The following is a 49,959-nucleotide window of genomic DNA, read 5'->3' on the forward strand; positions in this document are numbered from 1 at the left end:
CGATCAGGGCCCGGATCTGGGCGGAGAGCGCTCCTCCCCGGTTGATCACAAACCCGCAGTGCTTTTCCGAGACCTGGGCGCCGCCCACACTGTAGCCGCGAAGTCCGGCATCCATGATCAGCTTGCCGGCAAAATATCCCTCCGGGCGCTTGAAGGTACTGCCCGCGCTGGGATATTCCAGCGGCTGTTTTTCGCGCCGCTGCGCCGCGAGATCCGCGATCTTCTGCCGGATCTTTACCGGGTCGTCCGGAGTCAGTTCAAACTGCGCTGAGAGAGCGACCGCGGAAATCTGCCGCAGCAGGCTGGTCCTGTAACCGAACTGCATCTCTTCAGGTCCAAGCTCCCGCTCCCTGATATCTGCCGACAGCAGGTGGACCGACCTTACGACCTGTTTCATCTCTCCCCCGTAGGCGCCGGCATTCATCACGAGACCGCCTCCTACGGTGCCGGGGATCCCGGCTGCAAATTCCATTCCCGCCAGTCCGTGCTCCGCAGCTGCCAGGGAGACCTCGTGGAGCGTCGCGCCGGCACCGGCGGTGATCATATTTTTTTCCACACGCACTTCATCCAGGCGGACCGGCCGGTCATCCTGACGCGGCGCGTCCTCCCCTGGTCTGTGCGCTGTTTCCTCCTCCCCGGCGGAAGAGACCGCAGTGACAATGACGCCTCTGTATCCGCCGTCCCCGACCAGCAGGTTCGTTCCCCGGCCCAGGATAAACCATTCCTCTCCCTCGCTGGTCAGCAGCCGCAGAACATCAGCCAGCTCCTGCCGGGTCCTGACAAATACCATGGCGTCCGCGGGTCCACCCGTGCGGAAGGAGCAGTGCCGGTCCATCGGCTCCTGATATCTGATCTGTCCGGGAGAAAGGATCCTCCCGAGTTCTTCCTGTATGTTTTTGCGGATCACGTCTCCTCCTCGTCGTCCTGTTTCTGCATGCGCATAAGGTTTTTCTGCACGCGCATATAGAGCTCCTGCGCGGCATTGTAGCCCATCAGCTTCTGGCGGTGATTGGCCGCGGCAGATTCACAGATGATGGCGACATTTCTACCCGGACGCACCGGCACCCTGTGGCACACCACCTTGTTGCCCAGGTATTCAGAATAATGCTCCTCGATGCCCATGCGGTCATATTCACGGTTTTTGTCCCATTCCTCAAGATGGATCTCCAGATCGATACTCTGGCTCTCCCTGACGCTGGAAACACCGAACAGGGTCTTGACATCAATGATGCCGATCCCTCTCAATTCAATAAAATGCTTGGTGATCTCGGGCGCCGTCCCGATCAGGGTCACCTCACTGACCTTCCGGATCTCCACGACATCGTCAGACACAAGGCGGTGCCCTCTTTTGATCAGTTCCAGCGCGGCCTCGGATTTACCTACGCCGCTGTCCCCTGTGAGCAGGAGCCCGATCCCGTAGACGTCCACAAGAACTCCGTGGATGGAAATAGAGGGTGCCAGCCGGACATTGAGCCAGCGGATCATCTCCGCCATAAAAGGGCTGGTCGCCTGACTGGTCAGGAACATCGGCATCCCGGCTTCCAGGGCAGTTTCCAGGATCACCTGGTCCGGAGGCAGGTCTCGTGTGAAAACAACCGCGGGAACGTCCAGGGAAAAGAGCTGCCTGAAGACACGTCTCTTGTCCTCGTCGTCCATCTGGTCTATATAGGAGTGCTCCACCAGCCCGATGATCTGGATCCTGCCCGCGGCAAAATGATCAAAATACCCCGTCAGCTCCAGAGCCGGCCGGTTGACCTCCGTCTGATAGACATTTCTGCGTGAAATATCGATCTGAGGCGTCAGCGTCACCAGCCTCATCTTCTCAACGACTTCCTTTAATTTGACACAAGACATGAGTATTTTTCCTTTCTCTCAGGCAGCAGGGGCACGCGCAGGCCAGGGATGTTTTCCCGGAAGCCGCAGCAGCTGAGCTGTCACTCCGTATTGTCGCTGTTTTTGTGGAAGTATTCCCAGATCGCCTCCGCCTGCCGCTCCGGAATCTCGGGAACAGCGGCGAGTTCCTCCTTCGTCGCGGCCATGATGTCCTCAATAGAACGGAAGCGGCGCATCAGCGCCTTTTTGCGGGCGGGTCCCACGCCCGGGATGGCGTCGAGGCGGGAAGTCACCTGAGCCTTGCTCCGCAGGGACCGGTGGTACTCGATCGCGAAGCGGTGGGCCTCGTCCTGAATGCGGGTGATGAGCTTGAAGCCCTCCCCCGCTGTATCGATGGGAAGTTCCTCATTATTAAAGTACAGGCCCCGCGTCCGGTGATTGTCATCCTTGACCATGCCGCAGACTGGAATGTCGAGATCCAGCTCCCGCAGAACGGCGGATGCGATATTCACCTGCCCTCTGCCTCCGTCCATCATGATCAGATCCGGAAACCTGGTAAAGCTCCCCAGCTCCGCGTCCAGATTCTTTTCCTCCATCTCGCGCTGTTCCTCCAGCCCGTGGCGGAAACGGCGTGTGAGCACCTCGCGCATACAGGCATAATCATTGGGACCGGCGACGGATTTGATGCGGAACTTACGATAATCACTCCTCTTGGGCTTCCCGTTTTCGTAGACGACCATGGAGCCGACGTTGGCGAAACCGCTGATATCGGAGATGTCATAGGCTTCCATGCGGCGGACCGCCGGGAGCCCCAGCAGCTGAGCGATCTCCTTCACCGCGCCGATGGTGCGGCCCTCCTCGCGGCGCAGCCGCTCCCTGTCCTTCTGCAGGATGAGGGCGGCGTTTTCCCCCGCCAGCTCGACCAGCTTTTCTTTTTTTCCTTTTTTAGGGACAAAAAGCGTCACCCTGCTGCCCCGGCGGGCGCTGAGCCATTCCTCCAGCAGCCGGTGATCATCGGGTTCCATCGGAAGAAAGATCTCCCTGGGGACAAAAGGCGTAGCGGCGTAGAACTGCTTGATGAATTCGGCCAGGATCGCGTTCGGGGTCTGTCCGCCGACATGGGTCATATAATGGTGCTCACGGCCCATCAGCTTTCCGTCCCGGACGAAAAAGACCTGAACGACGCCGTCGGCATCCGCGTTCTCCTTTTCGACGGCGATCCCGAGGATATCGCGGTTTTCGCCGACTCCCTCCGACATCTTCTGCTTCTGGGCGACCTGCTGCACACTCTGGAGCAGGTCTCTCCAGCGGATCGCCTCTTCAAATTTCATTTCCTCCGAGGCCTTCTCCATTTTTGCCGTGAGATCCCGGATAACAGGCTTGTAGTTTCCGGCCAGAAACTCCAGCGCCATGTCGATCTTCCCGCGGTACTCCTCCTCCGGGACATTCCCGCTGCAGGGCCCGCAGCACCGGTCCATATGGAAATTCAGGCAGGGACGTTCCTTCCCGAAATCCCGGGGCAGGACGCGGCTGCAGTCCCTCAGCCCGTACATGCGGTTGATCAGCTCGATCGTCTGCCGTACCGCCTGCGCGCTGGAAAAAGGGCCGAAATATTTCGCCTTATCCTTTTTCATCTGTCTCGAAAAAAGGATCCGAGGATAGGGTTCGCCCACAGTGACCTTGATCCAGGGATAGGTCTTGTCGTCCTTGAGCATCGTGTTGTATTTGGGCCGGTGCTCCTTGATCAGATTATTCTCCAGGATCAGGGCCTCCAGCTCGGAGTCCGTCACGATATACTCAAAACGGTTGATCTGCTTCACCATGCGGTCGATCTGCGGACCCCGCCCCACGATTTTTCGAAAATAAGAGCGGACGCGATTGTGGAGGTTGACTGCCTTGCCCACATAAATGATCGCATCCTGCTCATCATGCATGATATAGACGCCGGGCTGAGCCGGCAGCTTTTTGAGGTCTTCGGAAAAATCCTTCATAGTTCAGTGCCATGACCTACTGTTTACAAACATATATGATGAAAACTGCGCGTGCTGTCGCGCTTACACGCTCCCAGCCCGCTCCAAGCACTCGGATTCCGCTCATTTGTCAAAAAGGTCAAGATCCTCCAGGGAAACCTGGGAATATCTTCCCTTGCCGGTCCTGTCTCTGCGGACAGGCCTCCCGGTGAAGGGATCCCTTTCCGGGCTGCTCTGACTGTCCTCTTTTTCTTCTGCCGGGGCAGATGCGCCGGCTTTATTTTCCTCTGCAGGGACGGATGCGCCGCCTGCAGCTCCCTCTGCAGGCACAGCTTCCCTGTCCGAAACTTCCGGGTTTTCCTCTTCAGGGGACGGAGTTCCGCCCTCCGAAGCCTTGCGGGCCGCGCGGACCGTATCAAACATCTTCATGAATTCCTTGCCGGTGATGGTCTCCTGACGGATCAGGAAATCCGCGATCACATCCAGGGCATCCATATTTTCCGAAAGGATCCGCTTGGCTTCTTTATAGCTTTCCTCCAGGATCCGGCGGACCTCCTCGTCCACCGCCGCGGCAGTGACATCGCTGCAGTTGAGGACAGGACGGCCGTCAAGATACTGGCTCTCGACCGTGGCCAGGCCCATGAGGCCGAAGCGGTCGCTCATACCGTACTGGGTGACCATATTCCTTGCCAGCGCAGTGGCGCGCTCGATATCATTGGCAGCCCCGGTCGTGACACTTTCAAATTTCAGCTCCTCGGCCGCGCGGCCGCCCAGGAAGCCGACGATCATGGCTTCCAGCTCAGCTTTGCTGTTGAGATATTTTTCCTCTTCAGGGACCTGCATGACATAGCCGAGCGCTCCCATGGTGCGAGGGACGATGGTGATCTTCTGGACCGGCTCGGAGTTTTTCTGCACCGCACTGATCAGGGCATGGCCGACCTCGTGATAGGACACGATGCGCCTCTCCTCCTTGCTCATGATGCGGTCCTTTTTCTCCTTGCCGACCAGGACCTGCTCGACAGCTTCGAAGAGGTCCTTCTGGCTGACATACTGGCGGTGGGCCTTGACCGCGTTGATGGCGGCTTCATTGATCATATTGGCCAGGTCGGAACCCACAGCTCCGCTCGTGGCCAGAGCGATCTCCTCCAGATCCACCGTTTCATCCATTTTGACATCTTTCGCGTGGACCTTGAGGATGGCGATGCGTCCCTTGAGGTCCGGCCTGTCGACGATGATGCGCCGGTCAAAGCGGCCGGGGCGCAGCAGGGCCTTGTCCAGGATCTCGGGCCGGTTGGTGGCCCCGATGATCAGGATACCCTTGGAGGCCTCAAAGCCGTCCATCTCAGAGAGCAGCTGGTTGAGAGTCTGCTCCCTCTCCTCGTTGCCCCCTCCATACCGGGAGTCACGGCTTCGGCCGATGGCGTCGATCTCATCGATAAAAATGATACAAGGTGCATTCTTATTGGCTTCCTTGAACAGATCACGCACTCGGGAAGCGCCCACGCCGACATAGAGCTCGATGAAATCCGAGCCTGTCAGGGAAAAGAAAGGCACATGCGCCTCTCCGGCGACAGCCTTGGCGAGCAGGGTCTTGCCTGTTCCGGGAGGCCCCACGAGAAGGGCTCCCTTGGGAAGTTTTGCGCCGATCTTGACATACCGGCCCGGATTGTGCAGGAAATCGACGACCTCGACCAGGGACTCCTTGGCCTCATCCTCTCCTGCGACATCCTTGAAGGTGACCCCGGTCTCCTGCTGGACATATTCCTTGGCCGTGCTCTTGCCAACGCCCATAATACCGCCGCGGCCGCCCATCCTCTTGAACAGTATGCTGAGCAGCCCCCACATCAGCAGGATGGGGAGCACATAGGACAGCAGAAAAGAGACCACCATTCCGGAGCTGTCCGGCACATAAGGATTGTAGGTGATCTTAGCGTCCATCAGGCGCTGGGTAAGAGCGTCCTCCGACTCCGCAATACCCGTGTACAGGACGGCATCAGAATCCTTCAGGTGGATCTCCAGGCGGTCCGACTTCATGTCGACCTCAGTGACCTTTTCCTGCTGGATATACTTGATGAATTCATTGTAGGAGATCTTGCGGGACTCTCCGTTGTCCCGCATGAAATAGCTGATGCAGGCAAAAAGGACCACGGTCAGAAGCAGCAGGAGAAACAGACTCTGCCGCGGCGGCTGTCCGTTTCCGTTCCCGTTTCCGTCGCCGCCGTCTCCGCTGCCATTGCCGCCGTTGTCGCTGCCGCCTTTGCCTTTTCCCCGGTTCCCGCGGCCATTGCCGCCTTTTCCGTCTCCTGTCCCGAACAGATCCCCGGGGTTAAACAGTTCGAGCCACCGGGCTATACGGGAACTCCGGTATTTTTCCATTCTTTCAGTCATTTATAATAACCTGTCTCCTTTAATCTCCTGCCGTTTGTAAAAAAATGATCGATAAGCGCCCGGGCGCTCAGCTTTCGAAGATTCCGTCGTCCTTCCTGCGGGCTTCCTCTTCTTCCTCCTCTTCTCTCTTCTTTTTCTCCTCCTCCCTTTTCTCCGGCGGTTCCAGGCTGGAGATGGTCAGGTTGGGGAAGGGAACTCTGATATTGTTCCTGTAGAAGATCTGAAGTACGCCCCTCTTCAGATAACGGTTGACCCCCAGGATGTCCTCTTCATTGCATTTGCATAAAATCAGCAGCGTGACCCCGCTGGCTCCCAGGGCATTGACACCCGCAAAGGTCGGTCCGTCCAGGATCAGATTGTTCTTCTTTTTCAGTTCAGGAAGCTCCCTGTTGAGCACTTCCTCCACATATTCGATATCCTGTCCGTACTCAATATCAATATAACAGAGAGAATAGGACGCATCCTTTGTCATGTTGAGGACTCCGGAGATCTCACTGTTGTTATAGATCTTGACATTCCCGTCCGATCCCAGAATCTTGGTCGTCCGCAGACCTATGTCCATGACCTTGCCGCGGTAATCGTGGATCGTGACGATGTCCCCCACACGGAATTCTCCCTCAAAGACGATAAAGATACCCGCGATGATGTCCTTGATCAGGCTCTGCGCCCCGAGACCAATGATCAGGGACAGGATCCCGGCGCTGGCCAGCAGACTGGTAGAATCCACTCCGAACAGATGCAGACAGTAAAAGATGACTCCGAGGACTCCGCCGTATTTCATTACGGAGATCATCAGGTGACCAATCGTCTCTCCCCTCGCTCCCAGAAGGGAAGTCAGGACCCTCAGAGGGAAGCGGATCACTTCGAGCAGAATCATGGTAGTGACCGCCACCAGCATAGCAGCGCTGAAGGCAAAGATGTTCAGCCCTCTCTCCCAGCGCCCGCTCAGGATATACATGACCACTCCGTCCTCCCTGAAGGCCGAATTCGCGAAACGGATCGACACCAGGATATACAGGATCAGGACAATGAATATTGCGCTTACCATGGTCAGAAGCTTCTGTTCAGGAGCCTTTTCCCTCCAGGGGATGCTGCGGTTGTCCCACCTGGCGGATGCACTGACGGTAGATACTGTACTTCCGGAAGGAAGAATGATATTGAAGATAGCAGCGTCCAGCCTGCTGCCGGACTTCTTGTCGGCGGAGGCAAAGAGCTTTTCCTCTTCTGCTGAGGTCAGGGTGACCGTGGCAGAAAGGAAGATGAGAAGAATCAGACTTGTTAACGCGGCGATCAGGGAATTTTTCATCCTCGACTGGAACATTTCCGACTCGGGAATCATCGCCCCCACATAATAGCCGTCCATATACCGGTAGAACTGGAAATAAGGAATTCCCGACACCCTGGTAAACCCGTAATACTCCTCTCCTTTGAGGGCTTCGGCGGGTACTTCCAGTTCCTCTGCCGTCATCCCGATCCAGGTTTCATTAGGGGCGTATCTGCATACCTGTTCTTCGCTCGCGTCAAACAGGATCATATGTCCCCCCTTGAGCGTGCTGGTCGAAAAAATATAACTCAATTCTGTCGGCTCCAGAAGACTGTCCGTCAGCTCTCCTTTCATGCCGATCTGCAGGAGAGAGCGGTGTTCGGTGATCCCCTGCTCTTCCTCTTCTGCTTCTGCTTCCGATTCCGCGGCAGCTTTTTTATTGCCTTTTTTCCCCTTTTCCAGAGACGACTCATAATCATACCGGGAAACATACACAGTCCTTCCCCGGCTGTCTTTTGTCGTATAATAATGGAAGACGACTCCGATGTACTGACTCTCTTCCCCCATATCGCTGGTCATAGGCTCCTGCACCAGAGTGTCCTTCTTGCCGTCGATCACATCGTAGAAGGGACTGGACTGGGCTTCCTCATCATGGCTGAGGTAAAAGAACCAGTTGGGAGTGCTCGTCGCGATCGTATTGCCGTGTTCATCAAAAATATAGATCGACTCGAGATCATTTCTCTCGCACAGGTCCAGCAGCTTTTCAGAAGACCCGACGGACTTCAGCCGGTTTCCTTCGTCATCGATCTGATAGACTTTTTCGTCCTCCACATAGTCGTAGTGAACGAAACTGGTCGGCTCATTCAGGACAGACGGATCCTCTTCGATCAGGTAGGCGATCAGCTTTGCCTTGGAGAGGAAACGGTTGTTGTAGTATTCCCGGATCACCTTCCGGTTCTCGCTGCTCTCATCGTATCGGCCTGCCACCTCCTCCAGGGCGACCCGGGATTCTTCGGCGGTCTGGGAAATCTCCAGCAGGGTCTGTGTATAATAGGAGATACCGAAGATAAGCATCACACCGACGATCATCAGCGGGTAGATCTTTTCGAAGATCGACCTGTCAAACATCAGGGTCAGATCTTTACTTTTATACAGAACTTTCTTTTCCGTTTTAAACGCCCTGCGGACAAAATCATTTCTGATGATAACCGCATAGAGCAGGCAGAGGATCATTACGATGACAAATCCAATGGTCGACCAGAACAGTACATACTTGTCATCCCTGAAAACATCCTGGGTCTTTGCCGCGGCGCAGATCACCGTGTCCGGTCCGAATTTTTTGGATACACAATAGTAGGACGTGCCCCTGATCGTTTCGATCCCGGAATATCCGTCTTCAAAGGCTGCCTCTGAGAGTCCTGTCTCCAGGGCACTCCGGCCTGTCATGATCTCTTCTCCGTTTTTATAATACAAAAAGACATTTTTGGCGGTATCCACCGCGAACATAAAACCGCCGTTGCCGACAGGAGACCGGTCAAGGACAAAAGGAATGTCTCTGAGACTACTGGTCTGACTGTCCAGCGTCGAAACGTCCGCCCCGAGGACCAGGGCAAAGTCCTGCCGCCTGTAGTAGCCGCGGGTGGAATAAAAATAAAAATTTCCAAAGGAATTGTCTTCTCTGACGGGAGTAACGGTGCCGTTCTCCCCCCTTGTCCCCGCGACCAGCTTCCCGACGTTTTCTTCCGTCAAAAGTCCCAGGTCCACCGGGTTTTTTCCGTTATACTCCTGAACCGGTGAAAACAGGATCCTCCCGTCCGTGCTCATTACAAAGAGATACTCCACTCCCGAACGGTCAATGATATCGGTGAAAACTTCCGCCTGGGCATCATGGTCAGAATTGACAAGGGAACTGAACAGCCCGCTGTTCATGAGCTCGAGCAGATCATCCGCCATGTCCTGATTTCCGTCATGAAAGACCCGCGTCAGCTCCTTCGCCCCCTCCTCATTCTTCTCAAGAATCGAAAAAGCCTCCGCGAGGGACTGCTCACTGTTATGCAGCTGCCTGGAGATCGCTGTGCTTTCCTGGACCCGCCTCAAAAACGTAGAGATCAGAATCACACCTATGACGAGCAGCAACGCATTAGCCAGCACCTTTCCGAAAAAATATGTATTCGCCCTTCTTCTTACATCTCTTCTTACTGCCATATCATAACCCCGGGTCCAGCTCCGGCCTTTCCCCTTTTACCTGTACATCTGCGGCATCAGGACAGACCGCCATGCAGACGGCAATCCTTAAAGTGCCTGAAAACGAGCACACTTCTGATTAGTATACACCTTTTTCCATAGAGAATGAAGAACTTCTTTTTATGTCCGATTAATTTGAGATAATTTAGGCTTGATTCACGTCCGGTCAATCAGACACCCCTAAAAATCAAAGTTGTCACTTGACAAAGGGTACACTTCAATTTAAGTAATTTCGGCAATATAAGGCAGTTCAGACAATTTCGACGATTTCGACAATCGAAAGCAGTTTAGGCAATTTCGACGATTTCGGCAGTTTAGACGATTTCAACAATTTCAACTATTTCAGGTCACGTTCAGGTTACGGCGTGGACCAGGGGACGGACATAAAAAGCGCCTGCCCAGGCGGTCCCGCGTGGGACCCTCTGTGCAGGCGCAGGTATTAACTGTTATTTACTGTATTATCTCAGGAACTTCCGGCTATTGGTCCGGAAAGCAGTTCCCTGTTTCCAGGAACTGTACTATCTCAGGAACTTCCGGCTATTGATCCGGAAAGCAGTTCCCTGTTTCCAGGAAAGAATCCTTTGATACAGGCCTCGGACTTCAGTCCTCAGACCTAAAGCCTTAGCCCTTAAGCCTTTAACCTCAAACCTCAAGCCTTAGCCCTCAGTTCTCAGCCTTCGATCATGATGGTCTTCTTCTCCGGGACCTTTGCTGCCTCCTTCTTGGGAACAGTCAGCTTCAGGACTCCGTCTTCGAATTTAGCCTTGATCTCGTCTTCCGTCACATTGCGGCCGACGAAGAAGCTCCTCTGCATGGAGCCGGCATAGCGTTCCTGACGGATAACTCTGCCCTTGTCGTTCTTCTCGTCCTTGTCCAGGCCTTTGGAAGCGGCTACCGTAAGGGTACCCTTCTCCAGGGTCAGGGTGATCTCATCCTTCTTAAATCCGGGGAGATCGATGTCGATCTCATACTGCTCGTCCTTCTCATGTACGTCTGTCTTCATCAGACGGGGTGCATGCTTACCGTAGAGCTTTCTGTCCACATCCTCGAGCCCCCTGAATGTCGGGAAGCTGAAATCCATAAAATCATCAAAAAGATTCTCACCAAAAAGACTAGGATATAACATGATCTTTACCTCCTTTTATTCTGAAATCTGCAGCCGGTCAACCGGGCGCTGGGCTCTTTTAACCGGTCCACAGTTCTTTTGCTCCATCTCTGAAGTTTTATCTGTTTCCTTTGTTCTATACGTGTTATAACACTTATTGTTAGCACTGTCAAGGGGTGAGTGCTAATTTTTTTAAATAATTTTGCCCCGCGGGATCTCATGCCGAAGCTGTACCGCAGCCCCTGTACATCACACAGCCTCGGACAGCCCCGGCAGTTTTCTGGTGTAATGGCGATAGATCAGCCAGGAAAGAAAAGCCACGATGGTATCGCTGACCAGCTGGGACCAGGCACAGCCGTACATGCCGAACAGTCCGTCAAGAATGAACAGCATGGGGATATTGATGACCAGCCAGCGCATGACGACCAGGATGGTGGCCTGCTTTCCCTTTCCCAGAGCCTGAAAGAAATAGACATAAATGAAACTCAGAAACATCATGACGGTCGCCAGGGCGCGCATCCTGAGGAAATCAGTGCCCAGCGCCACCGTCGGCGGGTCGCTGATGAAAATGCGGACGAGGAACGGGGCAAAAAGTTCATAGAGGGCAATGCTCCCCATGCAGAAGACGAGGCCGACGGTGCGGGTCGTATGCAGGACATCCCTCATGCGGGGAAGATTTCCCGCCGAATAATTATAAGCGGCCAGAGGGACCATGCCCAGGCAGAGACCGATGCCGACATTCAGGGGCAGACGCTCCGCTTTGAGGACGATGCCGATGGCAGCAAGGGCTATATCGCTGTGGGAAGCCATAAGGCGGTCCAGGACGATATAATCGAGATCAAAGAGAAAGGGTCCCATGGCAGCCGGAAGCCCTACTCCGAAAAAAGAGGCAAGAAGGCTCAGATCCGGCAGTCCCTCGCGCAGAGAAAAGTGGAGGATCGGATTGTGGAGTCTCTTGATCAGGAACAGAAAATTCATGCAGGTGATCGTGTTGCAGAGGGTGGTGGCAATGCCGGCCCCCAGGATCTCGTGGCCCGGAGGCAGCAGGACAAACATGAAGATCGGATCCAGAATAATGTTGAGGATGCCGCCCAGGGAAATAAAGAACCCCGCCTGCTTTGAACAGCCGACATTGCGCAGAAGATTTCCCATTGTCATGGCTGTGATCGTGGGAACGGCTCCCACCATGATCACGCAGGAGCAATACTGCCGGGCATACTCAAAGGTCTGAGCGCTGGCGCCCAGGAAGGTGAGGAGAGGCCGCATAAAAAGTGCCGTCATAATCGCAAAAAACAGAGCGGTAAAAACGGAAAACCATATGCTGAAGGAGGCGACCCTGCGCGCTTTTTCCGTCTGCCCGGCGCCCATGAGCCTGGCGATCAGCGTCCCTCCTCCGGCGCCGGCAATGCTGGAGAAGGCAATGCAGACATTAAAAATAGGCAGGATCAGCGCCGCCCCCGCCACCATATAGGGGTTGTTGGTGCGCCCTATATAGAAAGTATCTGCCATATTGTAGATCAGCACGATCAGCTGCGAGATCACTGTCGGTACGGCCATGGCAGCCAGCGCCTGAGGAACAGGCATTTTTTCAAAGAGATATTTGTTCTTTTCCTCCCCGTTTTCCGGCACAGCTCCCTCCTGGACAGCTGATATTGTCGACACTGTCTCCTGCCAGTCCCGGTTCACTTCTTTATCTGGTTTTATTCGATTTATACGATTATCCATTTTCAAAGTACCTCCCCCTGAGATAAAGTACATTTTAGATGCTGATCCCCGCCTCCGTCAATGCTGCCTGGACCTGCAGATATGAAATGCTGTTGTTCATTACTGTTGACCAGTATTGCTGTTTAATACTATTGACCAATACTGCTGTTCAAAACTGCTGTTTAAAACTGCTGTTCAATGCTGCTGTTCAATACTGCTGTTTAAAACTGCTGTTCAAGCCGGCACAAGCCCTGGGTCTTCGCAGAAGGCGCCCATCTTCGCAGTAGGCGTCTATACAAAGCATTGTCCACGTGATACATTGCTTCCTCTCTCGAGAGAGCGCCCGCAGCAGCTTCGAAGCAACCGGGAAAAAGAGGAAGTGGATGAAAACAGATCAGATTATTGAGCAGACTTATTCTCCATGTTATATTATCATTTGTCTGAAGGACTGTTTCCTCAGACATGGCATTTCCTTATGAAAATACAAACGAAAATACAACATAGGAACACTGAAAAGACAACAAAGAAACACTGCGTGGAGGTACAGCTTTGAAACAGAAGATCAAGTCCGCATTCGTCAGACGGCATATGAGCGAAGAGGACAATCGCAAATATAAGCACATGCTGCAGAAAAGAGCAGAAGGGGAGAAAAGACTCAGGACAAGTATGATCAGCCATCTTTCCACGCTCAATGACGGTGTCATTGCAATTTTTATCACAGTGATGATGCTGGAAATTCCTTTCCCGACCTCGGAAAGGACCTACTGGGATTTCGTCTGGTCAGTCCTGGTGTTTCTGGTAAGTTTTTTTATTGTCGCGGATTTCTGGTATGACAGCAAACAGATTTTCGAGGCAGTTAAAGAGGCTGACCATCTGGTGATCGTAGCGAATTTCCTGTTCCTTGCCTCCCTGGCCCTGATTCCGGTCGCGACCAAGTGGATCATGCATGAAGAAAACCGGTATTCCACCGTCCATTTCGGGGCCATCTACATGCTGACTTCCATTCTTCTGCAATTCCTGTATTACTCGGCTCTGAGAAAACGTTTCCGCGACAATATCGGACTCTTCTTTATCATGATCCTGTCCCGGATGGGCTTTCTACTCGGGATCAGCGCCGTCCTCATGCTGATCTCCTGGTTCCAGCCCCACTGGGCTGTCATCCTCTACATCATTCTGCCGGTCGTCAGCTTTTTCATGCCCTGGTAAAAGAACAGGTTTGTAAATGAACAAGCTAGTAGATGAACAGACTTGTAAAAGGATATCCTTGTAAAGATAAACGGACTATTCCTTTTTGCGCGCCCCCATAACAAAAATCAAATCTATTACCCGATGAAAAAAAGCATAAAAGAGAGGCGGTTTTCATGAAATACGATTTTACTTCCATTATGGACAGAAAAGGCCGTGATGCGATCGCGGTAGATATGATCGGCCAGCCGGGCGGCTTTGCGCCGGAGGCTCCCGCCCCGGGCTTCGACGTGATCCCCATGTGGGTCGCGGACATGAACTTTCCCACAGCTCCGGGAATCATTAAAGCGATCATGGACCGCACCACACACCCCGCTTTCGGATATTTTCAGCCCCGTGAGGAATACTATGACTCGATCATCCGCTGGCAGAGGGAGCGGCACGGCATAGGGACTGCCGGGGACGATTCCTCCTCCGCAGGTTCCGGTCAGGCTGACTCTCAGTCTTTCTCTCAGTCTTTCTCTCAGTCTTTTTCTCAGGCTGACTCTCAGTTTTGCTCTCAGTCTTACTCTCCGGAGTCTGGTGAGAAATCATGTGTAAAAGACGAGATTGAAGTTGTTCCGATGCCTCTCACCAAAGACTGCATCGGGTATGAGAACGGTGTCCTGGGGGGCGTTGTCAGCGCCTTGAACGTCTTTTGCTCCCGCGGGGACAGCGTCCTCGTTCACAGCCCGACCTATATCGGTTTTACAAATACACTGAAAAACAACGGCTATCACATCGTCCACAGCCCGCTGATCTATGAGCCCTGCACCGCTGAAGCTGAAAAGGAAGATCCTTCATGCTGTCAGACAGAAAACAGTCTGAAAAGCGGTGCAGAAAGCAGTCTGAAAAACGGCGCAATAAACAGTCTGAAAAATGGTGCAATAAACAATCCGAAAAATGGTGCAATAAACAGTCTGAAAAGCGGTGCAATAAACAATCTGAAAAACGGTGCGGAAAACAGTGCGGAAGAAAACGGTCATGAGAAAGCGAACGGTCAGTCCGCATCCAAAGAGCAGGTCGGAGAACGGTATCACTGGCGCATGGACTATGAGGACATGGAAAACAAGATCCGCCGCCACCACATTCATGCCGCCATCTTCTGCTCCCCCCACAATCCCTGCGGACGGGTCTGGAACCGGGAAGAGCTTGAAAAAGCTTTCGCTATTTTTGAAAAATACGATGTAAAGGTCATCAGCGATGAAATCTGGTCGGACATCATTCTCAACGGTCACAGACATATCCCTGTCCAGAGTGTCAGCCAGTACGCCAGAGAAAACACCGTCGCACTCTACGCCCCGTCCAAGACCTTCAACCTAGCCGGCCTCGTCGGAAGCTACCACATCATTTACAACCGGACCCTGCGGGAACGGATCCGCAAGGAGGCCTCCCTCTGCCATTACAATGAGATGAACGTACTCTCCATGTACGCCCTGCTTGGAGCCTACACGACAGAAGGAATGGAGTGGGTCGATGAACTCCGCACGGTCCTGACCGGCAACGTGCACTATGCGACAGAATATATCCGCACGCACTTTAAGGGAGTCACTTTGGCTGAGCCGGAGGGCACCTACATGCTCTTTGCGGACTGCACACAATGGTGCCGGGACCACGGCAAAACCCTTCAGGAGCTCGAGCATCTGTGCTGGCAGGCGGGCGTCGCCCTGCAGGACGGTAAGATGTTCCACGGCCCCTGCCACCTGCGCATCAACCTGGCACTGCCCCTCTCCCGCATCCAGGAGGCCATGGACCGGCTTGACCGGTACGTTTTCAACGCTCCGCAAAAATAGCAGCAAAAAAAGTCTGCCCTGACAGGGCAGACAGAGACAGGCTTCCCGAAAACCAGTAAGCCAATCAGAGAGAGGGGACGGTTCTGTGTCTCCCGCAGTTTCCTGTATTAAAAAGCCTTCACAAACGTGTGCCGACCGTTCCTGCATTCATAGACGCGGATCTCGCAGTTACCCGGCCTGGGCCGCCAGCGGATCCCGTTTTTGCGATCTTCGAGATAGCCGCGGAGCGAGCGGATGATGCCGCCGTGACAGGCGACCAGAACATTTTCGTACTCCTTCTCCTCCAGCTCCCTGAGAAAGGAACTGCTTCGCTCCACCATAGAGGCAACCGTCTCAACGGTAGCCGGAGCGGGAAAAACTTCCGGCAGCGTCCAGTAAAGAGTCATGAAGGGGCCCATCCTGTAAAACGGCCGCTGCTCATACCTGCCGAAATCCGTCTCAATCAGCCTTTTGTCAATAAGGACTTCCTCAGGGCTCACTCCGCCAATGATGGCACCGGTCATGATGGCCCGCTGCAGCGGGCTCGCATAGACGGCATCAAAATGCACGTCCCCGATCCTCTCCCGGGCCGCTTTTGCCTGGGCGATGCCGGTTTCATTGAGGGGCTCATCTGTCAGTCCCTGCATCAGCCGCTTTTTATTCAGATTTGTCTGCCCGTGTCTGGTCAGCCAGATTTTCATGATTATCTTGTCTCCATTCCGCGTCGGGGCGATTCATTTTCTTCTCTTTTTACAGTAAAAGATACAGTATAGGCCATACACTACATGATGCCATAATTGCGGGCAAGCAGCAAAAGTACTGTTCCTCCTGCATCTCCTTCTACAGTTTCTTCTACAGTTTCTTCTACAGTTTCTTCTACAGTTCCTTCTACAGTTCCTTCTACAGCTCCTCCTGCTCCATCTGCCACCTGGCAAGATCCGCAAGGATCGGCTGCAGAGCAAGGGCTTTTCCCGTGAGGGAGTATTCCACCCGGATCGGGATCTCCAGGTATTCATGCCTGATGATCAGCCCGTCCGTTTCCAGTTCTTTCAGAGATTTGGCCAGCATAGTGTTGGAAATGCCGGGAACTTTTTTCAGGATATCATTGTATCGATGGGACGGGGAATCCGTCTTGTCGGGACAGGTTTCTCCCGAGGCAAGCGCGCAGAGAACAGGGATCTTCCATTTTCCTCCGATGGACCGCATCGCCCTCTGGAGAGGGCAGATATCTGTGCATGGGCACTGGTATTGTTCAGACATGGGAAAGCCTCCTTACAGGCATGGGGATTTTCCTTACATACTCCTCTTTTTCTTCGTAATTGACAGAAAAAAAGAAGCTTCCTATAATTGAATTGTAGCAAATAAGCAATCAGGAGTAAATAAGAAAACTGTATCTATAGCAGGTTCTATACAGGCAGGAATATCTTGTTTTCCGCCTGTATGCCTACCTCAGAATGAGAAAGGAGAACTCATGAAAATTCTTGTTTTAAACGGCAGCCCCCACAAGGATGGAAACACAACCGCTCTGGTCAGCGCATTCCAGAAGGGCGCACAGGCAGCCGGCCATGAAGTGGTCGTATGTCCCGTCGGCACCATGAATATCAAGGGATGTCTTGGCTGTGAGTACTGCCATACAAAGGGCGAAGGCACCTGCATCCAGAAGGACGACATGCAGAAGGTATATCCGGAACTGAATTCCGCCGACATGGTGGTCTTTGCCTCCTCCGTCCACTATTTCGGATTCACCGGCCAGATGGAGTGCACACTGTCCCGCTTCTATGCCGGAATGAAGCCTGCCAAGGCGGCCAAATACGGGCTGATCCTCAGCTCCGGTTCTCCGAATGTCTACGCAGCCATCGAGACACAGTATAAGAGTGTCATCAGCCTTTGCGGCGGCGAAGATGCAGGTATCATCACATGTGCCGGCGCTGAGAACAAGACCGAAGCAGCCCTCGCTAAAGCAGAAGAATTCGGCAAGTCCCTGTAATTGTTCAAGACTCGCTTAGTTCTGACAAATCTCCGGGTATGAAGGATTCTGGATTTTAGCAGTTCACTGGGAATGATGAGATCCATCCTCCTCAGATTTTCGGGATTAAAGAATTCCGGTTTTCTTCAGATTACCGCGGTCAACAGAAGATATTGTTAATAGTTTTTATCGAAAGGAAAAAGCAGGCGTGCCATGCCTGCTTTTTCTTTTATTAGTTACTTTTTTGAAATCGCTGTATCTGGATTCACTGTAATTGAAATCACAGTCTTTTAAATTACAGCCTTCGCAATTACTGCCTTCACAATTACTGCCTTCACAATTACTGCCTTTGTAATCAAAACGAATCCACTTCCGAATAGACCGGCCTGCCGTCTTTGAATGTGGTTTTCATGAGTGATATCTTTTTCACCATCATCTGCCCCTTCGGCGCGGTGACCTGCTTCCAGCTGCCGGAAGCTTTGCGGATCAGAGTAATATGCGGTGTGAATTCCTTCCGGTCATACTCGATGCCGGCCGCGTCCAGAGCCTCACGCACGGATTTCGCCGCTGCCGACAGTCCCTGGTTGCCTTTCATGCCGACCCAGATCAGACTTCCAAAGGTTCCCAGTTCGGAAAGAGACAGTTTAAACGGCTTAAAGGACACTTTTTTCAATGCGTCTTTTACAGCCCCCGGGTCCTTTGTTTCTCCTATAAAGGCCAGAGTCAGATGCAGATTCTGCATCGGTACGTAGTTCCCCTTTACCCCCTTCTGCTTCAGGTCATGAAGCGTTCCAGTGATGTTTTTCTTTATTTCATCTGACAGTTGAATAGCTACAAATAAACGCATATCAATTCATACCTCCTCTGCCCTGAATTCATTGTTTTCACCTAAAGCTGTCAGGGATGTTCCCCAATCATTTTTTCCATCCAGATCATGTTATACCAGCGATTAAATTTATAGCCGCATTTGTGGAACTCTCCAACCTTCCGGTACCCCATATGCCTGTGGAACCGCTCACTGTTTTTTGTCAGATATTCATCTTCCCTCAGGGGGTCTCCTATGCAGGCGTAGAGATTCAAAATTCCACGATCCTTTAACTCCTTTTCCAGAGCTTCATACAGCATGCGCCCATATCCCCTGCCTTCTGCTCCATGTTCCAGGTAGATCGTCATCTCACAGGAATAGTCATACGCCTCCCGGTCTTTAAACACACCCGCGTATGCGTACCCCCTGACTACACTGTTCTCTTCCAGAACCAGATAGGGGTATTTCGCGAGCGTTTTCTCTATACGGGAGCGGAATTCAGCCAACGAGGGAACCGCGCACTCAAAGGAAACAGCAGTATTCGTCACATAATAAGCATAAATATCCAGCAGACGTCCCGCATCATTTACTTCTGCAGGACGGATCCTGACCGGTGCGTTGTTTGCTTTTGCACTACGAGTCCTGACTGGCCCGTCATTTATTTCTTCAGGACGGATCCTTTCCGTTTTCGCTGTAGAGGCGTTCATGAAACGCTCACCTCCTGAGACATAGTCGTAAAACTCGGGTTTTTCGCAAAAAGCGCGAAAAACGCCTCGAATTTCGTACCGGTCTGTACTGTAACACATAATCTAAAATCCGGGGTATTTTATGCACAGCCTTTGCTTTATTGTTCTTTCAGGAGTACAATAATAAATGTACAAATGCAATACAAAACACCGCAACGGACGAAATAACGAAAATAACTAGATACACCTGTTTGATTATAACGTATTTCTCAGGTATTTTTAACGCATTTTGGAAAGGAGACAGAATCATGGCAGTCCCGAAACTTGATGAACTTCTCGTTGGAAAGAAAATGGAGCCCCGCTATATGGAATATAACTGGCGGGACATCGCTCTCTATGCTCTGGCAGTCGGAGCAAAGAAAAAAGACCTGATGTACACCTATGAGAAATACCTCAAGGCAATCCCGACTTATGGAACCATCCCTTACTGGGGAACCGTAAATGTCAAGCCTTATCAGTGGATGCCGCTGCCCGCTTCCATGCTGGCGGATGAGATCATCAAGCCCACGATCGCGTTTCTGAACATGGACCATGAGATCATCTGGCATAAACCGATCGATCCCATTAAGGGCACCTTCCAGTGGCAGGATGAGATCACTGATGTCTACGACAGGGGCGAAGGCAAAGGCGCCGTCGTCAAGACCAAGGTCCTGGTCCGCGACGAGGCCGGTCAGGCTGTCTGCACCAACTACTCCACGACCTTCTTCCATGAGGCCGGCGGCTTCGGCGGCAAGCCCATGCCCAAGAGCGATATCGTCATCCCGGACCGCGAGCCGGACTACACCGAGGACGATTACATCAGTGAGACCCAGAACCTGCTGTACCGCCTGACCGGTGACACCAACCTGATCCATGTGGATCCGGACTACGCGAAAAACATGAAGTTCGACGAGCCCATCATCCAGGGCCTGTGCTCCTTTGGGTTCTCCTGCCGCATGCTGGTCGGATATCTGATCCCCGGCGAGCCCGAGAGAGCAGCCCGCATGGCCGCCCAGATGAGCAGTCCGCTCCTGCCCGGCACTCCCGTCCAGCTCCAGGTCTGGAAGATCGACGACCACAAGGCCTACTTCCGCTTCATGAACCAGACCACGGGCAAGCCCGTCCTCAACCGTGGCGTATTTGAGTGGAAATAAAATACGGGGCCGGGAATCTTTCGTCTCTACAGTTATGGATACAGTATAAATGGTTATCCTGATTTCATTTCCATAACGCCAGTCTCAACTGTAAATTCAATTTGTAATTTCAACTTATAAACTCAACTAATAAACTCAACTTGTTAACTCTACTTGTTAACACTACTTGTAACTCAACTTGTAAAAAAGCAGACTGCCCCGACTGAATGTACAGGGCAGTCTGCTTTTCTGTTTATAATCAAAACCAGGCTTATATCAATACAATATAATCAGTGTGCATTATGATCAGTGATCATTATTGTACCGTCGGGTATTTGGGGCTCATTCCATACTCGTTCTCACCGGGTTCGCTGTCTTTGCATTCCCAGATCAGAATGATGATCCAGCCGATCACGGGGATAAGGGCAAGGAAAAACCAGGTTCCTTTTTTACCTATGTCGTGCATACGGCGCCAGAATACCGAAATCTGGGGAATAAGAACCGCAAAATTAAAGATAGTCTGCAGAATGTTAGTTCCTCCGTCATCCGGAACCCCTAAGATGGCATTCCCGATCGCAGAGAGCAGTGCCTGGCAGATCACAATAAACAGCGCAAAATACCAGTACTCGCTTCTGCGGGCGCGTCCACTGAAGGTCGCGTATTTTTTAAAGCAGGTCGTTACTGCTTCAATAAAGGAAGGTTTCGGAACTATAGTAAAACTGCCGGCTGTTCCTGCTGCATAGACAGCTGCATTTTCAGGAGCTGTCCCGTAAGAAGCGGTTCCGGATCCATAAGTTGTCCCGGCAGAATCTGAAGAGGTTCCGGAAAAATCAGAACCAGACCCGGCAGAAGTCCCGAAAGTATCGGAACCGGAATCAGGAGCTGACCCGAAAGAACCTGCGGCACCTGTCTCACCTGTCACGTTGTTATCAAATAAATTTGAATCGTTTATGTTCTGGGACGGAGAGTCCTGGGGTACAAGGGGTTCTGCCTGAGCGGGCGCCTGCATATGCTGTACAGGAGCGCCGCAGTTGGTGCAGAATTTCGCGCCTTCATCAATTTCTTTTCCACAATTCGCACATATTGCCATAATCTGCCTCCTCTATCCTTCTCAAGACAGGCTGCTATATTCATCCTTTCTTTTCATACACATACATTCATACACATACATGTTCATCCATGTTCATCCATGTTCAAGCATATTCATTTATATTCATGTACATGTATACGCACAGCTTGCTCCGGGATAATACTACATCACCCTCTCCCGGCAGTAGTATTTCATTCCGGAATACTGTCTCCGAAAAGAAATCTCTTACTTCTCTGCTTCCTGAGCCTCCTGGTCCGCTGCGGCCGCATCAGCTCCGGCTTCTTCAGCAGCTTCCTCAACTGCCTCAGCACCCTCTGCCGCTGCTCCGTTCACGTTAATGCCCATCTTTTCGAGCTGCTCAGGGGTCACTGTGATCACGTTGTCCGTAGAAAACTCAGAGGCGGCATCGACAGTCGCTCCGGTTGCTGCCACGGCAGGCTCCTCCGGCGTTACAGGGCGCACACCGATCGTTCCCATGCCGACTCCCCAGTGAAAGGACGCCCAGACTGACAGTCCGACGATCACTGCCACAAATATACCAAAGATGATTGCCAAAAGTTTGTAATTGACCTTTATCTCACTCTTTTTCTTCCTGTTCTTGATTTTAACTGTGTTGGACATCTCTGCCTCTTCCTCCGCTGTTTTTCTGTTTTTTACTTACTTCTTTTACTTATACCTGCTCTTACTTATTCTTTCTTTAGCGCTGTAAACCGCCCTGAGCGTCACGCACGAAAGCCATTATAACATAAAACCCTTCATACAGAAAAGGTATTTTTTAATAACTACAGCCGCCATGCACTGCCCAAAGGCTGTATATGACGGCTGTAGATCACAATCGGGTTTATTCAATTTGTGGGATCTGACTAATCCTGTCCTTCCCTTTACACTAAATAAATCGCTGCCTGCCGGTCTCTGCTCCGCAATCTCCTGCCTGCAGGTTCCCGCTCCGCGTTCTCTGTGCGGGGATCGCTTCCTGCAGGTTCCTGCTCCGCGTTCTATGTCCGGCGATCGCTACCTGATGATTCCCAGATTGCTGAAGGGCCATACGCAGAAGACGAGTTCTCCTACGATCTGATCCTCCGCAACACAGCCGACTGAAGAGCTTCTCGAATCAATTGAGACGCTTCGATGGTCTCCCAGCACAAAAATACGGTTTTCCGGAACCTGGTAGGGCAGTTCTATGTTGCACTCTCCCAGTGCTTTTTCATAAACATAAGGTTCATCCAGGAGCTCACCGTTGACATACACATTGCCGTCCTCATCGATGTCCACCCAGTCGCCGGCATTGGCAATATATCTCTTGACCAGAATACGGTTGTTGTAATAGAAGGCGACAATGTCACCCTGTTTCAGATTTCTGACCTTGCGCGAGATCACGATGTCGCCGTCTGTAAGGGTGGGGGTCATGGAGGCGCCGTAAATCTGCAGTACCGGCATCCAGAGCGTCGCGACAAGGATAGCTGCCGCTGCGACTGTGACCAGCGTAAACACCGTGCTCCTGAGGACACGCCTGTAACGCGATTTATAGCGCTCACGCTGCAGTTCTCCCTCGAGATCCTTGAGCGGCGGACGTTTGACAGGCGTTTTTGCGGATGAACCGCTTTTCTTCCTTCTTCCCGCCCTGTCTCCGGCTTTCACAGTCTCTGCGCTCTTTTCCATATTCTGCTGTATGGTCCCGTCATTTTGAAGCTCAGCTCCTGCGGTCTCTCTGTTCTCAGTTCCGCTCATTCTTTTCCCTCATCATTTTCCGTTCACGATCGACTCCAGACGCGCGATCACTGCCTCAAAAGAAGCTACGCGGTCAAGGTCATCGTGGCATTTCTGCAGTTCTTCCGAAAGGCGCTCGTTCTCTGCCCGAAGGCGGTCCGCCTCTTTTGTCTCATCGATCAGAAGCTCAAGGAGCTCCGTTCTTGTCAGTTTCCTGATATCCTCTTCAGAGTTGCGTCCGCTGCTCGACTTGCCCTTTGAGGATTTTTTTGCGCTTCCAAAGAGTTTGCCAAAGGATGCCTGCTTATTACTGTTTTTTTCCGTGCTCATTCACGCGTCCTTTCTGATCCGTCCTCAAAATGCCGGACCCCGCCCTTTTATCCACTTATCAGAAGTATAAAACAAGGCGTGTCTAAAAAACCGTCAAAGCAAGGTGCTAATTCGCTTTCTTCAGCGGTACTCTTTAGTATACCATTACATTTTACCGGTGTACAGCCTGAAAAAACGCATCTACCTCCACAGGTCCCACAGACAACATTCCCTGGCAGAAACTGCATCGGCAGGAACTCCATCAGCAGAAGCTCCATCGGCAGGAACTCCATCGGCAGAAGCTCCATCAGCAGAAGCTCCATCAGCAGAAGCTCCATCAGCAGAAGCTCAATTTGGAAAGAGCTCCATTTGGAAATAACTCCATCTGCAGGACCGCTGTCATTTCCCGTTTTTTGTCGAAAAGTAAAAGGCTCTCTGATACGGCCTATGACCTGTCTGCCTCTTCGAGCTCAAATTTGGGCATCAGTCTCAGTTTATGGAGATTGAGCACGTGCAGCCTGTCGATGCGGGCTTTTTTATCCGGATCAGGGCAGTCTCCCGTGAGTACATAGTGGTCCAGCATGCTGTAGGTAAACCCGAGCTTGTCCTCATCGCTCATTCCGCTCAGACCGTCAGAAGGAGTCTTGCGGACCAGCTGCTCAGGCAGGCCCAGTGTATCACCGACCTGGAGCACTTCATGCACCAGCAGCTCGGAGAGCGGGCTGAAATCACCGGCGGCATCCCCGTATTTCGTGGAATAGCCGACATAATCCTCAGACGCGTTGCAGGTGTTGACCACACGGCCGCCATTGGGCAGGTTCTGAGCGACGGCATAGAGCGTCGCCATGCGGATCCTGGGCGGCAGATTGATCTTGGCCTCCCTCGCCATCTCTTCTCTTCCGCAGATCTGCTGGAGCTTCGCGTTTTCCTCCAGCGTCTTCTCCAGGGCGTCTGCAGCTGCACCGATATTGATCTCCACATATGGTATGCCGAGTGTGTCCACCAGCAGCTGGCTGTCGGAAATGTCCGGCTGTACGCCGCGCGGCATCAGGACACCGACGACCCTGTCCTTCCCGAGCGCCTCCGCGCAAAGCGCCGCCGCCACGCTCGAGTCCTTACCTCCTGAAATACCGATCACGGCACTGCAGGACGGCCCGTTTGCTGCGAAATAATCACGAATCCACTGCACAATTTTTTCTTTTGTCTTTTCAGGGTTTTTGAGCATATCTAACCTCCTGCGTTTTGGCTGGATCATTGATGTAATCAGTATAACACTATTTGCATTTTCTTTGGTAGTGTGAAACCTGCATTTTTATATCCCATTTTTGTATCCCATTTTTATATCGAGCATATTGACAGCCCCGCCCAACTGTACTAGTATTCTTAATACAGTTAATACAGCATGATGAAAACAGCGAGTCAAGCGGCCGCAAATGCCGAGCCCGCTCGAGCATTATCGGACATTTGACGAGCGTCCAAACATGAGCACAGAGCAACGCAAGGCCGCCAAGGCGGCCGCAGCGGGGTGAGGTGCGAATGTTTGGACCGATGTGGGAGCGCGGGACGCGCGAAGCAGCGCGTAGTTTTCATCATACATGTTTGCGGGCACTTGCCCATGGCACTGAAGTGTGGAAATATTCCCTGGAAGGAGGTCCGGTTTGAATTTCATCAATTATCAGGACAGCCGGCCGATCTATGAGCAGATCGTTGAACGCTACAAAATGCTGATTCTGAAGGAGGTCCTGTCTCCCGACGAACAGATGCCGTCTGTCCGCAAGCTCGCGATGGAGCTTTCGACCAACCCCAACACCGTTCAGCGGGCTTATATGGAACTGGAGCGGCAGGGTTTTCTGTATTCCGTGCGGGGCCGGGGAAGTTTCGTCAGCAGCAGCGCCGGTGTGCTTCAGGATAAAAAGCGCGAAGAGCTGAGGGACGAGCTCTGCGCTCTGCTGAAGGAGGCCCGGGAGGTCGGCATAGATCCGGAAGGGCTTCTGCGGGAGGCCGGCTGGCCTTTTCCGGAATGAAGTATTTTCAGGAAACTTATATGAAACAGGAGAATATGTGCAATGATTCAGATAAAAAATGTCAAAAAAAGATTCGGGGCGGTCACTGCGGTAAACGACGTATCCCTGGATATTGAAGACCGGCAGGTATTCGGGCTGGTCGGGACCAACGGCGCGGGCAAGAGCACGCTCCTGCGGCTGATAAGCGGGATCCTTCGTCAGGATGCCGGGAAGATCGAGGTATCCGGGCAGCCGGTCTACGACCATCCGGACGTGAAGGAACAGATTTTCTTTATCCCGGATGATCCCTATTTTTTCAGGAATGGAAACGCCCGCGACATGAGCAGATATTATCAGACTGTCTATCCCGCGTTTGACGCGGTGAGGTTCGACAGGCTGCTGGGGGATTTCAGTCTGGATCCAAAACGGAGGATCCAGCATTATTCCAGAGGCATGAAAAAACAGCTCGCTGTCCTGTGCGGGCTGTGCTCCAATGCGCAGTATCTGTTGTGCGACGAAACCTTCGACGGTCTGGATCCGGTGATGCGCCAGGCTGTCAAGAGTATTTTTGCCAATGATATGTCCGAGCGGGGCCTGACGCCGGTCATCGCCTCCCACAACCTGCGTGAGCTGGAGGACATCTGCGACCATGTCGGTCTGCTGCACAGCGGAGGGCTTCTTCTGTCCCGGGATCTTGCTTCCATGAAGCTTGGTCTGTCCAAGGTGCAGTGCGTCTTTTCTGACGAGGCAGACACTGAAAAAGTGCTCGGCGGCCTGGAAGTCCTCGATCACTCCACCCGCGGCAAGCTCCACATGATCACAGTACGCGCTCCCCGGGAAGAGATGGAAGCGCGTTTTGAAAGTATCGACACGGTCTTTTTTGAGATCCTTCCTCTCACCCTGGAAGAAATCTTCATAAGTGAAACGGAGGTAGTCGGTTATGACATCAAGAACTTCATCCTCAATTGACAATAGAAGCACTGCCGGCTTCATCAGACGGCAGCGGGAGCTGTTCCGGCGCAGGCTCTGGCCGGCAGCGCTGACCTTCGTATCCTATCTGCTCTATCATGTGGCCGGAACGGCGACCGTTCTTTCAAACATTCTTCAGGACCTGGAAGCTTCTGCGGGAGGCCGGGGCTTCACAGCCGCAGAGCGTCTCTCCGCGCTCGGGGAAGGAATCTCGGGAGTGATGGGTTATAATTCCATATTCAGCTGGATGCTGGTGCCATTCCTGGCCGCAGTCCTTGCGATCGAAGGATTTGCCTGGATGGACAACCGGCGGGAGGTGGATTTTTACGAGAGCCAGCCGGTTTCCCGGGCGAAACGCTTTTGGGACATCTGCGTCTCCAGCTTCCTGTATTTTCTGTTTTCTTATTTGATCACGCTGGAGATCGGTCTGGTCATCGCCGGAGCGATGGGAGGACTCACGCGCGGGATCGTTATCGAAGCCGCGGTGCAGACCCTGCGGGTCATCGCCCTGTTTGTATGTGTGTACGGCCTGGGCGTCCTTTCCGCCATGCTGACTGGAAACATCATCGTGGCCGGGCTGGCTTTCCTCGTCCTTATGTTTTATGAATTGGAGCTCAAAATGATCCTGGCCGGATACTGCAGCGAATTTCTGGCGACCTATGACGGCAATAAGCCCGGTATTCTGGTCGAGAATATCTTTACCCCTCTGTACCACTATTCCGTGGGCTCGACTGCGGAGTGCATTGGCCGTCTCCTGGCACTGGCTGCCCTGTATTTTCTGCTCGCATTCCTCTGCTACAGGCTGCGCCGAAACGAATGCGCCGGCACTGCTGTTGTCTTCGGCCCTGTCAGGTCAGTGGTCCGCGTCGCGACCGCGGTCATGGCCGGCCTCTTTATCGGTCTGCTCCTTGCCTCGATCCAGAACAGCACTCCCCTGGCTGTTCTGTGGATGGTCCTGTTTACCCTGCTGACAGCCTGCATCATGCAGATCATCTATGACTATGATTTCCGGGCCCTTTTCCGGCATCCACTGGAAATCGCCCTGTCCCTGGTCATTACCCTTGCTGTCTTCCTGGGCTTCCTCTTCGATATCGCAGGATACGACCGCTATCTTCCGGATCCCGATAAGGTTGAGGATGCAGCACTGATCTGCCGCAATAACGACAGTCCCCTGTACGATGAGAAAGGCCACTATCTGGATCCCGTGACCTTTGGAAATCGTTTCATGCACCTGAAAAATGTTGAGGATGTGATCACCATCGCAGAACTGGGGCAGGAATACACACGCAGGCGCTCTGAACACAATCCGTTTTACCGCGCTTCTTCAGGGGATGAAACCGCTTCTTCGGGAGATGGAAGCACAGATACCACAGGCACCTCATCTGTTCAGACCATCGATATGGGTTCCTATGAGATCCTCTCAGAGAATAAACCGAACCAGGACTTCTTGTTTACAGCCGTATACAGGATGAAAAACGGGAAAACCATCTCCCGCCAGTTCTCGGTCCCCTCCTCCGCCGATCCGGCCATGATGGATGCCGTCACAGGCACGCAGGCTTTCAGAGAAGGCACCTTCAGCATCTGCCATGATGATATCGCCAGGAGCAATGCCGAATTTCTGACCCTGGATTATACGAACGGAGAAGAGTCTCCCGGAACTCTCCGCTTAAACAAAGAAACCTATGAAGCTTTTCGGAAAGCTTATCTGCTCGACCTTGAGCAGTTCTCCTACTCTTTTGCCCGCAGCGAACGCCCTGTCGGACGGATCTGCATCAGGATCCAGACGTGCAGGACCGGTCCCGCTTCAGGAATGCCGACACCCGAAACCCGGATCGGGAGTCAGGCAGACAGGGCCGGTCTGCAGGATCCTGAACTGGAAAACTATGAAATGAACTGTGAAGTATATTCTTCCTTCAGCCATACCATTGCTTTCCTGAAAGACAATGCTGTCTGGGTGGATTCCCTCGATCATGACACTCTGCCCGACTACAGCGACCCGAACATCTCCAGAGAGGACCGGGACCGCCTCGACACCATGGACTGGTCCGTTTTTAACGGCCTCTTCAGCCCCGAGGAGTATTGATTTTCAACAGTCTCTTCAGTCCCGAGGAGTATTGATTTTAACAGCCTCTTCGGTCCCGAGGAGTATTGATTTTCAACAGCCTCTTCAGTCCCGAGGAGTATTGATCACCTCAAAACTCAAGTTTGCCTATTTTTCCCTTCGAAAGAAGGAACACACGGTCACCCTCCTGAAGGGTGAGATCAGGGCGGGGCTTCACGGAAGCTCCGCCCCGTTTTATCAGGATAACGAAGGATTGACGGGAAATGTCCAGATCGTTCAGGGTGCTTCCTGCCCATGGATGATTTTTGCGAAGGGTGATTTCCCTGATGTTTAATGGAACTTCGCTTCCTGCCGGTTCTGCCCCGATGGTCACGATATCCCCCGGTGTGAGAACGACATCACCTGACGGGACAATGATCTCTGTCCCCCTTTGAATGGCGGAGATGATGCATCCCTGCGGGAGCCCGAGACTCTCGATGGAACGGCCGATCCAGCGGTCCTGCCTTGACAGAGAGAACCGGATAAAGCGCAGATCCTGTTCAATCCCATAATCCCCGATTCGTTTAAACTGAGAATACTGTTCAACAAAACCGGCAGAAATAATACCGGTCGGAATCGCTACCATACCAACTCCAAGGAAGGTGATGGCAATGCTGAACACTTTTCCCAGGGTGGTCACCGGATATATATCACCATAACCTACAGTGAACAGTGTAGCCGCGGACCACCAGATTCCGGAAAAAGCATTCCTGAAAACATCCGGCTGCGCCTCATGCTCCAGGCTGTACATACACAGGCTGGAAGCCAGCATCAGGGTAAGGATAATGAAAACCGAGGACAAGAGCTGCTGTTTCTTGCTGACAATGACTTCTGTGATCACATTGAGAGAATCATAGTAGGCATTGATCCTGAAAAGTCGGAAGATCCTGACTACGCGGAACATTCTGAAAACAGCCAGCCCTGCCGGAAAAAAGACAGGCAGATAATACGGCAGGAAGGAAAGAAGATCTATGATCCCTGCTGCTGAAAAAACATACCTGATCAGGGAATCCCTCTCATTTGAATCAGGGTACAAATAGTTTGCAGTGATGAGTCTGAGAACGTAATCAATTCCGAAAAAAAGAACGGTTGCTGACTCCAGTAAAAGAAGAAGACCTCCATAACACTTACTGATATGTTCAAAAGTCAGCAGAATACTCGCCGCAAGATTCAGAAGCAGCGCACCGGTACTGATGATATCGTAAGCCTGATTCACCGGTTCGTCGATCACGCCGACAGAAACCATCCTGAACAGCTTTTCCCTTGTAGTATTTTTAGTCATGCCGGAATATATCCCTCCCGAGATCTTTCAAGACTCGCTCGCGAGTCTTGCGCGCAGAATGCGGGTTGACATGTCTTGTTTTTCAAAGACATGTCAACAAAATCATGTCAGAACTATTATACACAAATAAGCATGCAATATACAAAAAACCGTATGAGCAAACTGCTCATACGGCTATGTTCAGAGGTGCCAACCAGATTTGAAGACTCCAGAATTTTCGAAATTACAGTAAGAATAGGAGGTTTTGCGGCACTGGACATTTGTCACGCAAATACTCACGCAAATTTACTGAATTTTCAGAAAACTACCTACAATTTGATTACTTCCGGTCAAATTGATCGGGAGGCCCAATGAAACAAAAAAGAATCAGCACACATCACGTCTATGACGGCATTGTAGCCGTTCAAATCCAAAACTGCAAGCCCTGCAGAAAAAAATCGGAGGCTTCCGGAAAGGAGGCCGCTCATGCGTAAAGTCCATTTCAGCTACATGAACATCCGGGAGGCAGAGCGCTACTCCTATTTTATGCTGCCCAAAAACCTCGTCACAGAGGACTACTTCAAGAATGTTTCCGCCGACGCCAAGATCCTCTATGCCATCCTGCTGGATCTGACCCGTCTCTCCCGCGAGAACAGCTGGGTAGACGAGAACGGCTACGTCTATGTCCGCCTCTCCATCGAGAAGATCCGCCGAACCATGAACTGCGGAAACGAAAAAGCTGTCAAGCTCCTACGCGAGCTGGACGACACCGGAAACGGCATCGGCCTCATTCACAAGAAGCGCCAGGGCCAGGGAAAATCCACCATCATCTACGTGAAAGACTTCTACGTCGAAAACACAGATGAGAATGATCCTGTCCGAAAACTCGCCGGAGACCATGAAGATCCCGACAAAGTACCGAATATGTCATCTTTCGGAAATACAAATACAGTTCCCTATTCCCCTTATTTCCAGTCCGGCGCACCCACTTCGTCTTCTGACAGGTATCAGAGCATGCCCGCCGGGTATTCCCAGCAGTTTTCCGGACACCAAAGTATGCCTGCCGGACATCCTGTAAATTCTCCCGGCTGCTCACCACATTCCCAGAGTGATAATAGTCAAGGGAATATAGGCATAGGATTCGGTTCTTTACCCGGTAATGTCCCCTATAACATCTCTAAAGAAAGCGCCATCTGCCATGGACAAGGCCTCCCTGCCATGGCTGCAAACCATGCTCCGATAAACACAGATGCCTCTCCCATGACTTCCGGAAGCTCTGCTCTCAGTCCCGCCCCTATGAATAAAGACCTCTCTTGCCTCCTGCCGGAACCCGAATTCAGGAAAGTCCCTTCCGAAGAGCCCGAATCAGCAGATAATATCGTCGATTTTCCGCGTCCTTATGCGGTTTCTGAATTAGCTTCCACTGAGTGTGACTCTGTTTCTAAACAGGATTTTTCATGCCAAAACCAGAATTCTGAAAATCAGAATTCTGAAAATCGGAATTCAAGGATTCCGAAAAGCCGAATTCAAGAATTCCGAAAATCGGAATGTATTAAGAATAACTCTATAAAGACTAATATTATTAATCCTATCTATCCATCAGCAGAGACAACTCCCTGCTCTGTGCCCTCTCCTGCTCCTGCGACAAATCAAAAGATGGATGGGATGGATAAAGGCAGCCATAAATCTACCTCAAATAAGAATCAAAAGGCACTGAACCCAAAGCAAACGCTCAGCCAACCTGTTGACGACCGAAATCCGGACATGACCAGCCCAATCGATCAGCAGATCGATCAACTCGAGGACTACTATCTGACTCATGCCATGGTCAGGGAAAACATCTCGTACGAACGCCTGATCCAGGATTATCCGGGCCGCAAGGACAATATCGATGAAATCGTCAACCTGATTACCGAAGCAATCGCCTTTCCCAGCCGGAGTCTGCATATCGGCGATCTGACTGTTCCGCCTGCCCTGATTCACGCCCAGTACATGAAGCTGGACTACTCCTGCATCCGCTATGTCCTTGAATCCATGGACCACACCACCAGCCGCATCAGGAACATGCACGCCTACCTGCGGACTGCCCTCTACAATGCGGTCAATACTGTCAGCAACTTTATATCTGCGGAGGTCAATGCAGACCTGTATGGAGAAGAGCCATAATATGACCATTGCGTTTTTCAAGTACCTGATACTTGCAGAACATACCATGCAGCAAGCAGGTTTCACCGTTACAGCAGGTTTCAGTAAAATACTGAAAGGGGTGTTTTTAGTAAAACTGACAAATCCTTTTGCTATTAAGGTTTTTGGCCTTTATCTTCACATAAAGGTCATGCCGCTAATGCATTTGCATTAACTCTTTCTATTGCACTCTTTATACCCATCCAGATGCTGGTATCTGTGAAGACCTCGACAACGCTTCCCATGGCATTAAAGGGAGGTTCCTGCAGTACGGAAAGATCCTTCATCATGCCGTTATGGACGATAAATTCTACGATCTGGTTCACAAAATAAATCTGCCGGCTGTCCAGGCTGGTATCGTTCAAATATTCAGCAAAAGCTTCCTTGGCTGCATTCATATCCAGTCCGACAATCTCACGGACGAACTCACCCAGAGGCTTGCTACCATATTCTGCTTCATAGTCCTCTTTGGTGCCGACCTCGCTCCAGAGGATCTCCTCCAATGCCTTTACATCGTCAGATGTCAACGGCCTGTTGGTCTTCAGCTTATGGATCACGCCCTTATCCTGGTGCTGACGGATATAATACTCTGCTTTTGCCTTATAGTTCTTCAGGTCGTCATTTTCCAATTCTGACTCTTTCCATTCCATGGACAGAATCTGGTCATCAAAATCCGTATCGTACCGTACCCTTTTTTTCGGCAGATATTTCATCAGGTCACGAAGGTTTTCGCGGATGTGTTCAAACTCATTGATTCCGGCATTCTCTACGTAATCGGTATGAAGTATCTTATCAATCAATTCTGACTGAGCCATAATCTCCGGAATGTTTGCGACACTTGCTATTCCGGCAACCTTGGTCATCAAATCATGTCTGGCTCTTACATATTTCTTTCCTGCAAGGAATGCCAGTTCGATTCCGTACATCAAGGCATCAAAACGAAGGGCCGTTGCATCATCTGGCTCCGGTTCGATTAATGGAGCCAGTTCACTCCGGACCAGCAATGTATCTTCATATGTAAGGGTGTTATAGTTATGGGAGGACGACCATCTTGTGGTGGTTCCGGAGGAAGCGGCCATCGTAAAGCGCATCTTCCAGAATTTCCTTGACGGCAAGTCACGTCTGGAAACGGAGCGCGAGCTGAACGGCGAGGGCATCACCACAAAGGCCGGATGCAAATGGTGCGATTCCAACATCAAGGTTGTTCTCTCCAACATCACCTACACCGGGAACCTGCTTCTGCAGAAGGAGTACATCGAAGATCCCATCACGAAGAAGCGCCGGAAGAACAAGGGCGAGCTTCCGCAGTACTTTGTGGAGAACACCCATGAGGCGATCATCGACATGGAGACCTTCCAATATGTGCAGGACGAGATGGCCAGACGCCGCAAGCTCGGTGCCCTTGCCAACAAGAGCCTGAACACCTGCTGCTTCACCGGCAAGATCAAATGCCCCTACTGCGGCTTCAGCTACATGCACCACATCCGCAAACGCAAGAACGGCACCGAGAATTACTGGAAGTGCGGCACTACCAAGAAGAAGGATGGCCGCTGCCCGGTCAGAGGCGGCATCCGGGACGACAAGCTGAGGATGGCCTGCGCGGACGCCCTCGGCTTAGACGAGTTTGATGAGACCGCCTTCCTCGCGCAGGTAGAACACATCGAAGTTCCCAAACGCTACCAGATCGAGATCCACTTGAAGGACGGCAGGGTCATACCGAAGGACTGCACGCCAACCGGCCATCAGGACTGCTGGACACAGGAATACCGGGACAAGGTTTCCGAGCAGCGCAGGAAGAACGGTACGAATCCGAAGGGAGCCTCCTGCTTCACTGCCAAGATCAAGTGTGCAGAATGCGGAAACAACTACAGGCGGCAGACTCGCAAGAGAAGCACCGGAGAGAAATATTACCTATTTGCCTGCGCGACCACCAAGGAATGCAGCAACAACTGCATCCACGAGGATGTCCTGAAGGGGCTGGCAGCCGAGGCGCTTGGCCTTTCCGCATTTGACGACGCCGCCTTCACGGATCTGGTCGACCACGTAGACATCGCACCCGGAGGCCACATCACCTTCTTTTTGAAGAACGGCACCTGCAAGGCAATGACCTACAGCACAAAGCGCCGGATGCCCAAGTGGACGGAAGAACGCAGGAAAAAACAGGGTGACGCCATCAGCGCTTCCTTTACAGAAGAACGGCGGCAGAGAATGAGCGAAACCATGAAGAAGGTAAGGAGGGAGAGATATTGGCACAGCACAGGAAAGTCAAAACGATCCCAGCAACCCTGACGCGCTTCACCTCTGCTCCGATCACTGAGCAGAAAAAGCGCCGGGTAGCCGGTTACGCCCGTGTCTCGACCGATCACGACGATCAGTTCACGAGCTACGAGGCGCAGATCGATTACTACACCAAATACATCAAGAGCCGGGACGATTGGGAGTTTGTTCAGGTCTATACCGACGAAGGCATCACCGGCACCAGCACCAAGCGGCGCGAAGGCTTCCGGACAATGGTCGCTGATGCGCTGGACGGCAAGATCGACCTCATCGTCACAAAGTCAGTCAGCCGATTTGCCCGTAACACGGTCGACAGCCTGACCACCATTCGCCAGCTCAAGGAAAAAGGCATCGAGGTCTATTTCGAGAAGGAAAACATCTGGACGTTTGACGGCAAGGGAGAACTGCTGTTGACGATCATGTCTTCACTGGCACAGGAGGAAAGCCGGAGCATTTCCGAGAACTGCACCTGGGGTCAGAGAAAGCGGTTTGCAGACGGCAAGGTGTCCGTTGCCTATAAGCGTTTCCTCGGCTACGACAAAGGCCCGGACGGAAATCTGATTGTCAATCAGGAACAGGCGGTGACAATTAAGCGGATCTACCAGATGTTCCTTCAGGGGATAACTTACCATAGCATCGCGCAGGAGCTCACCGAGGATAAGGTGCTGACGCCCGGCGGGAAAACCAAGTGGAGCATCTCCACAGTAAAAAGCATCCTCCGGAACGAGAAGTACAAGGGCGATGCCCTGCTGCAGAAGTCTTATACCGTGGATTTCCTGACCAAAAAGACAAAGGTCAACGAAGGCGAGATTCCACAGTACTACGTGGAAGGAAATCACGAGGCCATCATTGACCCGGACGTGTTTGAGATGGTGCAGCGCGAGATCGAACGGCGCGGCAAGGGAAAGAAATACCACAGCGGAGTCCACGCCTTCTCCAGCAAAATCAAATGTGGTGAATGCGGCTGCTGGTATGGCTCCAAGGTCTGGCACTCCACCAGCAAATACAAAAAGACCATCTGGCGCTGTAACCACAAGTACGATGGTGATCATACCTGCCGCACTCCGCACCTGACGGATGAGGAGGTTCAGGCAGCGTTCCTCCTCGCTGCAAATAAGCTGCTCTCCACAAAGGAAGAGGTCATTGGCAACGGACGTGCCATGATGGATGTCCTCTTCGATACCAAGGATCTGGAATCCGAACAGGACCATCTCCTTCAGGAGACACAGGTGGTTTCCGATATGGTGCAGCAGTGCATTTACGAAAACGCCCACGTCGCCCTCGACCAGACCGAATACCAGAAACGGTACGACGCTCTGACGCAGCGCTTCGACAAGGCCAAGGCCCGCCTTGAGACTGTCATGGAAGAAATCAGTCAGAGGCAGACGCAGCGGGCTGCTTACGAAGCATTCCTCACCGCCTTTGAAAAGCTGCCCGACACTCTGACGGAATTCACGCTGGACAACTGGCACGGACTGGTTGATTACGCCACGGTCTACGCCAAGGATGACATCCGCTTCACCTTCAAAAACGGTCAGGAAGTCAAAGCCTGACAGCCCGATTATTCATCGGGTGCAAATATCGCCTCCCAGTGATAGTCTATGCACGAGGAGGCGATTTCTTATGAGTACTTTTTCAGAAAAAATACGGATACTACGGAAAAACAGGGAATGGACGCAAGCCCAGCTGGCTGAAGCGCTGTCTGTCTCAGAGTCTACAGTGCAAAAATGGGAGGTTGATAAGAACACACCGCCCGTTACAGAAATCAAAAGACTGGCGGATGTTTTCTATCTACCCGTCACTTCCCTGGTCGACGACGCTGTTGATATACCGGAATACTACTATCTTGAGACCATACCCGCTGAGGATTTTTATCCCAGACCAGCAGCTACGGATTCCACGCCGCACATGGTCTACGATGCAGCCCTGATCAAAAACGCAAATCTCCACCGGTTCAACAACAAGGCCGGAGAGGCATATTCCGCGATCTATGTTGGACGCGATGAGCGTCTGTCCTGTGAGCGCGGTCATGAGCAGGGCATGATCGACTACTGGAATCAAGGATGAATCAAGCTCCCGATCACCAGATCATCCTGATGGTCGGGAGCCCTTCTTATCTCATGTAGAAGCTCGTTATTGCTTTATTCAAAAAAGCTGCAAAACCTTCTCCGTACTTTTCATCTGTAGTTTCTTGCACCTGCTTATCCAGATAGATACTCGCCTGACTTAGCATCATGCCCTTTTCCTCTTTCAATTGAAGCAGCTGCTTAAGTACGAAACCATATTCTCCGATCAATTCCCGGATCTCAAAACAATTCACATCAAGATCCTGCTTCCGGCTCAGTTTTTCCAACACTGCTTCTATACGCCTCTGATAGCTTTCCCTGATTTCCTTGCTAAGCGGATTCTTTACGGAGTCCGCATACGCGTCTTTCCCACCATACCACTCAACAACTTTAGCGTATTGTTTTTGAACCTTTTCTGTACCGACTGCTTTTAAATAGTGCTCTCGCCACTTCTCGATCGATCCGAACTCCGCCTCTGCAGCCTTTCTCATTTCTTCCGGCATATGCTCATACATAGCCGCAAATAATTCTTCTGACTCTTCTCTTGAAAAAACTGTAAAGTCCATCTCTGCTCCTTTCAATGCAGCATCGATACTGTCAATCAGCCGGTTAATGCGATCTCTTTCTGCCTCCAGCATCTTTTTCTGCATTTCCAAAATATGATTCTTATCAAGAGCAGGGTTGCTGATGATTTCCTTTATTGTGCTGAGCGGTATATCCATCTCCCGAAAATAAAGAATGTACCGAAGCGCTTCCAAAGCATCGTCATCGTAAAGCCTGTATCCGGCTTCACTCTTTCCGGTGGGATGGAACAGCCCTATCTCGTCATAGTATCTGAGTGTCCGTGCACTGACACCAGACAGCTCCGACATTTCCTTAATTGTCATCATGCAAATCGCCTCCTGTCCCTGATGTCAATACTATAGGGCTTCACGCAACGTGAAGGTCAAGAGAAAAATTCGGTTTTTCCATACTATCGTTATACAATTATTTCTTCTTTCGCAGTTTCAATTCGACGCTGCTTTTTTCCTTCAGCCGCTTTTCCATCAGTTTAGCTCTGTCTTTTATCGACAAATCCATATCACCATCTGCAAACACAGTCCTAAGATCCTCCAGCGGCAACAGATTGACGGCAAGACAGAACAGCGTCTTTTTCCGGCCATCATTGTATTCCGCGAGAAGCCGGTCAAGTATATTGCGTTTCTCCACCTGTTCTGCATTATAGGCCTCCTCACCGATTTTCTGCATTTTCTCCAGATCAGTCTTCTGGTTCATGTGCGTGATGAAAGAGTCTGCCTCATCGATATGCGCATATCGCTCACACGGGTATTCCGAGCACTGGAAACAATACTCCTGATTCCCGTGTTCCAGACTGCATCTGGCAATCGGACAAGATTGATTCCCAAATCCACAGCCACCACAATGCCCTGAGAGGTTCATCGAACACAGTTTGCAGTTCAGCCCGCAAAGGGAGAGATATGGATTATTTCTTGTAAAACCCTTCATTTCACAATTCCTTCATTTTTGAACTTGGCCAGCATCTCAAGCATGTGGATGCCGATCTTCTCAGGATCATTATCCAGACCGGCGCAGATGACGCGGAGGCCATCCGGGGTCAGGATACGTCCATGCAGCTTGTCGGTCTGGTACTGCTGGTATTTCTCATATTCTTTATTCGATATCTGCTTTATTTGGGCCTCCTCTGGCAAATTGAGCAGAATGTACTGCTCCTCCCGCCGACTGTGATCTTTTCAAATATAGCATCGCATTTTCCGCAACTGATGACCGGGAGTTAAATTATTGATTGTCTTCTTCTAATCTTCCGCCCTGCTAATTTGCCTAAGCAGTTCTGATCTTCTAATTGGTACATAATGATCAGCCTGAATCAATTCCCTTCCCAAAGTCTCTGCCAGTGCTTTTGCCTGCCATTCATTTAATAATGACGGATTCTGAGATAACAGCAGATTTATACTTCTTATGACTGAAGGATTTGAAAGTTTATTGACAACATCTGCGCCATCAATAACATTTCCTTCTGCATCGACAATCCTCGCGTTAGACAGCTTCTGCAGCTTCTTCATGCTGAGATATTGAAGGACAAAAGCCTCAAAAAGCTCCTTCTGAGCTTCCTCACTACTCATATTCACTGTGTAGTTCTGATACGCACTTTCAAGATCGGCGGTAAGTGCAATTGTTGTACTTTCCTTTTTGGGAGGAACAGTCATCCTGACGCTTTGCCCCGTCTGCTCCGCCTTTTTTCCTTCTTTTCCAAAAGTACGCTTACCCCAGTTGACTACTTTTATCTTTGTAGATGGGATAATATCATACACAATTTTGGGCAGAGCTTTTGTTCTCCACCAATATTGAAATCTGACAGAAACATAATCCATGCCCATCTCTGCCAGATTTCCCCAGAACACAGCCTTCTTTTGAGCTCGGAGATATTCTTCCTCACTTATTTCCACCGGCATAAAATCTGATGCGCCAGAGGGTTTATTGGTCTTATCATCAAGAGCTGCGCCGCTAATTGCACCTGGATTCTTTTTGGAATTTGCAGGATGTTTCCCGTCTTCCGGAATTCTTCTATAAAGGGGTTCACGTGCCATTTATTCTTCCTCCATCTCTATCTTTATATTCTCATACTCATAGGCTCCAAGCGGGTACTCGGAAATGACTCCTGACGCATGAATCATACGCCCACAGGACGGGCATTCAATCTCACTGGTATCGAAGATATGTTCACAACGGTATCCCATCGGCCCTTCGGAATCCTGTTCTTCACTGTAATCAGAAAAGTCTACAGCAAAATCATCTTCGCAGTCAGCATAAGGACAGGTAATGATTCTCTGCTGAGAGATGTGATCAAAAGCCCATCCCGATGCTTCCATATCGGAATCTGAGATATATTTGCTCACTTTAACTGCTTTATAATAATCAAGGAGAGCCTTACGGAAGACTTCAGATTTCGCCTGCTCAGTCCACTCACTTGCTTCAGTTAAAATCCGATCTTCCTCCTCATTGAGCCGCACTTTATATACAATATCGCGGGCATCATCCTTTTTAGGTCTCGCCATGTCGCACCTCCGTTTATGTGGCCACAATAACTATGCGTAAAATATAAACCCACACCAAAGCTTTGTCAATGTTTTTGTGCCCACAAAAACAAAAAATGCTGGAAAACCCCAGCATCATCTATTTTATGCATGTATTATTTGTAAACAAAAAAACAGCCAGTTCCTGAAAACCGACACCCCTACGGCAAAAACCGACACCCCTAATGCCTAAGCGACACCCCTGAGAGGGCTATCGTTAAATTGTATCCAATACCACGTCTTGCTTTCTATCAAGACGTGATCTTTGATACAATGCCCATATGTGCCGGAGGCCCGGAAACCGCGCACTTTCTGGGCATTTCTGCTTTTTCGGGCATGCCGGACAGGGTGCCATACAGCACGACAATCATATGCTGTAGCCACTGCTGTGTTTAAAAACGACACCCCTTTCCGCTATCGTTAAAAAGTATGGAAACGTTAAAAGGTTCGGGTAATCGTTAAAAGGTTTATTCTGTATCTTTCGGCTCCCTGTCTTCCCAGCGAAAAACCCATTCTTTAAACTTTTCTTCTGAACCATCATAGTCTGTAAGTTCAACATCGTCTTCTGGGGTGAGAAAAGAAAAGAACCGGTCTCCCGATTCTTCTCAAAAACATTTCACTTTGTTTATACGCGCTATTTGCGCTTTCTTTTTCCTGTATTATCGGATCCGCGGATTTCTTCATGATAAAAATAATCCACGATTACCGGATGCCCCTGCGGAACCCTTCCATAAGGCATTTCATTATCCACAAACGGGCAATCATACTTCTCGGCAAGTTTCTCGGCTTTGTTTTCCAGAGCCTCGAAATAGCTTCTGTTATGCTTGTTATAAATCTCATCATAGAGCGGCACTAAATCAGGATACTCTTCAGCGATATAGTCCATAACGGTATTCTTAAATCCGCCTCTCAGATTAAGATTCTCCAGCCAAAACAGATCACATTGGTCTTTTACACGTTCAAAGATAGCCTCAAAATCCGTAATGCCCGGAAATACCGGGGATACAAAGCATACTGTCCTGATACCGGCGTCATATATCTGCTTCATCGCAGCAATCCTTCGTTCAATGGAAACCGCTGCATCCATATCGTCCTTGAACTTCTCGTCCAGCGTATTGATCGACCACGATACTGTTACCTGTCCGAGCTCTTTTAGCAGGTCAATATCTCTCACCACAAGGTCGGATTTTGTGCAGATCAGAATATCTGCTCCGCTCCCCCGCAGCTGTTCAAGCAGTTTCCTTGTGTTTCCGAACTCTTTTTCCTGCGGATTATACCCGTCTGTCACGGAGCCGATCACAACGCGCTGTCCGGCATATTTCTCAGGGTGCTTGATTTCAGGCCAGTGCTTGATATCAAGAAATGTTCCCCACTCTTCCGTATGTCCTGTAAACCTTTTCATGAAAGAAGCGTAACAATACTTGCAGGCGTGCGTGCATCCGACATACGGATTCACAGAATACCCTCCCACCGGCAAGTTTGACTTTGTCATGATATTTTTGGTTTCCACATCCCTTATCAGGATATCTTCCGTTCTCACTTCTTCCATGCCCGCTGTACCTCCAATACCTTCTCAAATGCTTCAGGAAATTCCTGCACCATATTTCCATCGCCTATGATTGATTCAAGATCTTCCTTCATAAAAACAGGTATATTCCTTTGATGCGCCTGATCCGTAAGCGACCATGCCCATTCCGGCTCAGTACGGATTTTTCTGCTCTGAGCGCCTGTCATGGTTCCTACAACGATCCAATCAATACCAGAAAGATCGACCTCTCCAGGATCATCAAAAAGCGGCTCAAAGGTCACATGATAATGCTTTGCCCTTACATGATTCCTCAATGCTTCAATGCGCCAGAGTTCTGATCTTCTGGTAACCGTCACCCCAAACCAGGCGTTCTCAAGATCCGTTTCAAAATCCAGGAGATCAGGCCTTTTTGACAAAAATAAAAACTGATGCTGCGGATTTTTCCGGATCTTTTCAAACACCTCTTCTCGCCATTCTTCTTTCCATCCCGCAAGATCACTCATACCGGTCAGAAGGAAATTCTGCGGTCTTGCCTTGTCCATCATTTTAAGCTTGCCTTCAAAAAATTCAGGCTTACTGAAATCCGGTATCGTATGCCACCGCTTCACATTATTCCGCGCATAGCAATAATCGCAGCCTACCGTGCAGCCGATGACAAGGTTCATATTCTGGATATTGTCTTTTATACAAACACTCATAGCTCTCCACATAAAAAGTTATGGACATCTGCTTGCAGAAATGCCCACAACTTTAAAACTCATACTTACTCGATTACTGCATCGTCGGCGGTATACGCTTCAAGAGAACCTGCCTTCACCTGGATACAGGCATAGCTGATCTCAGAATCATCTGCCGCGAAGAACTGTCTTTTCCCATCCGGCGCAATACGCACGATATCACCGGCAGAAAGCTCTATATCCTTACCGTCAACTACCGCTTTTCCCTTGCCGGAAAGAATGATGTAAATCTCTTCATTGGTCTTATGATAATGAACAAAAGGAACACTCGCACCTGCCGGAAGATGGTTGATGCTGATCTCAGCCCCTGTAAGTCCCAGCTGATCATGAAGTTCAGTTCTCGGATCGTTTGCAACACTTACCTTACTATAGTTAGACATTTCTGATACCTCCATTTGTTGTGATATTGATTGATACAACAGAAGTGTACCACCGCCCTGTTGTGATGTCAAGTGTTACAACAAAACTTTTTAAGATTCTATCAGCTTGTTCGCATCCGCCATTACATCAGCTATGGTTATTCGCCGCATTTTATCTTCCATGGCATTCTGTATTTCTTCAAGCCTGTGATCCATGATCCTGTGAATGTTCCGTCCCACAGGGCATAACTCATTCGGATTCTCATGGAAATGAAACAACTGTCCATTTTCGACAGGCTCCACGGCATTGTAAACATCCAGAAGCGTTATCTCCGTCAAGGATTTCTCTATATCGGCACCGCCGCTTCCCCGCTTCACTGTTACAATCTCCGCCTTCTTCAGCTGCTGCAAGAGTCTTCTGATTACCGTCGGATTTACATTTGCGCTGGACGCAAGAAATTCACTGGTGATTTTATGGTCATTCTTAAATGTTTCAATTGCTATAAGCACATGAACCGCTATTGTAAATCTGCTTGAAATCTGCATTCTGACACCTCCATCGACTCTATCTTAAATCATTTTCGTTGTAATTTCAATAGTCACAACAAGGTACGATTATCCCTTCTAGAATCGATCCATATCATCCTGAGATGCCAGAGTGCTGTATGATCCCTGGTTTTTTAGCCGAAGGATCTCACGATACTTGGTCATAGATTTGACCCTCCTTTATCTGTAGTCACGCTGAAGGCGTGCACGTACAGTATAAAGGAATATATGATTCAGTGGCCGCAAGGTGGCTCCAAAACTCCGGAATCAGTGGCTCTCATTCTCCGGAATGGTGGCTCTCAAAGTCCGGACAGGTGGCTCTGGGAGGGCCGGAATAATCACTTAGTTTCTCGAAGAATTGGCTGTTCTCATTATCCTCTATCAAACTGTGCGTAAAATTCCGATTTAGTCAATTATACCTTCATTCCTGAACTTCGCCAGCATTTCTAACATGTGGATGCCGATCTTCTCAGGATCATTTTCGTACGCCGCACAGATGAGCCGCAGACCGTCTGGTGTAAGTAAACGGCCATTGTCCCGATCCCGGCGCAGACGTTCATATTCTTCCATCTGTTTCTTTGTAATCGTCGCCATAACTACATCCCCTATATACAAAAACGCGCCGGTCTGTAAAACCGACACCCCTAAGTCCTATGCGACACCCCTGAGAGGGCAATCGTTAATTTGTATCAAATTTTGCGTCTTGCTTTCGCAGATCACTTCATCCGGAGCCGGTTCCATCAAATCCACCATCATGCGGATGATATGTCTGGGAGTACGGAACTGGCCGTTTACGCCGGCCGTAGAAAGTTTCGAGAGAAGATACTCATAAACATCTCCTCGAATATCTGAGGATTTAACCTGGGCCATCTGGTCATACATGGTGTCCATGGATGTGACGATCTTATCCAACATCAAAGGAGTAGGAATCTTGAAAATGGCGTCCCCCATATACCTGGCATAAGCACTATCCTTATCTCCGTGGAGGTTCTTGATGAAGGGAAACACCCATTCCTGGACCACGCTGTACATTTTCGTGGCAGGAAAATCGTGAAAAATGCTCCACTTAAGCTGATTCCCTGCAATCGTCCGGTCTCCGATCCGTACTTCATCTGCAAATATGCTTGCATAAGGAAGCCCCAGCATGGCAGCCTCTTTTGCCCTAAGGTTATCAGAACCATCAAGGTCATGGATAAACATCAAATAGGTCATCTGCTCTATTACATCCAGCGGATTGGTAAGTCCGCCAGTCCAGAAGATTTCCCAAATACTGTCAATCTTGTTTTTCAATTCTCCTGTAATCATTTTTGTTCATCCTCCTGGTCCCAGTTCCACCTGTATTTAATATACCGGCCTGCGCCGAGCTTGATGATCTTTCCCTGCTTCGTTAACTCGGTAAGCGTCCTCTGCACCGTTGTCTGGCTGACATCCGGCACCTGTTCAACAAGTTCAGCCTTTGTAATTGTTCCTATATGATTTCGTATTTCCTCTGCAATCCGCTCCGGTTTAGATCTCTTGACTCCTGTAATCAGCTTTGTCCGTTCAAAGAATTCACGGTATGCTGCGGCCACAACACCGAGAAGGTATTTTACAAAAGGAGCGTAGTCGTTTTCTTCCTCATGCCAGTCTGTAGAACTTGCCTGAAGCTCTTCATAATAGGATTCTTTGGTTCGTTCAATCAGTTTTTCAAGACTGATATACTTGCCAACAAAATATCCGCCCTGATAAAGAAGGAGAAGGGTTAGAAGGCGGCTCATCCTGCCGTTGCCATCCCGAAAAGGATGAATACAGAGAAAATCCAATATAAACATGGGCATAATCAAAAGTGGATCTACATTGGGTTCTTTCAGCACCTGATCATAGGCAGCACACAGCCGGTCCACAGACTCCGGCGTCTCCCAGGCCGCAACCGGCTGGAATCTGACTCTTGTTTCCCCGTATTCATCGGTCTCTTCAATCGCATTATCGACATTCTTGAAAGCCCCACCGAAACCAGATCCCTGAAATTTGTAGAGATCCCTGTGAAGCTGAAGCAGATGTGTCGAACGAATCGGAATATACTCATAAAACTCATGGATTGTGTTCAAAACATCCCTGTATCCGGCGATTTCCTGCTCGTTGCAGTTTTGGGGCATGGTCTTATCCAGGACTATTTTCTTAAGCCGTTCATCTGACGTATAAATACCTTCAATTTTGTTAGAACTTTCCGCACTTTGGATTTTGGCAATATCAACCAGATTCGTCAGGACATCTGCATAACGGTCAGCAATCAGCCGCTGTTCTCCTTTATACTCATGGATCGTTGTGAGCAGAGATAGTATATCGGGAGTCAGCAGCTTTTTCCATTTTTCTCTATAATCATAATTTCTCATGCTTGATTCTCCAAATTAAGCATTTGCTTCGTCATTTTTGGAATTTTGACTTAACTGAAATATATCTCTTTGAATATTCAAAGTCAATGGCCATTTTCGTCATATTTCCACAAATGACGAAGATGCAAATTTTCTTTTTCAGATCTTTAAATATTTCTAATTTTTTTCTTTTTCAGATCTTTAAATATTTCTAATTTTTCAAAAATGATATTTTGCGGCTCTGGAAAAAATTTATTTTTAATATTTTTCAAAAAGGTAAATTTCCACTTCCCCCAAGACCTATCTATTGAGAGGCAATCAGAGTACTGCAAGTTTCGCCTGTCGTAACGGGAAATGAGGTCCCCTCCTTCCCTGCTCAGGCAAACTTGATGGGGATTCCGCTTCCCCATACCCTCGGTTTTTCAAATTCTCTCAAACGCTGTCATTTAAAAATTTGAATTTTGGCTCAGATGAGCAGCTAAGCGAAGCTTATGTTTTATGAAATTGAAGATTTCAGAAAGGAGCAAATGTAAATGGCAAGACCTAAGACCCCACCGAATGAACAACTTTCTCACTGTATCATGCTGCGTCTGACACAGACACAGTACGATTTAATCCGCACACTGGCAGACTATATGAAAATCCCCTTAGCAGAATGCTGCCGGCGGCTGATCACTCATGGAAAAATCGAACTCAAATACTCTATTTCTGCAGATATTCCGGAAGTTCGGGAAGTTGCCCGGCTCATGGCAAATGCCACAGGAAATCTGAACCAGATTGCAAAATACTTTAATACCGGTGGAATCCGGTCCAAAGAAGTGACAGAGAAAATCAATGAAGCAATCGAAGTGATTTTTTCGGCCAAGTCTCTGTTAGAAAAAATCTCGGAGAGCGGGTATGGCGATCTTAAAACATTTTGCAAGTAAGAGCAGCAACTATGGAGCCTCCCTCGACTATGTACTGTTCGATCACGATGAAAAAAGTGGAAAGGTCCTGCGGGACGCGAACGGAAATCGAATCCTGCGAAGATCCTACTGGCTCGATGGGGTCAACTGTGACCCTTTCCTCTATGCGCAGGAATGCAAAACACTGAATAATCAGTACAACAAAAACCAGAAACCGGAAGAAATCAAATCCCACCACTACATCCTGAGCTTTGATCCGAAAGATGTTAAGACCTGCGGTCTCACCGGTGAAAAGGCACAGTCACTGGGACTTGCTTTCGCTAAACGAAACTTTCCGGGGCACCAGATGATTGTCTGTACACACGCAGACGGCTCCAGACGCTCCGGAAATATCCACGTGCATATCTTCCTTAACAGTCTCCGGAAGATCGATGTAGAAGCATCTGAGTGGTCAGAACGGGCTATCGATTCACGAGCCGGTTACAAACACCACGTCACGAAAAAATATCTGCAGCATCTCAAGCAGGATGTGATGAATATGTGCCGGGAGAAAGGACTGCATCAAGTCGATCTACTCGCCAGAGCTGAACAGAACATTTCAGATCGGGAGTATTACGCAGTTCTGCGTGGACAGGATCGTCTGGATAAAGAAACCACGGAGGACCAAAAAGATTTAGCAACAGCCGACGCAGGATCAATTCCGCAGAAAACCCGCTTCCAGACCCAGAAACAATATCTTCGTGATGCGATTGATGAGTGTGCCAAAGATGCAACAACTTTTGACGAATTCTATTACCTTCTTTCTGACCGCTACAAAGTCAAGGTTATAGAAACCCGGGGACGTTTCAGTTACCTGCATCCGGATCGAAATAAAAACATCCGTGCCAGAGCGCTGGGAGCCGCATATGAGAAAGAAGCTCTGCTTGAAAAGTTTCTACAGAACTGTCAGGAACGGGAGATGCAGACAAGGGTTCCCATATCCTTTGCCGGGTTTGATCTTGAGACCCATCCGATTCTGGAGGTTCTTTTTATCGAATCAGATCTTCGTCTGGTCCCGGACCTCCAGAAATCCATCAAAGAAAAGTACAGCCACGTTAATGAGCGTAAGATCCTACTCTCAACTCTTCAGGAAGAAGCCCGTACAGTTGCATTTGTTCAGATGAATAACATCAGTGACCTTGATGAATTAGAAAATCGTAAACGCGCTGCCGCCTCACTTGCGGCAGACTCAGAAACTGCTCTCCTGCAGACACAGAAGGAACTGAAGGAAATCAACAGACGGACCCATTACACCGGCCAGTTCCTGGACTATAAGGATACTTTTAGAAAAATGACAAAGGTAATAAACAAGGGGAAATACCGACGTGAACATGAGAAAGAAATCCGCAGTTATGAGGAGGCAAGAGATATTCTTCGCAGATATACCCCAAAAGGAAAGTTCCCTTCTCTCCGTTCCCTTCAGGAGAAGAAGACAGAACTGACTTCTAAGCTGGCTGAACAGGAGAAAACCTGCCAGGAAAATAATAAAGCACTGGATCAGCTTTCAATCGCTTCACAAAACATCAAGATCATCCTCGGATACAGTGAAACTACCCGCGAGCACAATTCCAAGAAAATCTCAGAAGACAGGAATGTACCCCGAAAACCCCGATCCAGGAACAGAGGACCTGAGTTATGAAATGACAAACCAAATCATTAATCAGCTCTTTTCAGACTATTACGTTTGCAAATAAGCATGCAGAAAAGCCAATGGCAAAATATCAAATAAGCCATTTATTTGTGCCATAATTCTCGTATTTTAATTTAATATTCTGTCATTACATAATATTTTAAATATATGTCTGTTTTTTATAAAAATTTAATAGTTTGTTCGACTTTTGTTTGTGGTATTTTGGCTGTTTGCGATTGGCAAAAGGAATGAAGGGGGAAATAGGTTTCTTCTAAAAATCATTTGGAAAACTGCTATTCTGGATGGTTTGAAATTGTCAACTCACGAAGTCCTCTCGTGGGCTGCCGGACAATCATTTTATTCATTACAGGAACAGGAACCGGAACACAGGAAAATGTATCGAAGCGATTTACAGCCTCTTGTTGAGGAAATCAATAAGCTGCGTGCGGGACAGGAAACAGGGACATATGATATTCTTGGTTTATCCAGTGCCGCAATAGACGATATGATTAATAAAAAAATCAAGAGATTTGTGAATATGCAGTACTTCGCGGACAGGGAAATTAAGCATTTCAATTTCCAGCATCGGAAGCAGAAGAACGGGACTCCGTACACGCTGTACGTAGCTTATCTCCCGGACCGTCTTCAGCTCACATCTACGACTGAAGAAGGTCTCTATGAGAAGCTCTACAACTACTATACGGGGGCACCTCTCTCTGCCAGGGGGCAGAAGCAGTACACTATCGAAGCTCTGTATCCAAAATACCTGAAGTGGAAATCAGAGGAAAATGTGACCGGAAAGACAATTCAGATCCGGGAGCAGAACTGGAGAACCTATTACAAAGACACCGATATAGTAAAGGAGGATATCAGAAAACTAAAACTGAAAGACTGGACTGCTTTCTACAAAAAGCTTGTAAAGGAAAGGCATATGAGCCAGAAGTGTTTCATCAATGTCAAATCTCTTATGCGGCAGCTCTACGAGTATGCAATCGAGGAGGAAATCGTCGAGGTCAATGTTGTCGCAAATGTAATCAACCGCAGAATGCCTTTTACAGAGACAGGAATCCGAAATGCCATCAAGGCTGAGCCTTTTCAGCCCTCTGAGATGGATGCGATTGAAAAATGGTGCAGGAGCGAAATGGAGAAGCCCCGGGTCAAGAAACAGTATTACTATATCATCCTGTTTAATGTCCGGATGGGGCTTCGGTTCGGAGAGCTCGCCGCGATCCGGTGGTCTGATATCAATTTCGATGAGCGCTCAGTCTATGTCTGCGGTCAGATGCTGGACACTGTCGAGGTCGTGGAACTGGAAGGAGACCGTATGGACTTTAAGGTCCACCACAACCAGCGCTACTCTCACATGAAGAGCGGTGAATCCACCCGTCGTCTACGCATGCCGGAGGAGACCTGCGAGCTGCTCCGGGAAGTCAGACAACACCAGGAAGAGCTCGGCATCCAGTCTGAATATGTATTCCCTGTTGAAGCAGAGTATTTACGAAAGAAAACACTTAATGATAAAATAAAGGCGCTCGCAGAGCACCTCGGAAAGGATCCGACCAATTATCACGCACATTCTCTCCGGGCCACAGCCGCGTGCAACAAGTATCATGAAACCAATGACCTGCTTTTAGTCAAAGCATTCCTCGGCCATCGTCAGGTCGCGATGACCGAACAGTACACTGGAAATTTAAATGTAATCGGATAATCTAATTGGATAATCGGTTGTAATCGAATGAGTAGAATGTAGAGCTTCACTTTTAGTATGGGAGGGAACTGCAGGATCTGATCAAGAAATATATCAAAATAACGATTTTTTTGTCAGATCATCATGCTGCAGGTCCCTTAGTTACGCAGACTTACACCCTTTCTGCGCAACTAAAAAATCCCCCAGAACCCTTGATTTACAAGGGTTCCAGGGAACCTTACGCGAGGTGCCAACCAGATTTGAACTGGTGATCAAGGTGTTGCAGACCTTTGCCTTACCGCTTGGCTATGGCACCATATTCAGTTATGAATGACTCCGACGGGAATCGAACCCGTGTTACCGCCGTGAAAGGGCGATGTCTTAACCGCTTGACCACGGAGCCTGATTACCAGCGGAACCGCTTAGCGCCTCGAGCAGGGCTCGAACCTGCAACACCGCGGTTAACAGCCGCGTGCTCTACCATTGAGCTATCAAGGCAAAATGGATCAAAGAGAAGATATGATCATGTCGTTGAAATTCCTGATTATATAGATTAAGAAGCCGAAAGTCAGCTTCTTTACAATCCAAACTCTGTTTCAGGAACGATGAATTTCATACCTTCAAAACTGAATAAGAGAAAGCGCACATCTCACTGTCGAGCACTTGCTGCCTGCAGGACCGGCATCCTCCGCTTCGCGGCGGTGCCAGAACTGAGGATAAGCAGCCGACCTATTAGTACGCGTCAGCTCCATGCGTTGCCGCACTTCCACCTCGCGCCTATCCACCTCGTGGTCTTCAAGGGGTCTTGTGATGTCTCATCTTGGGGGGGGCTTCACGCTTAGATGCCTTCAGCGTTTATCCCTGCCGGGCTTGGCTACCCTGCCTCTTGCGCCTGGCGGCGCAGCAGATACACCAGCGGCCCGTCCACCCCGGTCCTCTCGTACTAAGGGCAGCTCCCCTCAAACATCCTACGCCCGCGCCGGAT

46 protein-coding genes, 3 tRNA genes and 1 rRNA gene (1 of these 50 running past the window's edge) are annotated in these 49,959 nt (G+C 50.1%); 14 read left to right on the forward strand and 36 right to left on the reverse strand.

What is annotated here, in order from left to right:
• From murB to BLT02_RS05740, 7 genes are all read right to left on the reverse strand, one after another.
• On the reverse strand, positions 1–907 hold the 5' portion of the coding sequence (murB, locus tag BLT02_RS05710) for a UDP-N-acetylmuramate dehydrogenase (RefSeq protein ID WP_347474907.1). Its footprint begins 77 nt before the window's first position; the window shows 907 of its 984 coding nt (coding positions 1–907); it begins with the start codon at positions 905–907; its stop codon lies off the left edge, out of view.
• Positions 904–1,854: an HPr(Ser) kinase/phosphatase gene (gene hprK, locus BLT02_RS05715; protein ID WP_092992463.1), complete on the reverse strand. Its 951-nt coding sequence runs from the start codon at positions 1,852–1,854 to the stop codon at positions 904–906. The genes murB and hprK overlap by 4 nt, the downstream gene beginning before the upstream one ends.
• 80 nt (positions 1,855–1,934) lie before the next feature.
• Positions 1,935–3,824 carry an excinuclease ABC subunit UvrC gene (gene uvrC, locus BLT02_RS05720; protein ID WP_092992465.1) on the reverse strand — a complete coding sequence of 630 codons (1,890 nt, stop codon included), beginning with the start codon at positions 3,822–3,824 and terminating at the stop codon, positions 1,935–1,937.
• A gap of 102 nt (positions 3,825–3,926) precedes the next feature.
• Positions 3,927–6,191: an ATP-dependent zinc metalloprotease FtsH gene (ftsH, locus tag BLT02_RS05725; RefSeq protein ID WP_242869707.1), complete on the reverse strand. Its 2,265-nt coding sequence runs from the start codon at positions 6,189–6,191 to the stop codon at positions 3,927–3,929.
• Positions 6,192–6,258: 67 nt separating this feature from the next.
• Positions 6,259–9,660 carry a mechanosensitive ion channel family protein gene (locus tag BLT02_RS05730; protein ID WP_092992467.1) on the reverse strand — a complete coding sequence of 1,134 codons (3,402 nt, stop codon included), beginning with the start codon at positions 9,658–9,660 and terminating at the stop codon, positions 6,259–6,261.
• Positions 9,661–10,369: 709 nt separating this feature from the next.
• Positions 10,370–10,825 (reverse strand): Hsp20/alpha crystallin family protein, encoded by a 456-nt coding sequence (locus BLT02_RS05735; RefSeq protein WP_092992469.1) that lies wholly within the window; start codon positions 10,823–10,825, stop codon positions 10,370–10,372.
• Positions 10,826–11,053: 228 nt separating this feature from the next.
• Positions 11,054–12,529 (reverse strand): MATE family efflux transporter, encoded by a 1,476-nt coding sequence (locus tag BLT02_RS05740; RefSeq protein WP_242869708.1) that lies wholly within the window; start codon positions 12,527–12,529, stop codon positions 11,054–11,056.
• A 528-nt stretch (positions 12,530–13,057) separates the two neighbouring features.
• On the opposite strand from BLT02_RS05740, the gene BLT02_RS05750 reads away from it, so the two are divergent.
• Both BLT02_RS05750 and BLT02_RS17740 read left to right on the forward strand, forming a co-directional pair.
• A complete protein-coding gene (locus BLT02_RS05750) occupies positions 13,058–13,714 on the forward strand; it encodes a TMEM175 family protein (RefSeq protein ID WP_092992473.1) in 657 nt (218 codons plus the stop codon).
• Between the two features lie 155 nt (positions 13,715–13,869).
• Positions 13,870–15,525, forward strand: coding sequence for a MalY/PatB family protein (locus tag BLT02_RS17740; protein WP_242869709.1), 1,656 nt, complete (start codon positions 13,870–13,872; stop codon positions 15,523–15,525).
• Between the two features lie 107 nt (positions 15,526–15,632).
• Here the strand turns inward: BLT02_RS17740 and BLT02_RS05765 are convergent, their stop codons facing one another.
• The 3 genes from BLT02_RS05765 to BLT02_RS05770 form a co-directional block, all read right to left on the reverse strand.
• Positions 15,633–16,205: a histidine phosphatase family protein gene (locus BLT02_RS05765; RefSeq protein WP_092992475.1), complete on the reverse strand. Its 573-nt coding sequence runs from the start codon at positions 16,203–16,205 to the stop codon at positions 15,633–15,635.
• Between the two features lie 80 nt (positions 16,206–16,285).
• Positions 16,286–16,432 carry a hypothetical protein gene (locus BLT02_RS17105; RefSeq protein WP_175453711.1) on the reverse strand — a complete coding sequence of 49 codons (147 nt, stop codon included), beginning with the start codon at positions 16,430–16,432 and terminating at the stop codon, positions 16,286–16,288.
• Positions 16,405–16,764, reverse strand: coding sequence for a winged helix-turn-helix transcriptional regulator (locus BLT02_RS05770; RefSeq protein WP_092992477.1), 360 nt, complete (start codon positions 16,762–16,764; stop codon positions 16,405–16,407). Before BLT02_RS05770 ends, BLT02_RS17105 begins: the two co-directional genes overlap by 28 nt.
• 211 nt (positions 16,765–16,975) lie before the next feature.
• Between BLT02_RS05770 and BLT02_RS05775 the strand changes: the two genes are divergently transcribed.
• Positions 16,976–17,491 (forward strand): flavodoxin family protein, encoded by a 516-nt coding sequence (locus BLT02_RS05775; RefSeq protein WP_092992479.1) that lies wholly within the window; start codon positions 16,976–16,978, stop codon positions 17,489–17,491.
• 334 nt (positions 17,492–17,825) lie between these two features.
• Here BLT02_RS05775 and thpR read toward each other — a convergent pair whose 3' ends face one another.
• Together thpR and BLT02_RS05790 are read right to left on the reverse strand one after the other, a co-directional pair.
• On the reverse strand, positions 17,826–18,317 hold the full coding sequence (gene thpR, locus BLT02_RS05785) for an RNA 2',3'-cyclic phosphodiesterase (protein WP_092992481.1): 492 nt from the start codon (positions 18,315–18,317) through the stop codon (positions 17,826–17,828).
• 50 nt (positions 18,318–18,367) lie between these two features.
• Positions 18,368–18,982, reverse strand: a complete 615-nt coding sequence (locus tag BLT02_RS05790) for a GNAT family N-acetyltransferase (protein WP_092992483.1) — start codon at positions 18,980–18,982, stop codon at positions 18,368–18,370.
• Positions 18,983–19,269: 287 nt separating this feature from the next.
• Here BLT02_RS05790 and BLT02_RS05795 point away from each other — a divergent pair, with 287 nt between their 5' ends.
• Positions 19,270–20,154, forward strand: a complete 885-nt coding sequence (locus BLT02_RS05795; protein ID WP_092992485.1) for a MaoC/PaaZ C-terminal domain-containing protein — start codon at positions 19,270–19,272, stop codon at positions 20,152–20,154.
• 295 nt (positions 20,155–20,449) lie between these two features.
• Here BLT02_RS05795 and BLT02_RS05800 read toward each other — a convergent pair whose 3' ends face one another.
• The 6 genes from BLT02_RS05800 to nadE all read right to left on the reverse strand — a co-directional run bounded on the left by BLT02_RS05800 (position 20,450) and on the right by nadE (position 24,464).
• Entirely contained in the window at positions 20,450–21,223 is a 774-nt protein-coding gene (locus BLT02_RS05800) for a DUF805 domain-containing protein (protein WP_092992487.1), read from the reverse strand.
• Positions 21,224–21,448: 225 nt separating this feature from the next.
• A complete protein-coding gene (locus BLT02_RS05805; protein ID WP_092992489.1) occupies positions 21,449–21,844 on the reverse strand; it encodes a hypothetical protein in 396 nt (131 codons plus the stop codon).
• Between the two features lie 390 nt (positions 21,845–22,234).
• Positions 22,235–22,951, reverse strand: coding sequence for a signal peptidase I (gene lepB, locus BLT02_RS05810; RefSeq protein ID WP_242869710.1), 717 nt, complete (start codon positions 22,949–22,951; stop codon positions 22,235–22,237).
• A 12-nt stretch (positions 22,952–22,963) separates the two neighbouring features.
• The gene (locus tag BLT02_RS05815; protein ID WP_092992491.1) at positions 22,964–23,260 is read right to left on the reverse strand and encodes a hypothetical protein; all 297 of its coding nucleotides are present in this window, start codon (positions 23,258–23,260) and stop codon (positions 22,964–22,966) included.
• Positions 23,261–23,307: 47 nt separating this feature from the next.
• Positions 23,308–23,562 (reverse strand): hypothetical protein, encoded by a 255-nt coding sequence (locus BLT02_RS05820; protein WP_139187439.1) that lies wholly within the window; start codon positions 23,560–23,562, stop codon positions 23,308–23,310.
• Positions 23,563–23,684: 122 nt separating this feature from the next.
• Positions 23,685–24,464 carry an NAD(+) synthase gene (gene nadE / locus BLT02_RS05825; RefSeq protein ID WP_092992495.1) on the reverse strand — a complete coding sequence of 260 codons (780 nt, stop codon included), beginning with the start codon at positions 24,462–24,464 and terminating at the stop codon, positions 23,685–23,687.
• Between the two features lie 433 nt (positions 24,465–24,897).
• Between nadE and BLT02_RS05830 the strand changes: the two genes are divergently transcribed.
• From BLT02_RS05830 to BLT02_RS05840, 3 genes are read left to right on the forward strand one after another with little or no spacing between them, the layout of a single operon-like run.
• Positions 24,898–25,263 carry a GntR family transcriptional regulator gene (locus tag BLT02_RS05830; RefSeq protein WP_092992497.1) on the forward strand — a complete coding sequence of 122 codons (366 nt, stop codon included), beginning with the start codon at positions 24,898–24,900 and terminating at the stop codon, positions 25,261–25,263.
• Between the two features lie 42 nt (positions 25,264–25,305).
• Positions 25,306–26,211, forward strand: a complete 906-nt coding sequence (locus BLT02_RS05835) for an ABC transporter ATP-binding protein (RefSeq protein WP_092992499.1) — start codon at positions 25,306–25,308, stop codon at positions 26,209–26,211.
• Positions 26,183–28,294, forward strand: coding sequence for a DUF6449 domain-containing protein (locus BLT02_RS05840; protein ID WP_092992501.1), 2,112 nt, complete (start codon positions 26,183–26,185; stop codon positions 28,292–28,294). Before BLT02_RS05835 ends, BLT02_RS05840 begins: the two co-directional genes overlap by 29 nt.
• Positions 28,295–28,403: 109 nt before the next feature.
• Here BLT02_RS05840 and BLT02_RS05845 read toward each other — a convergent pair whose 3' ends face one another.
• Positions 28,404–29,594, reverse strand: coding sequence for an ion transporter (locus BLT02_RS05845; RefSeq protein WP_092992503.1), 1,191 nt, complete (start codon positions 29,592–29,594; stop codon positions 28,404–28,406).
• 465 nt (positions 29,595–30,059) lie between these two features.
• Between BLT02_RS05845 and BLT02_RS05850 the strand changes: the two genes are divergently transcribed.
• Complete coding sequence (locus BLT02_RS05850; protein ID WP_092992505.1) at positions 30,060–31,739, forward strand: DUF6017 domain-containing protein; 1,680 nt, start codon at positions 30,060–30,062, stop codon at positions 31,737–31,739.
• 167 nt (positions 31,740–31,906) lie between these two features.
• Here BLT02_RS05850 and BLT02_RS05860 read toward each other — a convergent pair whose 3' ends face one another.
• Positions 31,907–32,848: a type I restriction-modification enzyme R subunit C-terminal domain-containing protein gene (locus tag BLT02_RS05860; protein WP_175453703.1), complete on the reverse strand. Its 942-nt coding sequence runs from the start codon at positions 32,846–32,848 to the stop codon at positions 31,907–31,909.
• Here BLT02_RS05860 and BLT02_RS05865 point away from each other — a divergent pair.
• From BLT02_RS05865 to BLT02_RS05875, 3 genes are all read left to right on the forward strand, one after another.
• Positions 32,814–34,046, forward strand: a complete 1,233-nt coding sequence (locus BLT02_RS05865; protein WP_139187441.1) for a recombinase family protein — start codon at positions 32,814–32,816, stop codon at positions 34,044–34,046. The genes BLT02_RS05860 and BLT02_RS05865 overlap by 35 nt on opposite strands.
• Positions 34,004–35,587 (forward strand): recombinase family protein, encoded by a 1,584-nt coding sequence (locus tag BLT02_RS05870; protein WP_092992512.1) that lies wholly within the window; start codon positions 34,004–34,006, stop codon positions 35,585–35,587. The genes BLT02_RS05865 and BLT02_RS05870 overlap by 43 nt, the downstream gene beginning before the upstream one ends.
• 70 nt (positions 35,588–35,657) lie before the next feature.
• Positions 35,658–36,101: a helix-turn-helix transcriptional regulator gene (locus BLT02_RS05875; RefSeq protein ID WP_092992514.1), complete on the forward strand. Its 444-nt coding sequence runs from the start codon at positions 35,658–35,660 to the stop codon at positions 36,099–36,101.
• A 46-nt stretch (positions 36,102–36,147) separates the two neighbouring features.
• Here BLT02_RS05875 and BLT02_RS05880 read toward each other — a convergent pair whose 3' ends face one another.
• The 12 genes from BLT02_RS05880 to BLT02_RS05945 all read right to left on the reverse strand — a co-directional run bounded on the left by BLT02_RS05880 (position 36,148) and on the right by BLT02_RS05945 (position 44,734).
• Positions 36,148–36,990, reverse strand: coding sequence for a MerR family transcriptional regulator (locus tag BLT02_RS05880; protein WP_092992516.1), 843 nt, complete (start codon positions 36,988–36,990; stop codon positions 36,148–36,150).
• A 97-nt stretch (positions 36,991–37,087) separates the two neighbouring features.
• Complete coding sequence (locus tag BLT02_RS18195) at positions 37,088–37,348, reverse strand: hypothetical protein (RefSeq protein WP_347474909.1); 261 nt, start codon at positions 37,346–37,348, stop codon at positions 37,088–37,090.
• A 254-nt stretch (positions 37,349–37,602) separates the two neighbouring features.
• Complete coding sequence (locus BLT02_RS05890; RefSeq protein ID WP_242869711.1) at positions 37,603–37,809, reverse strand: cytochrome C; 207 nt, start codon at positions 37,807–37,809, stop codon at positions 37,603–37,605.
• A gap of 105 nt (positions 37,810–37,914) precedes the next feature.
• Complete coding sequence (locus BLT02_RS05900) at positions 37,915–38,706, reverse strand: hypothetical protein (protein WP_092992520.1); 792 nt, start codon at positions 38,704–38,706, stop codon at positions 37,915–37,917.
• Positions 38,707–39,174, reverse strand: coding sequence for a hypothetical protein (locus tag BLT02_RS05905; RefSeq protein ID WP_092992521.1), 468 nt, complete (start codon positions 39,172–39,174; stop codon positions 38,707–38,709).
• Between the two features lie 652 nt (positions 39,175–39,826).
• Complete coding sequence (locus tag BLT02_RS05915; RefSeq protein ID WP_027424696.1) at positions 39,827–40,741, reverse strand: radical SAM mobile pair protein B; 915 nt, start codon at positions 40,739–40,741, stop codon at positions 39,827–39,829.
• Positions 40,729–41,418, reverse strand: coding sequence for a radical SAM mobile pair protein A (locus BLT02_RS05920; RefSeq protein ID WP_027424697.1), 690 nt, complete (start codon positions 41,416–41,418; stop codon positions 40,729–40,731). The genes BLT02_RS05915 and BLT02_RS05920 overlap by 13 nt, the downstream gene beginning before the upstream one ends.
• 65 nt (positions 41,419–41,483) lie before the next feature.
• Entirely contained in the window at positions 41,484–41,837 is a 354-nt protein-coding gene (locus BLT02_RS05925; protein WP_092992525.1) for a cupin domain-containing protein, read from the reverse strand.
• A gap of 90 nt (positions 41,838–41,927) precedes the next feature.
• Positions 41,928–42,362 (reverse strand): Rrf2 family transcriptional regulator, encoded by a 435-nt coding sequence (locus BLT02_RS05930; protein ID WP_027424699.1) that lies wholly within the window; start codon positions 42,360–42,362, stop codon positions 41,928–41,930.
• A 405-nt stretch (positions 42,363–42,767) separates the two neighbouring features.
• A complete protein-coding gene (locus tag BLT02_RS05935) occupies positions 42,768–42,956 on the reverse strand; it encodes a cytochrome C (RefSeq protein WP_092992527.1) in 189 nt (62 codons plus the stop codon).
• Between the two features lie 57 nt (positions 42,957–43,013).
• Positions 43,014–43,667 carry a type I restriction-modification system subunit M N-terminal domain-containing protein gene (locus BLT02_RS05940; RefSeq protein WP_092992529.1) on the reverse strand — a complete coding sequence of 218 codons (654 nt, stop codon included), beginning with the start codon at positions 43,665–43,667 and terminating at the stop codon, positions 43,014–43,016.
• A complete protein-coding gene (locus tag BLT02_RS05945) occupies positions 43,664–44,734 on the reverse strand; it encodes a Fic family protein (protein ID WP_092992531.1) in 1,071 nt (356 codons plus the stop codon). Before BLT02_RS05945 ends, BLT02_RS05940 begins: the two co-directional genes overlap by 4 nt.
• A 512-nt stretch (positions 44,735–45,246) precedes the next feature.
• On the opposite strand from BLT02_RS05945, the gene BLT02_RS05950 reads away from it, so the two are divergent.
• From BLT02_RS05950 to BLT02_RS05960, 3 genes are all read left to right on the forward strand, one after another.
• On the forward strand, positions 45,247–45,639 hold the full coding sequence (locus BLT02_RS05950; RefSeq protein WP_092992533.1) for a plasmid mobilization protein: 393 nt from the start codon (positions 45,247–45,249) through the stop codon (positions 45,637–45,639).
• Entirely contained in the window at positions 45,611–47,296 is a 1,686-nt protein-coding gene (locus BLT02_RS05955) for a relaxase/mobilization nuclease domain-containing protein (protein ID WP_092992535.1), read from the forward strand. The genes BLT02_RS05950 and BLT02_RS05955 overlap by 29 nt, the downstream gene beginning before the upstream one ends.
• A 529-nt stretch (positions 47,297–47,825) precedes the next feature.
• Positions 47,826–48,995, forward strand: a complete 1,170-nt coding sequence (locus tag BLT02_RS05960) for a tyrosine-type recombinase/integrase (RefSeq protein ID WP_175453712.1) — start codon at positions 47,826–47,828, stop codon at positions 48,993–48,995.
• Between the two features lie 224 nt (positions 48,996–49,219).
• On the opposite strand, the gene BLT02_RS05965 is transcribed toward BLT02_RS05960, so the two are convergent.
• From BLT02_RS05965 to BLT02_RS05980, 4 genes are all read right to left on the reverse strand, one after another.
• A tRNA-Cys gene (locus BLT02_RS05965) sits at positions 49,220–49,290 on the reverse strand.
• A 15-nt stretch (positions 49,291–49,305) separates the two neighbouring features.
• A tRNA-Glu gene (locus tag BLT02_RS05970) sits at positions 49,306–49,377 on the reverse strand.
• A 23-nt stretch (positions 49,378–49,400) separates the two neighbouring features.
• Positions 49,401–49,472: transfer RNA gene (locus BLT02_RS05975), tRNA-Asn, on the reverse strand.
• Between the two features lie 214 nt (positions 49,473–49,686).
• Positions 49,687–49,959 (reverse strand): 23S ribosomal RNA (locus BLT02_RS05980); the annotation flags it as partial.

Origin of the sequence: Sarcina sp. DSM 11001 (assembly GCF_900101015.1) — a bacterium.
GTDB lineage: Bacteria > Bacillota > Clostridia > Lachnospirales > Lachnospiraceae > CAG-791.

Bases quoted from the DNA above. Each gene is read 5' to 3' on its own strand.
- BLT02_RS05770 (WP_092992477.1), bottom strand. From the start codon at position 16,764: ATGTCTGAACAATACCAGTGCCCATGCACAGATATCTGCCCTCTCCAG.
- BLT02_RS05850 (WP_092992505.1), top strand. From the start codon at position 30,060: ATGCGTAAAGTCCATTTCAGCTACATGAACATCCGGGAGGCAGAGCGC.
- BLT02_RS05845 (WP_092992503.1), bottom strand. From the start codon at position 29,594: ATGACTAAAAATACTACAAGGGAAAAGCTGTTCAGGATGGTTTCTGTC.
- BLT02_RS05815 (WP_092992491.1), bottom strand. From the start codon at position 23,260: ATGAGCACGGAAAAAAACAGTAATAAGCAGGCATCCTTTGGCAAACTC.
- BLT02_RS05930 (WP_027424699.1), bottom strand. From the start codon at position 42,362: ATGCAGATTTCAAGCAGATTTACAATAGCGGTTCATGTGCTTATAGCA.
- BLT02_RS05915 (WP_027424696.1), bottom strand. From the start codon at position 40,741: ATGGAAGAAGTGAGAACGGAAGATATCCTGATAAGGGATGTGGAAACC.
- BLT02_RS05740 (WP_242869708.1), bottom strand. From the start codon at position 12,529: ATGGATAATCGTATAAATCGAATAAAACCAGATAAAGAAGTGAACCGG.
- BLT02_RS05775 (WP_092992479.1), top strand. From the start codon at position 16,976: ATGAAAATTCTTGTTTTAAACGGCAGCCCCCACAAGGATGGAAACACA.
- BLT02_RS18195 (WP_347474909.1), bottom strand. From the start codon at position 37,348: ATGCAGAAAATCGGTGAGGAGGCCTATAATGCAGAACAGGTGGAGAAA.
- BLT02_RS05795 (WP_092992485.1), top strand. From the start codon at position 19,270: ATGGCAGTCCCGAAACTTGATGAACTTCTCGTTGGAAAGAAAATGGAG.
- BLT02_RS05835 (WP_092992499.1), top strand. From the start codon at position 25,306: ATGATTCAGATAAAAAATGTCAAAAAAAGATTCGGGGCGGTCACTGCG.
- BLT02_RS05945 (WP_092992531.1), bottom strand. From the start codon at position 44,734: ATGAGAAATTATGATTATAGAGAAAAATGGAAAAAGCTGCTGACTCCC.
- BLT02_RS05860 (WP_175453703.1), bottom strand. From the start codon at position 32,848: ATGCGCTTTACGATGGCCGCTTCCTCCGGAACCACCACAAGATGGTCG.
- BLT02_RS05935 (WP_092992527.1), bottom strand. From the start codon at position 42,956: ATGGCGACGATTACAAAGAAACAGATGGAAGAATATGAACGTCTGCGC.
- BLT02_RS05960 (WP_175453712.1), top strand. From the start codon at position 47,826: ATGCAGTACTTCGCGGACAGGGAAATTAAGCATTTCAATTTCCAGCAT.
- BLT02_RS05920 (WP_027424697.1), bottom strand. From the start codon at position 41,418: ATGAGTGTTTGTATAAAAGACAATATCCAGAATATGAACCTTGTCATC.
- lepB (WP_242869710.1), bottom strand. From the start codon at position 22,951: ATGAGCGGAACTGAGAACAGAGAGACCGCAGGAGCTGAGCTTCAAAAT.
- BLT02_RS17740 (WP_242869709.1), top strand. From the start codon at position 13,870: ATGAAATACGATTTTACTTCCATTATGGACAGAAAAGGCCGTGATGCG.
- BLT02_RS05805 (WP_092992489.1), bottom strand. From the start codon at position 21,844: ATGTCCAACACAGTTAAAATCAAGAACAGGAAGAAAAAGAGTGAGATA.
- BLT02_RS05900 (WP_092992520.1), bottom strand. From the start codon at position 38,706: ATGGCACGTGAACCCCTTTATAGAAGAATTCCGGAAGACGGGAAACAT.
- BLT02_RS05840 (WP_092992501.1), top strand. From the start codon at position 26,183: ATGACATCAAGAACTTCATCCTCAATTGACAATAGAAGCACTGCCGGC.
- BLT02_RS05950 (WP_092992533.1), top strand. From the start codon at position 45,247: ATGGCAAGACCTAAGACCCCACCGAATGAACAACTTTCTCACTGTATC.
- BLT02_RS05735 (WP_092992469.1), bottom strand. From the start codon at position 10,825: ATGTTATATCCTAGTCTTTTTGGTGAGAATCTTTTTGATGATTTTATG.
- nadE (WP_092992495.1), bottom strand. From the start codon at position 24,464: ATGCTCAAAAACCCTGAAAAGACAAAAGAAAAAATTGTGCAGTGGATT.
- BLT02_RS05875 (WP_092992514.1), top strand. From the start codon at position 35,658: ATGAGTACTTTTTCAGAAAAAATACGGATACTACGGAAAAACAGGGAA.
- BLT02_RS05730 (WP_092992467.1), bottom strand. From the start codon at position 9,660: ATGGCAGTAAGAAGAGATGTAAGAAGAAGGGCGAATACATATTTTTTC.
- BLT02_RS05790 (WP_092992483.1), bottom strand. From the start codon at position 18,982: ATGAACGCCTCTACAGCGAAAACGGAAAGGATCCGTCCTGAAGAAATA.
- BLT02_RS05880 (WP_092992516.1), bottom strand. From the start codon at position 36,990: ATGATGACAATTAAGGAAATGTCGGAGCTGTCTGGTGTCAGTGCACGG.
- hprK (WP_092992463.1), bottom strand. From the start codon at position 1,854: ATGTCTTGTGTCAAATTAAAGGAAGTCGTTGAGAAGATGAGGCTGGTG.
- ftsH (WP_242869707.1), bottom strand. From the start codon at position 6,191: ATGACTGAAAGAATGGAAAAATACCGGAGTTCCCGTATAGCCCGGTGG.
- BLT02_RS05925 (WP_092992525.1), bottom strand. From the start codon at position 41,837: ATGTCTAACTATAGTAAGGTAAGTGTTGCAAACGATCCGAGAACTGAA.
- BLT02_RS05800 (WP_092992487.1), bottom strand. From the start codon at position 21,223: ATGGCAATATGTGCGAATTGTGGAAAAGAAATTGATGAAGGCGCGAAA.
- uvrC (WP_092992465.1), bottom strand. From the start codon at position 3,824: ATGAAGGATTTTTCCGAAGACCTCAAAAAGCTGCCGGCTCAGCCCGGC.
- thpR (WP_092992481.1), bottom strand. From the start codon at position 18,317: ATGCGTTTATTTGTAGCTATTCAACTGTCAGATGAAATAAAGAAAAAC.
- BLT02_RS05765 (WP_092992475.1), bottom strand. From the start codon at position 16,205: ATGAAAATCTGGCTGACCAGACACGGGCAGACAAATCTGAATAAAAAG.
- BLT02_RS05820 (WP_139187439.1), bottom strand. From the start codon at position 23,562: ATGGAGCTTCTGCTGATGGAGCTTCTGCCGATGGAGTTCCTGCCGATG.
- BLT02_RS05905 (WP_092992521.1), bottom strand. From the start codon at position 39,174: ATGGCGAGACCTAAAAAGGATGATGCCCGCGATATTGTATATAAAGTG.
- BLT02_RS05940 (WP_092992529.1), bottom strand. From the start codon at position 43,667: ATGATTACAGGAGAATTGAAAAACAAGATTGACAGTATTTGGGAAATC.
- BLT02_RS05955 (WP_092992535.1), top strand. From the start codon at position 45,611: ATGGCGATCTTAAAACATTTTGCAAGTAAGAGCAGCAACTATGGAGCC.